Annotated in this window: 43 protein-coding genes; 2 read left to right on the top strand and 41 right to left on the bottom strand. The window is 37.0% G+C overall.

What is annotated here, in order from left to right; genetic code table 11:
• Positions 1-123: 123 nt before the first annotated feature.
• The 10 genes from J2Z23_RS16705 to J2Z23_RS16660 form a co-directional block, all read right to left on the bottom strand.
• The gene (locus tag J2Z23_RS16705) at positions 124-2,064 is read right to left on the bottom strand and encodes an ABC transporter substrate-binding protein (RefSeq protein ID WP_057987090.1); all 1,941 of its coding nucleotides are present in this window, start codon (positions 2,062-2,064) and stop codon (positions 124-126) included.
• A 154-nt stretch (positions 2,065-2,218) separates the two neighbouring features.
• Entirely contained in the window at positions 2,219-3,598 is a 1,380-nt protein-coding gene (locus J2Z23_RS16700; protein ID WP_209974628.1) for a sulfatase family protein, read from the bottom strand.
• 554 nt (positions 3,599-4,152) lie between these two features.
• Complete coding sequence (locus J2Z23_RS16695) at positions 4,153-7,797, bottom strand: DUF5722 domain-containing protein (RefSeq protein ID WP_209974626.1); 3,645 nt, start codon at positions 7,795-7,797, stop codon at positions 4,153-4,155.
• A gap of 34 nt (positions 7,798-7,831) precedes the next feature.
• Entirely contained in the window at positions 7,832-9,433 is a 1,602-nt protein-coding gene (locus J2Z23_RS16690) for an extracellular solute-binding protein (RefSeq protein ID WP_057987084.1), read from the bottom strand.
• Between the two features lie 78 nt (positions 9,434-9,511).
• On the bottom strand, positions 9,512-11,617 hold the full coding sequence (locus J2Z23_RS16685; RefSeq protein ID WP_209974624.1) for an alpha-L-rhamnosidase C-terminal domain-containing protein: 2,106 nt from the start codon (positions 11,615-11,617) through the stop codon (positions 9,512-9,514).
• A 253-nt stretch (positions 11,618-11,870) separates the two neighbouring features.
• A complete protein-coding gene (locus J2Z23_RS16680; RefSeq protein WP_209974622.1) occupies positions 11,871-13,073 on the bottom strand; it encodes a GntR family transcriptional regulator in 1,203 nt (400 codons plus the stop codon).
• A 176-nt stretch (positions 13,074-13,249) separates the two neighbouring features.
• Positions 13,250-16,387 (bottom strand): glycosyl hydrolase, encoded by a 3,138-nt coding sequence (locus tag J2Z23_RS16675; protein ID WP_209974620.1) that lies wholly within the window; start codon positions 16,385-16,387, stop codon positions 13,250-13,252.
• 119 nt (positions 16,388-16,506) lie between these two features.
• The gene (locus J2Z23_RS16670; RefSeq protein ID WP_209974618.1) at positions 16,507-18,084 is read right to left on the bottom strand and encodes an extracellular solute-binding protein; all 1,578 of its coding nucleotides are present in this window, start codon (positions 18,082-18,084) and stop codon (positions 16,507-16,509) included.
• An 87-nt stretch (positions 18,085-18,171) separates the two neighbouring features.
• Positions 18,172-19,068: a carbohydrate ABC transporter permease gene (locus tag J2Z23_RS16665; protein ID WP_057987076.1), complete on the bottom strand. Its 897-nt coding sequence runs from the start codon at positions 19,066-19,068 to the stop codon at positions 18,172-18,174.
• A gap of 15 nt (positions 19,069-19,083) precedes the next feature.
• A complete protein-coding gene (locus J2Z23_RS16660) occupies positions 19,084-20,025 on the bottom strand; it encodes an ABC transporter permease (protein WP_057987347.1) in 942 nt (313 codons plus the stop codon).
• Positions 20,026-20,460: 435 nt separating this feature from the next.
• Between J2Z23_RS16660 and J2Z23_RS16655 the strand changes: the two genes are divergently transcribed.
• A complete protein-coding gene (locus J2Z23_RS16655; protein WP_209974616.1) occupies positions 20,461-21,951 on the top strand; it encodes an FAD-dependent oxidoreductase in 1,491 nt (496 codons plus the stop codon).
• A 41-nt stretch (positions 21,952-21,992) separates the two neighbouring features.
• Here the strand turns inward: J2Z23_RS16655 and J2Z23_RS16650 are convergent, their stop codons facing one another.
• The 20 genes from J2Z23_RS16650 to J2Z23_RS16555 all read right to left on the bottom strand — a co-directional run bounded on the left by J2Z23_RS16650 (position 21,993) and on the right by J2Z23_RS16555 (position 39,605).
• Positions 21,993-22,232, bottom strand: a complete 240-nt coding sequence (locus tag J2Z23_RS16650; RefSeq protein ID WP_057987072.1) for a YkuS family protein — start codon at positions 22,230-22,232, stop codon at positions 21,993-21,995.
• Positions 22,233-22,310: 78 nt separating this feature from the next.
• Positions 22,311-23,480, bottom strand: a complete 1,170-nt coding sequence (locus J2Z23_RS16645; protein WP_057987070.1) for an MFS transporter — start codon at positions 23,478-23,480, stop codon at positions 22,311-22,313.
• Positions 23,481-24,685: 1,205 nt separating this feature from the next.
• Entirely contained in the window at positions 24,686-25,048 is a 363-nt protein-coding gene (locus J2Z23_RS16640) for a hypothetical protein (RefSeq protein WP_057987068.1), read from the bottom strand.
• A gap of 30 nt (positions 25,049-25,078) precedes the next feature.
• Positions 25,079-25,945, bottom strand: coding sequence for a hypothetical protein (locus tag J2Z23_RS16635; RefSeq protein ID WP_057987066.1), 867 nt, complete (start codon positions 25,943-25,945; stop codon positions 25,079-25,081).
• Positions 25,946-26,065: 120 nt separating this feature from the next.
• On the bottom strand, positions 26,066-26,521 hold the full coding sequence (locus J2Z23_RS16630) for a hypothetical protein (protein WP_057987064.1): 456 nt from the start codon (positions 26,519-26,521) through the stop codon (positions 26,066-26,068).
• A gap of 171 nt (positions 26,522-26,692) precedes the next feature.
• A complete protein-coding gene (locus J2Z23_RS16625; protein ID WP_057987062.1) occupies positions 26,693-27,304 on the bottom strand; it encodes an ABC transporter ATP-binding protein in 612 nt (203 codons plus the stop codon).
• Entirely contained in the window at positions 27,297-28,253 is a 957-nt protein-coding gene (locus J2Z23_RS16620; RefSeq protein ID WP_082881257.1) for an ABC transporter ATP-binding protein, read from the bottom strand. The genes J2Z23_RS16625 and J2Z23_RS16620 overlap by 8 nt, the downstream gene beginning before the upstream one ends.
• A 14-nt stretch (positions 28,254-28,267) precedes the next feature.
• Positions 28,268-29,113: an ABC transporter permease gene (locus J2Z23_RS16615; RefSeq protein ID WP_246516953.1), complete on the bottom strand. Its 846-nt coding sequence runs from the start codon at positions 29,111-29,113 to the stop codon at positions 28,268-28,270.
• The gene (locus J2Z23_RS16610; RefSeq protein WP_064467848.1) at positions 29,110-30,081 is read right to left on the bottom strand and encodes an ABC transporter permease; all 972 of its coding nucleotides are present in this window, start codon (positions 30,079-30,081) and stop codon (positions 29,110-29,112) included. The genes J2Z23_RS16615 and J2Z23_RS16610 overlap by 4 nt, the downstream gene beginning before the upstream one ends.
• A 74-nt stretch (positions 30,082-30,155) precedes the next feature.
• Positions 30,156-31,778 carry an ABC transporter substrate-binding protein gene (locus J2Z23_RS16605; protein WP_209974613.1) on the bottom strand — a complete coding sequence of 541 codons (1,623 nt, stop codon included), beginning with the start codon at positions 31,776-31,778 and terminating at the stop codon, positions 30,156-30,158.
• Between the two features lie 226 nt (positions 31,779-32,004).
• Positions 32,005-32,829: an urease accessory protein UreD gene (locus tag J2Z23_RS16600; protein ID WP_057993862.1), complete on the bottom strand. Its 825-nt coding sequence runs from the start codon at positions 32,827-32,829 to the stop codon at positions 32,005-32,007.
• Positions 32,822-33,442, bottom strand: coding sequence for an urease accessory protein UreG (gene ureG, locus J2Z23_RS16595; protein WP_057987051.1), 621 nt, complete (start codon positions 33,440-33,442; stop codon positions 32,822-32,824). Before ureG ends, J2Z23_RS16600 begins: the two co-directional genes overlap by 8 nt.
• A 197-nt stretch (positions 33,443-33,639) precedes the next feature.
• The gene (locus J2Z23_RS16590; protein WP_082881266.1) at positions 33,640-34,329 is read right to left on the bottom strand and encodes an urease accessory UreF family protein; all 690 of its coding nucleotides are present in this window, start codon (positions 34,327-34,329) and stop codon (positions 33,640-33,642) included.
• Positions 34,316-34,771: an urease accessory protein UreE gene (gene ureE, locus J2Z23_RS16585; protein ID WP_057987048.1), complete on the bottom strand. Its 456-nt coding sequence runs from the start codon at positions 34,769-34,771 to the stop codon at positions 34,316-34,318. The genes J2Z23_RS16590 and ureE overlap by 14 nt, the downstream gene beginning before the upstream one ends.
• Before the next feature lie 9 nt (positions 34,772-34,780).
• Positions 34,781-36,493: an urease subunit alpha gene (ureC, locus tag J2Z23_RS16580; protein WP_057987045.1), complete on the bottom strand. Its 1,713-nt coding sequence runs from the start codon at positions 36,491-36,493 to the stop codon at positions 34,781-34,783.
• Positions 36,493-36,813 (bottom strand): urease subunit beta, encoded by a 321-nt coding sequence (locus J2Z23_RS16575; protein WP_057987042.1) that lies wholly within the window; start codon positions 36,811-36,813, stop codon positions 36,493-36,495. Before J2Z23_RS16575 ends, ureC begins: the two co-directional genes overlap by 1 nt.
• 22 nt (positions 36,814-36,835) lie before the next feature.
• A complete protein-coding gene (locus J2Z23_RS16570; protein ID WP_057987040.1) occupies positions 36,836-37,138 on the bottom strand; it encodes an urease subunit gamma in 303 nt (100 codons plus the stop codon).
• A gap of 372 nt (positions 37,139-37,510) precedes the next feature.
• The gene (locus tag J2Z23_RS16565; RefSeq protein WP_064467845.1) at positions 37,511-37,741 is read right to left on the bottom strand and encodes a hypothetical protein; all 231 of its coding nucleotides are present in this window, start codon (positions 37,739-37,741) and stop codon (positions 37,511-37,513) included.
• Positions 37,742-37,966: 225 nt separating this feature from the next.
• On the bottom strand, positions 37,967-38,533 hold the full coding sequence (locus J2Z23_RS16560) for an NADPH-dependent FMN reductase (RefSeq protein ID WP_057987036.1): 567 nt from the start codon (positions 38,531-38,533) through the stop codon (positions 37,967-37,969).
• 13 nt (positions 38,534-38,546) lie between these two features.
• Positions 38,547-39,605, bottom strand: coding sequence for an LLM class flavin-dependent oxidoreductase (locus J2Z23_RS16555; protein ID WP_057987034.1), 1,059 nt, complete (start codon positions 39,603-39,605; stop codon positions 38,547-38,549).
• 358 nt (positions 39,606-39,963) lie between these two features.
• Between J2Z23_RS16555 and J2Z23_RS16550 the strand changes: the two genes are divergently transcribed.
• Positions 39,964-40,311, top strand: coding sequence for a winged helix-turn-helix transcriptional regulator (locus J2Z23_RS16550; RefSeq protein WP_057987032.1), 348 nt, complete (start codon positions 39,964-39,966; stop codon positions 40,309-40,311).
• A gap of 311 nt (positions 40,312-40,622) precedes the next feature.
• Here J2Z23_RS16550 and lacZ read toward each other — a convergent pair whose 3' ends face one another.
• The 11 genes from lacZ to J2Z23_RS16495 all read right to left on the bottom strand — a co-directional run bounded on the left by lacZ (position 40,623) and on the right by J2Z23_RS16495 (position 57,465).
• Complete coding sequence (gene lacZ / locus J2Z23_RS16545) at positions 40,623-43,751, bottom strand: beta-galactosidase, LacZ type (protein ID WP_064467648.1); 3,129 nt, start codon at positions 43,749-43,751, stop codon at positions 40,623-40,625.
• An 85-nt stretch (positions 43,752-43,836) separates the two neighbouring features.
• Positions 43,837-44,661 carry a carbohydrate ABC transporter permease gene (locus tag J2Z23_RS16540; protein WP_057987027.1) on the bottom strand — a complete coding sequence of 275 codons (825 nt, stop codon included), beginning with the start codon at positions 44,659-44,661 and terminating at the stop codon, positions 43,837-43,839.
• Positions 44,658-45,530, bottom strand: a complete 873-nt coding sequence (locus J2Z23_RS16535) for a carbohydrate ABC transporter permease (protein WP_057987025.1) — start codon at positions 45,528-45,530, stop codon at positions 44,658-44,660. The genes J2Z23_RS16540 and J2Z23_RS16535 overlap by 4 nt, the downstream gene beginning before the upstream one ends.
• Before the next feature lie 184 nt (positions 45,531-45,714).
• Entirely contained in the window at positions 45,715-47,004 is a 1,290-nt protein-coding gene (locus J2Z23_RS16530) for an ABC transporter substrate-binding protein (RefSeq protein ID WP_209974611.1), read from the bottom strand.
• Between the two features lie 166 nt (positions 47,005-47,170).
• Positions 47,171-48,892, bottom strand: a complete 1,722-nt coding sequence (locus J2Z23_RS16525; protein ID WP_238482820.1) for a sensor histidine kinase — start codon at positions 48,890-48,892, stop codon at positions 47,171-47,173.
• 385 nt (positions 48,893-49,277) lie between these two features.
• Positions 49,278-50,858 carry a response regulator transcription factor gene (locus tag J2Z23_RS16520; protein WP_165602786.1) on the bottom strand — a complete coding sequence of 527 codons (1,581 nt, stop codon included), beginning with the start codon at positions 50,856-50,858 and terminating at the stop codon, positions 49,278-49,280.
• Positions 50,859-51,141: 283 nt separating this feature from the next.
• On the bottom strand, positions 51,142-52,542 hold the full coding sequence (gene gnd / locus J2Z23_RS16515; RefSeq protein ID WP_064467651.1) for a decarboxylating NADP(+)-dependent phosphogluconate dehydrogenase: 1,401 nt from the start codon (positions 52,540-52,542) through the stop codon (positions 51,142-51,144).
• A 15-nt stretch (positions 52,543-52,557) separates the two neighbouring features.
• Positions 52,558-53,916: a gluconate:H+ symporter gene (locus J2Z23_RS16510; protein WP_209974609.1), complete on the bottom strand. Its 1,359-nt coding sequence runs from the start codon at positions 53,914-53,916 to the stop codon at positions 52,558-52,560.
• Positions 53,917-54,016: 100 nt separating this feature from the next.
• Complete coding sequence (gene gntK / locus J2Z23_RS16505) at positions 54,017-55,552, bottom strand: gluconokinase (protein ID WP_057987342.1); 1,536 nt, start codon at positions 55,550-55,552, stop codon at positions 54,017-54,019.
• Between the two features lie 10 nt (positions 55,553-55,562).
• Positions 55,563-56,279, bottom strand: a complete 717-nt coding sequence (locus tag J2Z23_RS16500; RefSeq protein WP_209974606.1) for a GntR family transcriptional regulator — start codon at positions 56,277-56,279, stop codon at positions 55,563-55,565.
• 223 nt (positions 56,280-56,502) lie between these two features.
• The gene (locus J2Z23_RS16495; RefSeq protein WP_057993865.1) at positions 56,503-57,465 is read right to left on the bottom strand and encodes a hypothetical protein; all 963 of its coding nucleotides are present in this window, start codon (positions 57,463-57,465) and stop codon (positions 56,503-56,505) included.
• Between the last annotated feature and the right edge of the window lie 206 nt (positions 57,466-57,671).

The following is a 57,671-nucleotide window of genomic DNA, read 5'->3' as shown; positions in this document are numbered from 1 at the left end:
GCGCAAGACAGCTAAAGCTAAATTCAACATTAATCGAAAGTTATACTTCCTCTTTTTCAAGAAAAACAGGAGGAAAACTTAGGTAGTCTTGTAATATTAATCGACTCCCTAAGTTCCTTTACATTATTCTTTAAAAAACATTTGCTCACCCGCGAAATTAATGGCAATCGCTAAGCCACCGTCCGTTACATTTCCCAAATTAGCATTCACAATTAAAGGCTGCTTAACATGTTCAATATGCACAAAATAGTAAACATTTTCATGCATTTCTTGTCGTAATTCATCCATAATTTCAACAGCTCTTTCTGGATTACTCACATTCATTTCTGCCATTAAATCATAAAATTTCTTTACATTTTCTGGTGGTTCTTCCCCTTTCTTCCCGCCTGAGTTTCTCCAACTTTCCCATTGCCGTCCCCAAAATCCCGTTCCTAAATCTTGCATATAATAAAGTGGTGTATGTGTCCACATAATTGATGCTTGTAGATCATTTGCTTCGTTTTTATTCCCCCAAAGGCTTTCATCGATCGTTTTAACTGTTACATGGATACCGATTTCTTTCCACATTTCTGTCAATAGTTCTGCAAGAGGTACAATATCAGGTGCAGCTGCTTGAACTTCAAATGGAATAGTAAAGCGTTTACCATCTGGTCCCATTCGATAACCGTCTGAATCTTTCTCCATTCCCATTTCATCCAACAGCTCATTAGCTTTATCAATGTTAAAAGTACTATCAATAATCGTCGATGGCTCAGCAAATCCAAAATAGAGCGTTTCAATAATTTCTTCACGATCAATCGCATAATTTAGGGCTTGTCTAAAACGTAAATCTTGTACAACTTCACGCCAGACTGGGTCCTCGTACGTCAAATTCAAGAAAACATCGCTTGGAGTGTTATGCAAATCAGCCAAAATCGCCTTATACCCGCCTTGCTCTTCATTCTCACGGTAAACAGGCATTTTGGTTAATGCTGTAGCTTCACGATTGAAGTCGACTTCTCCAGCAATAACTTTCAAAGCAGTCACTTCTGTATCTTGTACAATTGCACTCTTCAAAGTATCAATATAGGGAAGCTGATTCCCTTCTGCATCGACTTTGAAATAATAAGGATTTCGTTCAAATGTAACATGTGTTTTTGTCTTTTCCTTTGGTAACCACGGATATAAAACAGGAAAATCTACTGCGTTGGAATGATTTAATTCTCTTTCTGTAATGTCAAGATAGTTAAAATTATTTACCCAATCCGTATCTTCTCCTTCGGCAAAATCATTTTCTTTAATACTCTCTTGTAATTCTTGTGGATCTGCATAATCTTTGTGAAATTTCTTTAAATAATGAGCTGGTTTTAACAAATCGGCATATCCTCGCCAACTTTGAATGGCCAAGCTAATTGGAAATCCTCCATTCGGTTCATCAAAAGAAATTTTAAAAGTATTTTCATCGACAATCTCTAATTTCATTGGCGCGCCATCTACATTGCCTCCCGAATGAAGCCATGCGGGTAGAATTGGTGTTATCTCCTCATTAAATTGCACATCTTCAATAGCAAATCTTACATCCTCTGTTGTAACTGGTTCACCATCTGACCAGCGTAATCCCTCTCTCATATAAAATGTGAATTCTTTTTCATCATCAGAGACCTCATAGTCTTTCAGAACATTTCCTGTAACCTCTTCTCCCAAAATTCCTGGCGTATTTAGGAGTGGTTCATTATTCATAACAAATAAATCAGGATCCCAGTCGACACTTTGTGCAACAGTGTTTAATGTTCCACCATATTTCCCGATTTCAACAGTAAGTTGATCTGATGGTAATTCATTTGGAATCTTTGGTTCCTTTGGTAGCCGCTCTTTAACTGGTGGAAGGTCCCTTTCATCCAGCATCGGTGCCTGCTCAAACTCCGTAATATCTGTTACATCTACCACTTTTTCTTCCTCTTTCACCGTGTCTTCTTTCTCAGAATCTTTTGCAGTGCTGGATGGTTCATTTTTGGGTGTACATCCCCCTATGGCCATTGATAATACGAGTAAAAAGATGAAAAATAGTTTGATCGAGCCCTTCATTTTCTTCCTCCTCTACAACTTTTTCGACTAATGTTGACGCAATACTCCGTCATTTAACTGCAAATTCCCCCTTTTTTTATATAATTGTCTATAATAGACAATTTCCCAACAAGTCTGTTAGGAAATTGTTCTATCAATTAGCCCTTACCTAAATCTATTTTTTCACTATCCCATCAATCCTCATTCGACTTGGATTCCGCTTCCACTCATCCCAAGTCAATCCATATTCCTCTAAAACTTTTTGTATCCTTCTCTTAAAGGGTAGACCTTCTGTTCTTAAAATGTATTTCATCGGATCTTCCTTTTCTCCAATCTTCCCCTTTAGCCAGTTATGCAAGCGAGTCTGAAAGATATGTGCCTGTTCTGGAAGAGATTCTACGAGATTTGTCGTTTCGTTAGGATCAATTAGTAGATCATATAACTCAGCAGGCGGGCGGGTAAATGGACCGGCATCATAGGTTTCAATATATTTAAATCTTTCGGTTCGAATGCCCCTAGCGGCTTGCCAAGCACATTCAGATAGAAATATTTCTTTGTGTTGTTTTTCTTTTAGTCCCTCAATTAGTGGAACTAGGCTCCTTCCGTCCAAATCGTTAGGCATATCTAGTTGCAGCCATTCTAATATTGTCGGCATAATATCTGCATGCTGAACAAGGGACTGAACTCTGTTGTTGCTTGGAATTTTATTTGGCCACCGCATAATCATCGGAATATGAACAGTTTGATCATATAATCCACAATGATCCCAATAAATATCATGCTCTGTCAGACTTTCACCATGATCACCAAATAAGATTAATAGTGTATCTTCTTTTAGTCCCTCTTCCTCCAAAAACAAATCTAATTCTTTTAATAAATCATCTAAGTAACGAATCTCCGCATCATATAAAGCATTCATATAATTTGTATCTGTAATCCCATCTAGCAAGTCATAGTGATGATATTTAAAAAACGGATAAGCTGCATGGTTAAAGGCAGGTTCCATGCTATTATTCGCGGGGTCATAAGGATCTTTTCTTTGATCATAAAAGGAAGGAATATAGCTCTTAGGTGGCAAATAGGGAGTATGTGGATCCCAATAATGTAAGAAAAGGAAAAAATCCTCATGCTTATGTTCTTTGATCCACGGTTTTGCCAATGCATTGATATTCTTACCGTCAATCCATCTTGTCGGTTGTTTTGAATTGATATAATAACGATACCCTCTTGCAAACCATTCTTTTAAATTATATAAATTGTCGACTGCTGCAGTTGTAAAGCCACTTTGCAGTAATGTAGCCGGTAACCATTGTTGGTCTTTTGATAAATAGGTAGAAGCAGCCCCATGGGAGACAACCCCAGTTGTTAATCCTACTTTTCCAGTAAAAATGCTCGTATGGGCTACTTCTGTCGGTATGTCCGACGCGAAAGCGTTTTCAAATAAGGCACCTTCACTAGCAATTTTATCTATATAGGGACTAGTCGGTGAAGTGTATCCATAACACCCTAATCGATCCGCCCTTAAAGTGTCCAAAGAAATAAAAATCATTTTCATCTAGGTCTCCCTCATTTCAAAACGTAATCCATCTCTATTCAAAAATGTTAGTTATCATTTTACTAATGGATTAGCAATAAGTCGTGGTCAATTAGGACAATTCTTTTGGCTTATCCAGCCAAAAGCTGGTTATGTTTCCGAATATCTGTTTTTTTCTTTATTTTTTTAGATACAGCTAATTAGCCGAAGGCTACCAAACAAAGCGGAAACTTCTATTTGGATTCTAAAGTGAAAAGAGGCTGTCTAGGAAACTAGGGTAGAAACGTTCCGTAGCTCCTAGTTGTCAAAGGTCCCTAAAACGACAACACCGATGGGAAGATCATCAACTAAGACTCTGAAATGAATGACAGTGAATCAAAGACAAATATTCGCGCATCTTGACGACAAACTCAATCTGCAGCGTCCTTACTTCTTTTCCACTTATAATTCCTGTACCGCACAACGTTTTTGTATTGCTTCTTATTGACCGGAGTCTGAAGTGATGCCATTGGCATAGGAGGCTTTTTAGGGATTCTCGACTTTTAGCCCTCTTTATTCGTCAATTAGATCTTTATTTACTTTTCTTGCCACTTCAGAATGAGGGAATCAGCATCTTTCTCTAGCACCTCATGGAGTTCTTTAAGAATCGAATTGTTTGTCAACTGGAAATCAATCAATTGCTTGAAGCTTTTCATATGTTTTATCACCTTTGCAGCCATACCTTTTTTCTCAAATTGACCTACTGCTATCAAATGAGTACTTAAGGAACGATAGTCTTTCTCAGATAACTCTCCCTTATGCTTTTCAAGGATGGACTGCATATAAGAACTATCAAGATCATCTAAAGCTAAAAGTCCATCTATAGCTGACTGTAAAGCTGTAATCTCCATGTTCAGTTCCTCTTCTGTTGTTACTTCTTTAAGAGATTTCTCTGCAGCCAAAATAGCTCTTTGCAAGGCGGTATATGTGTTTTCCGTATACTTTCCTTCATTCTTAATTGATTTAGCTTCATCGAGTAGCTCCACAAGTTTAGAATCATCTAGTTCAGGTTGCATCTCTACAGCAGTTGCTAAGCTTACTTCATCAATTAAAAATGAACCATCCCAATTATCTATTGTAGTTGATTGAATCCAAACTTTTATACGATCAATCGCTTCTTTCCCTTGCCATTTTTCTAGATTTAAAGCAATTTGCTTCCACTCATTTTCATCCTTGAATGAATAAATGCCTTCCGCATAATTTTCTCCATTATAAACTTTCACTTTGGCTGTATACAGTTGATCCTTAGGTGCGTTGGGGATTTTTAATCCAAGGCTTAAATAGGGGTTAGCCTCAGCATCTATTGGCTTATCTAGTTTTATATCAGCTCCCCGCCAATATTTAGCAAATGTATTAAAATTCACTTGTAAAGAACCTTTTCCAGCCAATGAATCTTTGATATTCCAATCTATTGACCGCGTATTATCTGCAGGCTCCCATAGACCAATCCCATCGTCAAAATCCGCTATTTTCTTCTTATGCCACTGTTTTTTCACGACCCCTGTTTCAACAGCAACTGGGAGTTGTCTCTCCGCTAATAGTTCAGGGTCAAAGTTTGGTATCATCTCTTCCCAACTATCAATACCAATAATTGGCTTTGCGAATTCCGTTACCTCTAAAGAACGTTCTGTATCAATATATTTCATTACATCATAAATAAATTTCTTATCTTGTGGAGTACTATTTCCTACATCCGCATACGTCCATAATCCTAGATGGAGTCCATATTCTTCCTTGTGGTCAACATGCCTGTGCAGAATAAAGGAATCAATACCATCTAAAAATTTAGATTTATAATAGGCGAGCGCATAGGCTGCCGCTTGTATTTTTTGTGATTCTAGTGAATTATCAAGACTATGAAACCCTTGCTCAGACAATATTATTCTTCGCATGTCACCATCAAATAAATGGTCGTTCTGTTTCATATAATCGACTAACACTTCTAGGTTTTTGAAGGTGATGACATCAGTATCAAAATTGTCCCCAGCATTTGGGTCTTTCCAAAAAACGGGATCCATGAGATTTTCTGGATAAGGATGATAAGCTATATTCCAAGCAATATCTCCTTCGGAACGAATAAACTGGAGTAACATATCAACGATATCTCTGCCATCATAACTCCACATCGCCCCTGCCGGTATATCCCGATCCCAACTATGTGTTAAGGAAACATAAACTCGGCCATTTTCATAATTACTTTTGACAATTGTATTAGTCAATCTTAAGGTTTGAGCATATTCTTTTATATACTCTGTAACAAGTTTCGGCCCCATATTATTCCATATCTGATTTTCATCGACCTCATTACCGACAATAAAATTTACAGCACGTCCATATTTTTCATCTGTACGGGTATAACGCTCAGCTAAGAAGTTTGTAATTGCTTTATAATATTTGACACCCATTGAATTCGCCGTATTCATCGCATATACAGTACCTCCCGATTCTGCATCTGGATGAATTAAATGTTCATTTGGTGAGTCAGGATCCATTTCATTATAAAGAATTAATATTAATGAAACGACATTATTATTGTCTGATAGACTTTTTATGCTACTATCCAAACTTCTCACGTAGTTTTCTTTAAAATAAAATGTCTCCCCTTCGAAATCATAGACGATTGTATCATCTGGATGATTATGTTCCTTATATAACATTGAATTATACGAAACGTTAATCGCAGCGTGGCTTACACCTAATTCCTCGGCATCATCTGTCATTTGCACTTGTAAGCCCTTCTTACTTTTCCCTTGTGGGAACGGATAGTCATTTTCCGCTAATTTCTCGGGATTTGTTATATAATGTGGGCTATCAACAAATGATATTTCCCCTGCTTGATTGTTTAAGGTGACAACAAATTTCGAATATAAGCGGCTATGGCCATTTTCATTTAAAGGAAAATCAAATGTAAAGGTAGCTTCAGCTTCCTTTTTGGCAATAGGCGTTAAGTCAGCAATATCGTCTAGCTTTTCATACGTTTGTAATTCATACAATCTTAATTCAGCCTGAGGATTAGCTTCTAAATATTGCTGGTCCACCATTCCGCCAATTTGAATTGAGTCTCTATTCGTAAGTTCGCTTACATCAATTCGCCCTTGGTAATCATCATCAATATTTAACGATATATCCAGTTTAAATTTGTCTATAATTAAAGATCCACTTGGTGTGGTCATGATGGGTTCAATCCGAAATTGCTCCAAAGTCCCTTTCCATTTTGGATTACTCGCAAAACTAAATTGATAGTTAATAAATTCTATCGATGATTCAATCTCAAAAACTTTTGATTTTTTCTCATCCCATTTTGGATCTTCGTCAGTAATCCAAGAAATTCTCACTTGCTGAGCATCTGTCGTGTTTTGCATTGGAACGACTAATGTATCCGCAACAGACAGATTTTGTAACAATCGTGGTGACTCTAAATACGTATTTTGATCAGATATTTCATAATGGAGCGCTCCATCTTGAACATGTAAACGACCATTTTGAGCCATAAACCCTTCTGTTTCTCCATCGACGGAAAATTCTAAATCTAAAATATTGGTTGCTACAATATAATCAATTTGGAAACGTCCATTCCAACTGTCATAACCCGGATCCCCGGGGGCGACTCCTTCTAAATCAAAGTTTTGCAAAAATGAAATGTCTATTTTGGTAATAGAGTCTCTATTTTCCCAGTCTTTAATATTTAAAAATAATGGGTTCCAAGTATTCGGATTCATTTTCGTTATTGATTCAAACACATCGTCTCCACTGTACAACCGGATCTTAAGAAAATAATCAACAGACTGCCAAGCCCAAGAGTTTGCGGCTAAGGCGAAATAGTTATACTCCGACAAATCTAATGGTTTGTCCAACTCTCGATAAATCGTCCTCCATTCATATACTTTTACATCTTCTGGTACTTGCTCTAAAACACCGGCCCCTTCGTAGACAGGCCCTTGCGCCATACTTGTAGCATAGTTGATCTCTTTCGTATTTTCTCCCGGCTTCCATTGTGTGGCTTGTTCTGGTGTATTAAAGTCATTAATGACTTTTTCTGCATAAATGGCGCTCCCTGTCCTGTAATTGTCTGATTCTACGATGTCGGGATGATAAGGTCCTGCCAAAACCGTTTGTCCAAAGGCGAGTTGGATGATCATGACTAAAACGATTCCTACCAAATAATTTTTCATGCGCTTCATATCAATACTCCTTCCTTATTCATTCCGACACAGATTACTCTACAGCTTGCCAACGGTCGTAAGCATCTTGATGAATTTGAACATATCTATCTACCTTCATATTTTCTAACTTCTTGATATACTTATCCCAACCATCTAAAGATTGCACCCCTGTAATAAATTGAGCCTCCATCCGCTCCACATAATCCTCGATATCTGTTCTAATTTGAATTAATTCATCCCTTTCCTCTTGGGTAAAATGTACAATCGGAAAAGTTGATTTGGCATAAGGTCTTACACTTTTATTAGTCTCTTGCATAATATGATAGTTTAATGGTTCAAACTCATCTTGTTTATACAGTTCAAGAGTTTGTATAGGAGCATGAATTCTTGGGTGTGTAGTGACAGGTGTATAGGTATTTCTATATTCATCTCTAGTCATTCCCTCAGGGATTAATATTTTTAATCCTTCTTTATTGTCAACATATTCAAAGTGCTCCCCCTCTTCACCATAATTTAAAAAGATTGCCCCTTCATCACTGTAGAAATGATCAACCCAACGGATAGTAGCTTCTGGATACTCATTAGCACTAGTGATCGCAAAGACTCCTGTTGCTACTAAAGAGTGTCTTGTTGCTAACTTTTCATTATTCACTTCCGAAGTTAATGGCGGTAAAGCAACATATTCTTCATTTCTCTCTACACCAACAGTCAGAAAAGGACCTGCATCATGAAATACACCAAGTTGTCCATTCTCCCCTTTTCCATTTACCTGCTGTTTATTTTGTGAATATGCTTCAGGATCCAACAGTTTTTCCTTATACAACGTATTCATGTAAGATAAAAACGCTTTATATTCCTCTTCTATAGGGGCATATCTTACTTCACCGGAAGTAACGTCCAGATGTCCAGTAAATCCAAAATGGTTTAACATAGCACCAGCTATATTGACGTCCTGTGAAGCAATCATGGGTATTTCATCTGCTTCTCCATTACCATTTGGATCCTTTTCTTTAAAAGCCTTCAAAACATTATATAGATCATCTGTTGTTTCAGGCATTTCAAGCCCAAGATTTTCCAACCATACTTGATTGATCCAGATTTTCGGGTATGGACCAAAACCTATTTCTGTATCTACAAATGGTAATGAATATATATGACCATCTGCTGTAGTAATGGAACGAGCTACTTCTTTATTTTCTTCTAATAGCTTTTGAAGGTTGGGAGCATATTTTTCAATTAAACCTTCTAACGGAATTAGCTGTCCTTGGGAACCGAATTTCGCCTCTTCCTCCTGTGTTAATCCCGCACCGAATAATACATCCGGTAGATCTCCACTGGCAAAAGCTAAATTCAGTTTTTCTCTGATATTCGCGGAATCTGGCGTATTAAATTCAAATGCAATATTGGTTTTCTCCTCATATATTTTAAATACGTCAAGTTCATCCCATGTTTGAGATTGCGTTGCGCTTGATGCTCCCATCATGTTCAAAGTTATCTTTTCATCGACCAATGGGAAACCTTCAGAGTTAAAGTTTTCTGAGGATTCTCCGGATTGATTACCTTTATCCGTTTGTCCTTCCGTTTTAGCGTTTGTACATCCGGCTAGGATGCAAATAAATATTACTAATAATGCTACATAGTACCTTTTCTTCATTAAATACGCCCCCATTTTTAGTAAATTTCACGCACTCTATTAAAAATATAATTATTAAGGATTTAAAACTAAATAATGTCAAATTATTCTAACTTCAGGTGGGGCAATTACCTTTGTCGCAAGCTCCCCATTTTTCTCTTTATTTACCTGCACATAAATAGCTCCAAAAGGCGTGCTTATTGAACCAGAACAATATCTTAATTCAGCTAACGGCAGAGGCTTGAAAACAACCTCCCTAAATCCTGGCTTCATCGGTTTGATCCCTAAGATATAACGACTGATCCATTGAACCGGGGTACTTGACCAACTATGGCATAAGCTCATCCGATAAGAATCATAAGCCGTATAAGTAGTTTGATTATGATGAAAATCACGCTTCCCTGTTAATATTGAACTTTCCCAAAAAGTTGTACTATCTTTTTCAAGCATATATCCCCAAACAATTTGGAGCACATTCCATGCATGTTCTTGTAATCCAAATTTTGAACAACACTCTGCCATCCAAAAGGCGGATAGAGGCGAAATTGGATTAGTAGGTTTATATGTCTTCAGAAACTCAATCGCCTTTGTATCGGAAACAACACCACTTAAAATCCCCATTAAAGGAATAATTAAAGCTTGGCTATTTACTAAAAAGTCTTCTTCCTTTAAATTGGGTTCTTGCCATTTTACTGGACTACCTAGCTCGGGAACATATGCGATCAATTGATTCAAGTTTTTCTTCGTGATCATAAGGAGAGCATGAAAGGCGTTCCAATATTCCTCCTCTTCCATTGGCACCCATTCTAAAAAAGGAGCATGCTTTTCCTTAAAAAATCCTGTATCAGATTCTATATTATCCGTTACCCATTGGAGATGCTTCTGAATATCTTCTTTCATCGCAAGGATAAACTCCTTATCCTCCGTGTGTAAATAATATTCCCAAACATTATTAAACCACCATAGTGTATACGATGGTATACTATTCATCCAATAACCGTATGGAGTTCCATGGCCAAGTTCAACAATTGATCGTTTCAAAACCTTAAAATCGTCCCATAAAACATAATCCGCTTTGGCTGCCATGTAGTAATCATAAACCCAATTCAAGCGGTCTCGTTTAATACCATCCCATAATCCAAGTTGATGACAAATCCGATTAGTATGAACTGCCACATCATAAATATTGTTTAATAACGGCAGATCACTTGTGAAACGACCAACTTGTTCTAACTCAGCATAGGCCTCTTCAAAGCCTATTTCCGCATGAAATTTACAGTTTGGTTGTCCATAGATGAAGAAATCCAAGTAACGCATTCCTTGAGGTAAAATGCTTGCTTGACAATTTGGCTCTATTTCTAACCAATCAGTCATACATCCATCATAATGTTCTAATTCATCAATAGATTCAGATCCATTCCAAAGAATAGTGAGGGGGATCGCGCCTTTATTTTTAACGATAAATCTGGCATTATATTCTTTTTGTAGGTCAATTCTTATACTAGGAATTCCCCTAAGGTCCAGGCTTCTTTGCCATTTTCTTTTTTCTCGCCATTCTGTCTGTTTTCGAACATGATAAAAAATAAATCTGTCCTTCTCTTCAAATTCACTTAGAGGAAATGTTTCTCCCAAATCCCCATAAATTTCCAATTGATCTTGCCACTTAGATTCTAGTAAATTTTCCTTTAAAATAGTAATCTCTTTAATTGATTTAGTCACAATATCCTCAAAACCGCCTCTAATAAACGAAGGTGGACTATTCTCTAAATCACCAAAAGGTTCTTCTCCATATACACAGATTTCAGTCACTTGCCTATTCTCTGTCATCCATGTTGTATCAGTAGGTATCCAGAGATCATCCCCCTCTAAATAGCCAATCATTCCTAATAAACGGTTTGACAAATGAATACTAATAGGTGCCACAGGCATAGGTGTCTCACATTTAATTTCAATCTTGAGCTCATGCTGACCAGCTTTTAAATGGTTAGGAAAATTTGTGATTTCTTCAAAACGAGTGACTAAACGGGGATGTTCTTTTAGCGTCTCAATAAGAATCCCATCAAGAAAAACACTTGCTGTTCCCGTTAACGCCATCTTAAATGAAACATTTCCAACTTTATTTAAAAGGTGAAATGTTTTTTTAATAATAATCTCTTTTTGTTTCATTCCATCTTCATGCCATACCCAAGAAGGAATCTTTCCCATATAGTTAGTCGTTCCTGTCAAACTAAAAACCTACCTTCATCAATTAATAATCCGAACTAACCTGCAAATCTACTATTTTTCTGTTAATTTACCGTCCCCCCTAATATATTTTTTATTCCACAGTATAGATAGCGCTTTCAATACTTGTTATTCATTATACTAAGTATACTTTTGCATATCAATAGAATACTTTATTTTTTGCATTAAAAATGACCTTACCATCTCATCTCTGGTAAGGTCATTAACATTCAAATTATTTACTTGCCATTTTAAACTTTGCTTCTTCTGCTGTACTTCCTCTAACAACAAGCTTTGGCATAATTTCATCTTTTAGGTAGCCGTTGGAAAGGGTATGATCCCATTCAAAGAGTAAAATCTCTGCTGCCCTCTTCCCTACTTTATACGTATTTTGGTTAATAGTCGTTAATCCCGGCATGAGATACTCACTTGTGACAAGATCATCATATCCAACAATACTAATATCATCAGGGATTGATAATCCCATTTCGCTTGCTGCTCTCATCGCACCAACAGCCTTACAATCACTAGTAAAGAAAATAGCTGTAGGTGGGTTTGTTAGCTTCATTAAATGATTAAGCCCTTTATACCCCATTTCCTCTGATTCAAACTCTCCTTCTGTTACATACACTAGTTCGGGATCAAATTGAATTTGGTTTTGCAAAAGTGCCTGTCTATATCCCTGCAAACGAAGTGTAAATTCTTTGCTCATTTCTAAAAGGGAATTGCCAGTTACCACAATCCCAATTCGTTGATGACCGAACGATAATAAATGCTGTGTTGCTAAAAAACCACCTGAATAGTTATCAACAACTACATAGGGGATTTGAAGGTGGGGATAAAAAGTATGGACGGTCATGATCTTTTTATTTTCCTTTTTCCATTGTGTCAAAGCTTTGCTATAATTCTCATCAGATTCAACTGACAAAAAGATATAGCCGGCATCATCGCATCTAGGTAAGTCAAATGTTTCCCCTATATTGATTAGATGAAATTCTACATTGTTTTGCTGGCATACCTCTTGAATCCCTTTAAACATATCACTATAAAACCGATGATTAAATGATTGTACTTCTACATTTTTATAAATAAAAAATAATCTTTTTAACTGAGGAGGAGTTTCTTCTTTAGGTAAGTGTGTTTTTTTATCATGAATAAAAGTCCCTTTTCCCCTAATCCGATAAATTAACCCTTCATTTGCAAGCTCTGTTAAAGCACGCCGGGATGTTATTTCACTCGTTCCATATAATTTTGCCAATTCTATTTGCGTAGGAAAGGGATCATTAGGAGAAAACTTTCCCTTCATTATTTTATCCTTTAAATCATCTATAATCTGTTGGTATAACGGTTTTTTTATACTTCCCAAAACGTTCACACTCCAGTCAAGTAAAGTATACTTTTTAATTCCAACAAATGCAACCTTCTCAAAAACATTCATGAGGGGGTAAAGTATAAAGCAGGTACCCTTGTATATAAGGTGGTATGGGCGTAGCCGCTTCGGTTTCATGAATGAAGTGTACTCATTATATGCTAAATAGAACTCCTTTAGCGTAGCTCCGCCCCTTCTCCACAGAAAAAAGCAGCCAGAGTTCATCTCCGACTGCTTATGATTATTCATTCCATATTAGTTTTCACTTGAGATTGATAACTGTATGCCCTCCTTATTTGAGGACTGGTTAGCAACCCAGATGGAATAAGCTTATATTCTTCTGAAAATTGATCTCCTTCGGTTATAAAATTTAAAGGACCATACGAAGGAGTGTGTATTGGAATTTGATGTAATGGACCAAATGTATTCCTTCTAGTTAAAATTAACTCCAAATTGATCTTACTATTCTTTGAAATCATCTTGGTAATATCATATTCATAGGGCTGCCATGGTAATAAAATGCTTTCTTTATGATTACTTAATTTTACACAAGCCGCAGCAAAACCTTCTAGGCATAAGAGTATTCTTTCCTCGTCCGCTTCTGGTTTGACAATATCTAGTTCATAAGAAATGCTTCCAGAATAAAAAGGAAGGCCTTGTTTCGTGATATCGCCAATCTTCAACTTTTCCGGTAATTTTGTCACTGTCTTTTTTACATTGTCAATTTTCACGCCAAAGTTTCCAATCAGATAAATAGCTTCTAAATTACAACCTTGTCGAAACATTGTTGTTAAAGTAATCGTATTTTTCCCTATCCGTAGTTGCTCGCTTGAGAGTTTCACTCGCTTAAAACAGGGATCAATCCACCAGCCATTTAGTTCTGGATTGTTTATTTCCTCGTTATTTAATTTGATTTTAAAACATTCCGGTTGTTCAAGTACAAGCTCTATTCCCATTGCTGGTATCCAGTCAATTTCAAAATCATAATGAAGAAATAAGGGACCATAAAGATGGTCTTTATTTTTGGATTGTTTGTTGATATACCAAGGCTGAATCATTTCTCCACTTCTTAATTTTAAGCCGAGATGCCTTCTAATCGTCTGATCAATTTTTAGAATATCTTTTTCCTCTTGCTGCTTTAATGATTGAAATTGAAATCGTGCTCGGTCAAGCACACAAACATTTGGTTCGTTCAACTGATAAGAAAGGGAATTTTCAATCCTCTCAGTGGCGATCACTTTATAAGAATCCTTGATTGGAAGTGCATTGTCTTCGTGCTTATGCTGAAATACAAGGACATGGAGATCAGATGGACAAAAGTCCAATTTAAATTCTATATCACCATCTGATTTTCTCCCTTTGATTTTCCACCTCTTTCCGCTTAAACAATCCCATTCTTCTACACTGCCATTTCCAAATAAACGTACACTAACATTCTCGTAGCTGACATCTCGATTTTTATTTAATAAAACAAAAATCGTCTGTTCAGCTGTTTTTCGAACTTGGCAAAATATATCGGAAATGACTGCATTTGACTCTGGATCCTTGATCTGCAAGGATGGGGAAATTACCGATAGACAGCTTTTTGCAATTTGCTCTCCATCAAAAGCAATTTGAATAGCTTGATTTGCCAGTTTTATTACTTCATCAGATGGTTTTGCATCCACAAATGCCGGTGTTTCTCCCGCAAATATAACGTGTCCACCAGCATTCATAAATTCTTTGAGGATACTTAATGTCGTTTTCCTTATCGTTGTCATTTTTCCAACTACAATCGTTTTATAGGCAGCTTGGCCAATCGTTAATAGTGGAAACCCACTCTCATCATGGTCAATACTATATAAACGAGAAATCATTTCCTCATCACCGTAATCAAAATCAATCTGATGGCCGGCTAATGAGAAAAATAACTCCGAGAAAGTTTTCTCTAATTCTATCACATCTTCTGATTGAGTCATTAATGTTTTAGACCAGTTAGGATATACTTGACACCAGACACTTTCAACTGGATGGATCACGAGAACATCACATTCCGGTTTTCCTAGCTGTAGCATGAAACCTAAACGGGAAAAATAATCTTCCACAGCTTTATATTCCTTCCACCAACCAGATTGAAAGTGAATACTAGCTGGGAAATCCCGCTTCGCTTCTCCTTCCATCGTATACCAAGATAAGTGATGGCAGCGTACATTAATCCCAAATAGACTTTGCCAATCTCCGACTTCCTTATGTCCTTGAAATCCCATTTGCCAGCCTGTGCACCCATATAATTCTGATAACATCCACGGTTTACCTAATTGTCTTGCGACTGAGGAAAGTTGTTTCACAACCCAGAAACTTACATTATGCTCTGAAAGCAAATCAATTCCCGGCAAATCCATATACTCATAATAGCGCATAACCGAACCACTCAATGCTACCTGTGAAGTCAAATTATCTTCATGTAATACATGTCCAGTCACTTGCAATCCATTTTCTTGGCACCATTCCAAATATGGCTTGGCATAATTTTGCAGAAATAATTCTTGAAGAAGTTCAACATAACACCATTTCACATAAGATACCTTTTCACCATTCTTCCGTAAAAACAACTCTGGTAAATTTTCAACAAGATCGATGCCAAACTTCCTTTGGTATTCTGCAAATAATTTTGGTGTCCATGGTGTTAAATAGCCAGGATCCTCATTTTGGATACCAAATCCATTCATTACCGCCCCCCGATGTGGTTCATCTGTAAAAATTCCTTTGATTGATGAACCGAATCGGTCGCCACTAAACTGCTTGTATTTTTCATGTGTTAATTGTAAGTAATATTCCGTAGCCTCTCTATTCATTGTATCTACGTATGTATACCCATTGTAAAAACTTTCCTTTTCCATTTCTTCAATTGAAAAGGCTAGAATACTTTTTCCTTCTTCTGGAGGAGGTAAATCTCCCTTTTTTAATTGAATGCAATCATAATAATTTATGCCGTCTTCTAATCGACAAATGAAAGCAGCAAATACTCTCTTATCCCATTGAAAATCCTCGATAGAAAGCACTTTTAAACGAATGAACTTCAAACGGTATTCAGGATTTTTCGTTACCTCGCCTCCGGCTGTTCCACTTGGCCAGCGATCTTCATCATAAAGCCAAGCTTCCATTCCTAATTCTTTCGCTCGATCTGCACATGTATTGATGAGATGGAACCACTCATCACTTAAATATTCCGTTACTAATCCAGTTCGAGAATGCATGAAAAATCCACCAAATCCCATCTCTTTTAAAATATCTATTTGTCGTAATAATTCTTTTTCTTCCAATTTCCCATTCCAAGCCCAAAAAGGTTTCCCACGAAACTCCATTCCTGGATTTTGAAATTGCTCTATCATCTTAATATCCATTGGTTTTCAACTCACTCCTCTTAATTACCAACCGTAAAATTATAAGGGACATTCATCAATAAATTGACTCTACATGTCCCTTTACAAGTTCATCTACTATTCTAATCTTCTATTTTTGATTAACTATCTTTCCAACGATCATATGCCTCTTGCTGAATTTCAATTAATTGCTCCAGTTTTAGCTTATTTAATTGTTTCGTATATTGATCCCATTCATCAAAAGATACTTCTCCAACAGTGAACTTAGCTGTCATCCTTTCTACATAATCACTAATATCACTTTGAATGGCATTCACTTCTTCGATCTCTTCATTTGTATAATACGTATCAGGGAAAGGAATTTTGAAGTATTCTTCATATTTTTCACTAACCTCTTTATCAATCTCATTATTAAGGGGGGAATGTTCTTTTAGTACCCATTCCTTCCTCATTACGTGAGGTACAAATGTACCTGCTGCTGGAGTTCTCTCTGCTCCCATCTCAGCCATTGTTCTTCCTTCAGGCACAATCTGTTCCCATTTTGTTTTCTCTTCATCAATCCACTCCCAATCTTCACCCTCTACTCCTCCTGCAACTCCAATAAAAGTGCTCCCCTCTTCAGAATAAAAATAATCTACCCAACGCATTGTTGCTTCTGGATGTGGATTTTTATCTGTGATCGCGAAGGACCCTGATGAAATGCCAGATGTTCTCGGCCACATTAATTCCTGATTAACCGAACTAGTAAGGGGTGGTAAGGCAACATATTGATCACTTTGTTCAACTGGAACTTTTAGAAATGCTCCTGCATCCATAAATAATCCAAGTCGCATTTCTTGGCCTTTCGCTGTTACAGCTTGTGCGTCCTGTGTGAAAGTTTCCTTATCAAGTAAACCTTCCTCATATAATTTATTCATATACATTAGAAATTCCTTATATTCCTCAGTACTCGGAACGTAAACAACTTTGTCATCAACGGCATTAAAATTATTACTCCCTAGGTATCCGAACGCTCCCATTAAACCGTATTTTATGTCCTCCAGTTTGGAGGAACCGATCGGTATTTCATCTGCTTCTCCATTACCATTTGGATCATTTTCCTTAAATGACTTTAAGATAGTATAAAGATCATCCACAGATTTTGGCATTTCCAACCCAAGATCATCAATCCACTTTTTGTTCACCCATAGCTTTGGACCCGATAAATCACGGGGAACATCAATCACTGTAGGCAAAGCATAAATATGTCCATCTGGTGTAGTAATACTTCGACGAATATCCGGATTATCATCGAGAATTTTTTTGAAATTCGGGGCATATTCATCAATTAAATCCTCTAAAGGGACTAATATTTCCTGTGATCCGTATTTTATTTCATCATCACGAGATAATCCGCCACCAAAGAACGCTTCAGGATATTCACCACTCGCAAACATAAGATTGAGTTTTTCCCTATAACCATCCCCTGCAGGTGTATCCCACTGAATCTTAATATTTGTTTTTTCTTCGTAACTGTTTAATACTTTCATCTTGTCCCAATTTGTTTGGGTTGGAGACTTTTGCCCTACCATTTTTATCGTGATCTCTTCATCCACAATTGGAAAACCAGTTTTATTCACTGCCATAGTTTGTTGATTACTTGATTTTTTGTCTGAACACGCAACAAGTAGTGTGAGAACAGCAAAAATAATGAGCATTATTTGAAGGGTTTTTTTCATTTTCATTTTCCTCCCTTTAAAATTGTTATGAATGCGTTTTCTATAATTTTGTTAATTATGGAAGACTCTTATCGTCTTCTTTGGAATTCACTCTTTAATAGAACCGATCAAAACCCCTTTCACAAAATATTTTTGTAGAAATGGATATATGATTAATAATGGTAGTGCCGATACAATCATAACTGCGTATTTAATAATATCTGCAATTCTTGCTTGTTCTGCCAAGGATTCGAGATTTTGCGCTGAGTCCATCAGCATATCGGTATCCATCTGATTAAGAATAAGGATCTCTCGCAGTATCAACTGTAAAGGATATTTACTATGATCATTTAAATATATTAATCCATTAAAATATTGGTTCCAGAGCCCTACTCCATGGAAAAGCCCCATAACAGCAATGATAGGTGCAGAAATTGGGATTACAATTTTAAAAAAGATATAAAAATCATTTGCTCCATCAATTTCAGCAGCCTCGACCAATTCATTCGGAACATTTTGTTGGAAAAAGGTTCTAGCGACAATGATGGACCAAACTCCAAGGGCATTAGGTAAAACCATTGCCCATAATGTATTCACCATTCCCAAATCTTTCACTAGCAAATAAGTAGGAATTAACCCTCCATTAAAAAACATCGTAAATAAGAAGTACCACATGATTGCCTTTTTCCCCATTAATCCTCTTCTCGAGACAGCATAAGCACAGGGGAGTAAAATAAATAAGTGAATCGCCACACCTAAGAGGGTATAAATAATTGTATTTTTATATCCCATCCAAATATCCGAGTTCTCAAAAACTCTTTTATAGCCCTCAAATGTAATTTCTTTCGGCCATAGCCACATTTGCCCTGTGTTGACGAGTACTGGGTTACTAATTGAAGCACTTACAACATATACCAATGGATAAAGCACGATAAACACGAGTGCACAAAGGAATATACTATTAAAAACAATAAATACTTTATCAGCGTAGCTTTCTCTTTTCATATTTATCCCACCTCCTTACCAAAGACTATTATTAGTTGTTCTTCGTGCAATATAATTGACAATAATTAATAGAATCAATGTAACAATGGAATTGAATAATCCCACTGCTGCGGAAAAACTATATTGTCCTTCCAATAAACCAGCACGATACACGTATGTTTGAATGACATCGGAGGCTTCCATATTTAATGGATTCTGTAATAAATAAATTTTTTCAAAACCAACAGATAATAGATTGCCAACATCTAAAATTAATAAAATAACCATTACGGGGATAATAGCAGGGATATTAATATGTATAATCCGTTGAAATCTAGATGCTCCATCAACTCTAGCCGCCTCATGAAGCTCCGGATTAACCCCCGCTAATGCAGCCAAATAAATAATAGCGCTCCAACCAAGTCCCTGCCATACTCCAGATTGTACAAAGATTGTTTTAAACCAGCCTGGTTCAGCTAAAAAAGCGATTGGTTCAAAGCCTAAGAGGCTAATCCCCTTATTGATAATTCCTGTAGATGGGCTTAGGAAAGCGACAATCATCCCTGTCATTACAACAACCGATATAAAATGTGGAGCATAAGTAATCGTTTGAACACTCTTTTTAAAAAAGCTATTTCTAACTTCATTGATAGATAAAGCGACAATAATAGACACTGGAAACATAGCCAATTGATAAATATTAATAAAAAATGTATTTCTTATTAGCTCCCAAAAATTATAAGCATGAAAGAAGCGTTCAAAATGTTTAAATCCAACCCAGGAACTCCCCCAAATTCCCTTAGTAGCGACGTAATCCTTAAATGAAATAATCACTCCATACATCGGAAAGTAATTAAAGATAGCGAAAAAAATAATAGCAGGTGCGATTAATACATATAGACGCCAATGTTTTTTTAACTTTTTTCCGATTGGTGGTCTGTTATTAATTTGTGAAACATATTGCTGTTTTTCTGCCATCAATTGGCCAGATTCAATTTCTTTCAAATTTATCCACTCTCCCTTCTTGTAGCGCTCACATTTGTAAGCGATTACCAAATAACCAAATTGTATACAAAATAAACAATATACGATTTGATTATTGATTTCCGCTTTTATTTAGTATACTTTTAAAAATACTATACTCAATTCCCTATTGCAATACTTTTTTATTAAACTCCCTTAAAGATATCTCTATATGCATTGATGTTATCGTAATTAAAAAATTATTTCCCCTGCATCTGTTTCACTGTTTCTCAATATTTCTTTTTTTCTCCCCCTGTTAAAGTATACTTTTTACACCTCTAAAAAAATGAGTTATTGCTTGGGTAGATAAACAATTGTATTTTTCTAGTTTATTTACTTTTTATTAAGGTAATAGAAATGACAGTAAACTTTTTAAGGAGGCGTGTTCTGATGGATTTTTCGACAAAACAGAGTCACTCTTTCTGGACATCTACTGTTGAGGTTCCATCCTATCCTACCTTATCTGAGAGTCGTGAAACAGATGTAACCATTGTTGGAGGTGGGATCTCAGGTATTCTAACTGCCTTTTTAGCGGCAAAAGCGGGGTTATCTGTAATTTTATTAGAAGCTCGTGATCTCGTCAGTGGAACAACAGGAGGAACTTCCGCAAAATTAACGGCACAGCATCACCTTATTTATGGAGATTTATTAAATAAGTATGGAATCGAATTAGCAAAGCTCTATTATCAAGCCAATAAGGAGGGACTTCATTTTATTGAAAGTTTAGTCAAGAAATATGATATAGATTGTGATTTCGAAAAAATGGATGCCTATGTCTATGCACAAACGAAGGATGAATCAAACCAATTAGAAAAAGAAGCGGAGGCTTATATAAAGCTCTCTATTAACGGCGAGCTAAAGAAAGATTGTCCCTTTGATTGGGATATAGACTCCGCCTTGGTCATGAAAGATCAAGCCCAATTCCATCCAGTTAAATTTTCACTAGCAATGTTAAAGGAAATCAAACAATTAGGTGGCAGAATTTATCAAAACACCGTGGTAACAGAGCTAAAAAAAGAGGGAGATTGTATCCAATTAACTACGAACTCAGGCTATACAGTGACATGTAAACATACTGTATTTGCGACTTTATTTCCCACCTATGATCCTGATTCCTTTTATGCAGATCATTTACAGCCTGTTACATCACATTTACTAGCATTACGTTATCCTCAAGAATTTCCAGGTGGTATGTATATTAGTGTAGATCCTGCAGTTCGAAGCATTCGCCATACGAAAGAAAGTAATGAAGAGTATCTACTAATTGGTGGGGAAACACATAAAACCGGGGATCAACACTCGACTTTTGATCGCTATCAACAATTAGCCGAGTTTGCAGCACAAAAATTTAATGCTTCAGAAGTCTGCGCTTATTGGTCAGAACATGATTTGGTTACTGAGGATCGCATTCCTTTAATAGGAGTTCTCACTTCAGAGGAAGAAAATATTTACACGATTACAGGATTAAATAAATGGGGATTGACGAATGCAGCAGTTGGGGCAAATTTAATTTGTGACTTAATTACGAAACAGGAAAATCGTTACGAAGATGTCTTTGCGCCAAACCGAGTGCAAAAAAAGGCTGATAAGGAAAGGCAGAAACAAGCTTCCTCTTTACAATCCAAAGCAGTACATTTAAAAAATAATCAGGCCACAACGATTGAAATTGGTGACCAACAAATCGGTCTATTTAAGGATCAAAAGGGAGATATCCATTATTTAGACCTTACTTGTACCCATTTGGGATGTGGAGTACACTGGAACGATGGTGATCAAACATGGGATTGTCCTTGTCATGGCTCCATCTTCAGTCCCACAGGCAAGGTTGTAGCTGGTCCAGCACTAAAAGACTTAGATTCAGTAAATCCGCAAGATCTCTAATGAATAGATCCGACCTCTAAAAAGAGGTCGGATTCATCTACTTAGCGGGTTAATCTTTGTTCAACATCTGCAACAATTTCATCAACAGACGCACCTTCCATACTTACGAACGGAAAATCAAATTGTTCTGCATCTGCATCAATCTCATTTAGAGTTCGAACAACGGCAAGGTTAGCACCTTTTGCCTCTTCCTCATTTGTAAACATAAAGACATCATGTCCTTTTTCTTCCAAAGCTTGCTTCACATCTTCTAATGGCGTTTCTACAGCAATTTTTGCCAAATTAATTACCCTCCCTTTTTATTAAAAAATTGTCGGGAGGTATAGCTTGCCCATATAAAAGAAAATCACTCATATAATTTAAAACTGTGGTTCGTTAATGCTAGCTGGTTTTTTCCAAGCCAATGCTAAAGCCACACCGATTACTAAAATGATCGTTGAAAAGTAGAAAGGATAATCTAAATTAATATCAAAGAGCATACCACCGATAATTGGTCCAAAAATATTGCCAATACTTGTAAACATTGAATTCATTCCCCCGGCAAATCCTTGTTCTTCACCAGCAACTTTTGATAGATAAGAGGTAACAGCTGGACGCATTAAATCAAAACCAACGAAGAGAATAATGGTGACGAACAAAATGCTCATATATGTTTCCACCACTGTGATCATAAAAACTAGGAAAGCGGAAAAAATTAAACTAAACAAAATGAGACGTATTTCTCCAATATATTTCGTTAGGCGATCAAATAAGATCACTTGGGCTACTGCCCCTAAGATCGCTCCTCCTGTAATGACGATGGCTATATCTTTAGGAGTAAAGCTAAATTTATGATCGACAAATAAACTAAAAATCGATTCAAACGAAGCTAAACCAAAAGAAAAAATCATAATGATCATAAAAGGGATAAAATAGATTGGGGCAAAAACACGTTTAAACCCTGGCTTGTATTCCTGCTTTAATTCAGTTTGATTACGCACAGGTTCCCTAAGCATTAATACGGAAAAAACTGCAGCTATAAATGCGAGTACAGCGGCCGAAAAGAATGGAACTCGAGTACCAATTTCGGCAAGAAAACCACCAATCCCTGGTCCGACAATAAAGCCGGTAGAAATAGCCGCAGACATATAACCGAGCGCCTTTGATCTAGTTTCTAGTGTCGTAATATCCGCTATAAATGCTGTTACAGCAGGCATAATAAAAGCGGCACTAACTCCACCTAAAATTCGCGAAGTGAATAATAACAACAGGTCCTGTCCAAGTCCGAATAATAATTCAGAAATACTAAAAAATAGTAATCCGATCACGATCATTTTCTTCCGACCGAATTGATCCACCCATCGTCCTGCAAACGGAGACATTATCAGCTGTGAAATGGCAAAAGCGGCTACCATATATCCGACAACAGACCCAGAAATCCCAAGTTCATTCATAAGTGTTGGCATTACAGGGATTACTAGTCCAATTCCCAAAAAAGCAATAAATAAATTTATTAACAAAAGTGGTAATGTAAATTTTCTCTTTTTCATCGTTCTTTCTCCCTCATGATTAACTTCCTAAAAATACTACCTCGAAGCGCAAATAGAGTCAATTTTTAAGTTTAGATTTTCCTTGTTTTTAAAGAAAATTCTCTTTAGTTGAACTAACTTCATTACAACAACGTTATGTCGTTGCATTTGGTTTATTTTTTGCTATGGACATTCATCCTCATTTATTTCGCCATATAGTGATAGTTAAAGAAATAGGGACATATACCTACAAACGATATTATCAAATTGGTATGCGCATCGGGAAAGATTTAAAAAAATCGGTTTCTGACATTATCCTTTCTTTACAACTTGAAGAAACAACTATAGTCGGTATGCCCTAGAAGTTGAGTTTATTTTGTCTGTATGGTTCTTCGGGAAAATGATAACAGAAAAGTTGACCAAATCTAGTCAGCTCAGACTGTAGACAAACACCATGAATTTGGTGTTTGCCTACAGTCTTTTTTCTTTTAAAATAGAGAAAAAGCTAGAAAGGTTGATTTCCGCTGCGAGCGGACGCCTTCCGCGGGCACGGCTTCAGCCGCTTCCCTCGCTGCGCTCAGTCCAGGGTCTTCAGCTCGCGCTGTTCCCGCTGGAGTCGCCGCTCTCCGCTCCAATCAACGGTGTTTCCTATTAACTGAATGAGGTGATGGATATGGTGACGAAAAATCAAATGTAATGAACGCGAACAGCTGGACATGGATCACGGCAACCATGGCGTAATAGAAAACATAGGGAGAGCATTTATGGCTCTTTTTCATAGAATTATTCTGTATTAATAGCAAAAGGGTTGGAAATCATTTTGCTTTCCAACCCTTTTGTCTACACTCTTCCAGCTGACCAAATCTGGTCAGCTGGAAGAGTATATTAAACTTTTACAAGTTATGAAGAAGCTAGGAAAATGGGTAACATCAAAGTAAAGTTCCCCAGCAAAGCGATTTGTCGACTTATGGCCAAACTGGCATTCATAAAAGCAAATTCCTCTATTCAAAAACTTGTGCAAAATTATAAGGAAAATAGGGGTTGTCCACTCAGTTTCCAACAACAAAAAGCGCAAAAATAAATGAATCTTTCACGTGGGATTCACATCAGTACAAGCCTAAAAACGATCAAAAGCTTTATTCATATCGCCTTGTCATTAGGCTTATTAACACCCGCGGACAAGGAGATTATTCCATTGGCATTATCCAAAAGAAAGATCACTTCCATTACCAAAAATGCTCTAATAAATTTCGATAGACAGTATCTGGATTTTCTTGGGCTCTATAGACAAAATGTAAAGTGATTCGATTTACTTCCTCAAAACATTGAGCTAACGTTTGTTGCGATTGAACAAAAAACTTTGCTTTTTCCCATTGTTGAGCCACTACAGCTAGCGGTAAATCATTGTCCGTTCGATATAAGATCCTAGTTGCTTCTCCCCCATAAATGGATGGTAAATACCGGATTTCTTTCATTTTGTTCCATAAATGGTCTAGCTGTTTATAGGAGGGGATTATGATCTTTTGATCATGTGGTGCATATACATCATCTCCCATCGCTACACTATTTCTAGTTAACTCAATGATCATGCTCTCTCCCCCTTACAAGTCATCAAAAATTTATTCAGCTCTTCCATTCAAAAAGAAATCATAAAATGGTTCTTTCTCCAATTCTTTTAATTCCAATTCAAGGTCAAACCATTCGCGTTCCTTATTGCTCATTTTTTGGACAATGAAGGGTGTATGCTCTTCATTAGCAATGGCTTTCAGTCGGTTTGCCCTCTCCAAAGTATCTTTAGATAGACTCCGAAACGAATAAGTGGTGTTCTCCCCATTTTTATTCATAAAAACCATCTTCCACGTAAACACAGTTTCATCTGTTGGATCACCAAGACTGCCATGATATACATTCGGCTTTATGTATATTTCTTTGATTTGATCAAAAGACTGAACAGTTTGCTTTCCCGCCCAATTTTGGGAAATTAATCCTAACTCTTCGTGTACCCCCCGATAATCAAGCCATGTATAATAGCGAAATCCACCATAAAGAAGAAGCGTCACAACAATTATTAGACTCATTAATCGCTTTCTCTTTAGCTCAGGGCTAAAAAGGCGAATCGGTACTAAAAGAAGCAATGCCATCAAAAATAATAACGATAAACTACCTATTTCATTGGAACTTGGTTCATAAAATATATACTTTCCATCATCAATTGCTTGCCATTTTAGAATCTCATAGTGTTCATACGTATAGAAAATAAGTGGGAGAATAATTAAGCAAAAGACAAAGATCGTGAGCCAACGCACCCCATTGCGTTTCAATTCCTCTTTAGATGTACGGACCAGATGACCAATAAAATAAAGTGGTAAACAAATGACAATTAAACCAACGATTGAAGCAATCGGTGAATTCTTAATGTCTGCTAAACAGCCAATCGCAATAAGAAAACTAAAAATAATTATGATAATACCAATAATTTTCCTCATCTCGTCTCCCCCCCCTGTAAAAGAGCTTACGATTTATAGCTAGAAAAGGTTTCAATTCTTGAGCATATAAAAAGAGCCGCAAGAATGCGGCCCATTTTAATGCTCATGATGTTTGTTTTTCTATATTTCGTCTTCTTCGTCTATATGCTTTTTTACTTTTTCATGGATTTGTTTTTCTACCTTTTCCACTTTGTCATTCGCCAATTTTCGCCTTGGTTTAGGGTGAAACCATTCCAACTTTCCATTACGTATCATCCCTTTAAATTGTTCCCCTTCAATATCTAACTTAAATTGATGGACCTGATGAACTTGGTCTGGAAACATCGGTTCAACTTCAAGATTATCTAAATCTTCATCCGCATCCATCACATCGTTCTCTGTTAATAGGCTTCGCACTTCTGACTCAATCCATTGTAACTGATCTTCCTTCAGGTCCTGCTTCGGATGAGGATGAAGCCATTGAATTTCTCCTTCATGGAAATTCCCTTTATATTCCTTTCCATCTATAGAAAAACTGAAACGATAGCGTTCATATGTCCGTTCTTCATAAACGGTCTCAACTTTGAAATCATCCATTCTTCCATACACCTCTCAATAGGGTTCTCATAATTCTATATAGACTTTAGGTTATTTTTCCAAAAATAAAGTTTCCTATTCTCTTTCGTAGAAAGTATACAGAAGATGGTGAACGGAAACAAGCATTCAAGCTTTTTTAGTCCAAGAGGCAAAGGGAATCCCTTCTACACCCTATAAAAGTTCTTGTTTATCATTAAATTGAATAATCCGATCACAAACCCTTTTTAATAAGTATAGATCATGACTAATCGCAAGTATTCCGATACCACGTTGCCGTGTGATTTCTAAAACTGTTTGCCAAATTTGTGCTTGGGTTACAGCATCCAGCATCGTTGTGATTTCATCGGCAATTAAATACTTTGTTGTAGGCTTAAATGCACGAGCCAAACAAAAACGTTGTAATTCTCCGCCAGATATTTCACTTGGAAAACGAGATAACCACTCTTCTTGAATACCAAAAGCTTTTAGAAGGGAATCTTCTGGAATACCACCTTCTGAAAGGATTTTCCCCATTCTCCATCTTGGATTTACAGCTTTTTCTGGGTGTTGCAAGATTAATTGAACGGGGTGTACTCCTTTAATGGGATATTGCTCATTCTCTACCATTATATTACCCCGATTTGGTTTCAAAAAACCTGCCATTATTCTTGCTAATGTCGATTTCCCCGCTCCACTCTCTCCATATAAGCCGACCACCTCACCAGGATGAATAGAAAGATCAAGCTTATGAAACAACCAGTTTTTGTTTGGATAATGATAACCTAGTCCATTCGCTTTAAGCATGGAAGCATCTCACCATCCCTTGATTCAAAGAACGATTTAATGGTTGCTTTTGTTTACATATTGAGGTCGCTTTTAGACATCTTGGCGCAAAAGCACAACCATTTAAAACAGTGATAGGTGCTGGTTGGGAGCCTGGCAATGGCTTAAACTCGTTCTGTGGAAGGGAATTCCATAATGCCTTTGTATAAGGATGTCGCAATTGTTCACCTTTCCCATAAAAATCTTCGGTATTAGCTATTTCAACCGTTTGCCCTGCATAAAAAACAGCTATTCTATCAGCTATTGCTAAGGCAGCCATAATATCATGGGTAATAAACATAACTCCTTTTCCCTCATTAGCTAACTGTTTGATATATTGAATGGTTTCGTTACGAGAGTGTTCATCCAATCCGGGAGTTGGTTCATCTGCAATAATCAGTTTTGCCTGACTTGCTATAGCTGTAGTGACTAACACTCTTCTTGCCATACCTCCCGATAACTCAAACGGATATCGCTCCCCTGCTTCACTTGCTAATCCAACCTTGTGGAAAATTCCCTCTTGAATCTTTTTCTTATTTTTCCCTTTTATCATCGTTTGCACCTGTTTGCCCGCTTTCATTAATGGATCAAGAGCATTCGTTGATTGTGGTATAAGGGCTATTTCCTTCCCCCTTAGTTCTTCTTGCCTTTTAGGTGTCAAGGCTTCTCCCTCAAATAAAATCTCCCCATCTGTTTCTGCATTTTCAGGTAATATTCCTAAAATTGCATTAGCTAATAAGCTTTTTCCAGATCCACTCGCTCCAACAATCGCCACGATTTCTCCTTTTTGAATCGTTAAATTAAACCCACTGATCGCTTGAATCTTTGATTCCTGCCAGCCTTTTTCATATTGACGAAAGACAAGTGAAAACTGCTTCACTGCAAATAGAGACGGCTCTGTTCCGATCTTTGATTGTTTTTCTAAAGTCACTTTCTCACCTCTCCTTAAAAACCATTGCTATGGAAAGGATTATTCCATTTCCGAATATTTCTACCGATCACATCAAAAAGTCCAACCATTATTAATAAAGAGATCCCTGGAAAAAAGGCTAACCACCACATACCTGTCGAAAGGTACCCCATAGATTCTGATAAGATAATACCAATAGCTGGTGTTTCAGAAGATAATCCAAAACCCAAAAACGTAATTGCAGCTTCGTGTAAAATTGCGTGAGGGAATAATAAAACAAAGCCGACAAAAAGCTGTGGCAGTATATGTGGCAGTATATGATGGATAGCGATCCATAATCGCGATTGGCCCAATTTTAAAGAAACAGCTACATAATCTGTAGCTTTAATTTGCATGACCTCTGCTCTTAACACTCTTGTTAAACTAGGCCAATGGGTGAGTGCTAATCCAAGAACCACGCCTTTAAATCCGCCTCCCATTGCAAAGGAAATCAAGATCAAAGTGACAATATGCGGTACACTTAGAAATAGATCAATGAACCATGACACTACCGCATCCACTCTTCGATCAATTGAAGCAAGCAAACTAAATATTAAGGCAATCAGAGTACTGACAAATGCAGCCAACAGTCCTACACCAAAACTTAAAGACAGTCCCTTTAACGTCCTAGCAAACATATCTCTTCCTAACCAATCAGTTCCAAAAAGATCCCCCCACGAAGGTGGCTTATTCTTTAAAGTTAGATTTACCCCTAGTTTGCTAGATTCAATGAAAAAGCTACTTATCACTATGCCTACCAGGAAGATAGTTGCGATACAGATTGTAAGAACGATCCTTCTTCTTATATTTTTTGTTTTCGAGATGAAAATACGCGCATTCACCATCCTCCCCTCCTTCTTAACCGGGGATCAATGAATCGGTACAATAAATCTGCCAGTAAATTGCCAGTGAAAACAAAAAGTGTACTAAACATGACAATTCCTAAAAGCAGTGGAACATCTCCCCCTAAGCCAGCTTGGACAATTGCCTGGCCGAGCCCCGGAAATGAAAAAACTTGTTCCGCTAAAATAGCTCCACCAAAAAGTTCGCCAAAGGAGGCAAAATGCAAGGAGACCGCTGGAAGTGAAATATTGCGCAAGCCATGTCTATAAAGTAAATGGAAACCTCGTTCACCTTTTGCTTTGGCAAAACGGATGAACTCACTATGCAAAACTTCGACTAATTTTTGCCTTGTATGCAAAGCTACATTTGCTACCCCTAAAATACTCAAGGTTAAAGCCGGTAAAAATAAATGTCGTAACCGTTCAACCAAAGATACATTTTCCGCTAAAACCCCAGCAGGAGATGCAAGCCCAACTGGAAACCAACCTAACCATACTGAGAATACAATTAAAAGTAATAATCCTAACCAAAAAGCAGGAGTAGAAGCCAGTAGGAAACAATATCCTTTAATCAATCGATCCCAAATCGTCCCCTCTCGCATCCCCGCTATAATGCCCAAAATAAAACCAATAATGCCTGACAAAATCCAAGCGACTCCCATTAAGGCCAAAGAAGCAACGAAGCGTTCGGCAATAACGCTTAAGACCGGGGCACGATATATTAAGGAGGTACCGAGATTGCCATGTAAAACAGCTTTCGTCCAACTAAGAAATTGCTCGGTTCGCGAATTATTTAATCCCCAATACGCTGCAATATTTTCTCTTTGCTCAGGGCTGACACGGATCATATCGGCCCCAACATATGTCTGTACTGGATCAATAGGTGAATAACTAACAAGGAGAAATGATAATGAACAAGTTGCTATTAACAAGGTTATTAATTTAATAATATGACGAAGGCTAAACATAACTACTTGTTTAATAAGTCATTCCTCCTATTTTCTTTATGTGCATGTAAAAAAGTAATGTTCCATAACCCTTTTTAAACATCCTCTTCATCTTTCCAATACCATTCTTCAATAAAGTCGGTCACTGGCCATCCATGACCATGTGGCTGTATTTTTTGCTCTCCAATTTCTAATCCATTGCGAACAAAATATAAATGTTTAAGATTGACTAACCACACCCAAGGGGCATCTCCTTCAACAGAGAATCCTGTTTTTCCATCCCATTGAGCTTTTTGCCAGAATGCCTTTGCCTCATCTTGGTCATTCGCTTTTATCGCCTTATTTAAATATTCATCCACAACTGGATTCTTGTAATAATTGGCATTATAAAAACCTTCGCCCCTTGTATCACCGCTATATATATAATACATTTCTAATGGATCATGACTTCCCCATCCCATCATCACGGGATTGGCATGCATAAGTCTTTCTAAGTCATTCCAACTCTTATCTTCTGTTTTAATTGAAATTCCCAATGGACGCACCATATCAGCAAATGCTAATGACAAAGATTGCCGCATTTGATCTCCGGCAGGGTAAAGTAAGGTAAGTTCCGCCTTCAAACCATTTTTTTCCCTAATACCTTCTTTCCCTATCTTCCAACCAGCTTTTTCTAACATCTCTTTCGCAGCATCCATCCTACCATCTTCAAACACTGTATCAGGGTTCCACCATGGTAATTGATCGGCAACAGAATAAGCAGGCGTTCCATATCCTTCTAAAATGCCATCGACTAATTCTTGCCGATCCACGGCAATATTTAGCGCTTTTCTAATTGCCTGGTCGGCAGTCACATTATTTCCAATTAATGTACCATCCTCTAATTTCCTTTCATGTACATACGGAAGCATGATCCCGCGATTATCAGCGCTCTCTAATTCCACCAAATGCATTCCCGTAATATCTTCTTTGGCAAATACTGATGTAACAGCTGCGACATCTACTTCACCTGCTTTAGCAGCAGCAAATGCAGCATCTTCTGATAAAAAGACAAAGTTAAGTTTTTTAAAGAATGGCTGTTTGCCATAATAGTATGGATTTGCTTGGACAATTAGTTGCTCCCCTTTATTCCATTGAACTAATTCAAATGGTCCTGAGCCAATTGGATTTTCATTATATGAATCTGTGTAAGCATGTTCAGGTACAATTCCCATGGAAGCTAATAAATAGATAAAAGTAGATTGAGGGTGTTTTAGCGTAAATCTAATCGATTGATCATCTAAAGCTTCAACTTTTTCTAGATTTGTCAGGTCAATAATCGAGGCACTTGATTTCGCAGTGTTAAATGTAAAGACAACATCTTTGGCTGTTAATGGTTCTCCATCAGAGAACTTCACATCATTACGAATATTTACCTTCCATTCTAATCCATCTTCGCTAACTTCATATCTCACAGCTAAATCATTCCGAATTTCAAAATCTTGATCAAAAGTGAGCAATGTGCTCTGAAAAAGTGGGGAACCATAACGGCCCCAACCTGTTGTTGGATCGAACCCTTCATCAGGTTCTCCACCAATGGCTAAAGTTAATTCATCCTTTACATCCTGACCAGTTGATTTTTCTTGAGCCGAACTTGGTTCAGCCGAGTGACCACAAGCCGTTAATAGAATAAGAAAAAAGCACAATGATAAAAACTTTATTACTACAATCTTTCTCATCTAGTCCCCTCCCTATAAAGATATATATTTTTATTAAAGTAGTAGTACGCTAGTTTCTTCAAATTAGCACGTAATGAGTCAATCAATGAAAACTATAAATAATTATCTTGTTGCTGTCTCTAGTGCTGCATTAAATAAACCTGAACCTACGAAGGGAATTTCCTCCCTTCTTCAGCTCAGGATTATTTGCCACCCTTCCTCTTTCTGCTATCTTCTATATTTCAATTTAGTATTTTCTTAGGAAACTTGGTTTGGTTTGAAACCATTCCATACTGATTGTATGATGACATGCTGTAAAAATACGTTCAATTAATTGGGTAGAGTTGGCCATTATCCGAATGGACAATCCTTCTGTAGCAAGTCGCGAAATGCCAATTTTAAAATTCCCCTCCATTTGTTCGAGCGTATTATATAAAGTTTCTATGAAAGCATCATTCACTTTCTCACTTATGGCAATTAAGGAACCTAAATGTGTGTAGCCTTCCATATGTCCCAGCCCATTCATCGCCTTATTTCTCGGAGATAGGTGAAGGTGATCAAAAACGACAATCTCATCATTTAGATATATTTCATTGATCAGACGAAGTGATTCGTAGCTAAAGTGTTTTCCTTCTGGTGACCAGCCTGGCGTTAATATATCCGTATATAAAAATTCGGCTCCTTTTTCCATACGCACAATATTTTTCTGTACATAGCAAGCATCTTTATAAGCGATTAACGGGTCAGGCAAATACTCTAGATAACTACCTTGTTTAAGATGAATTTCTGTTTCTTGATAAGCATGTTTACTCGGTGTTTTATATATTTTGGTAGCAGATTGAGTCGTAAGAGTGGCTTTCGCTTCCTCTTGAACCGATACCTCCATTCGATAAGTATCCCCATTTAAATAACCGCCACCTGGATTTAAAATATAGTAACATGGGTGCTTAGATTGTTGATGATAGACGGGACGCATAATTTTAAACGCCCCTTGAAAATACAAGTTTTTTGTAACGGATTTTCCTTGACGATTTTCCACATCAAGCTGAAGGATTCCCGTCCAATCAGCCATTTTGTTCTAAGTCCTTTAATAGAACATCTTTTTTTATCCAGTCTATCACTTGATCAAGACCCTGATTGTCTTTTAAGTTTGTGAATACAAATGGTTTATCCCCACGAAATACTTTTGTATCAGATTCCATTACTTCAAGACTCGCTCCTACATAAGGGGCTAAATCTGTCTTATTTATAATGAACAGATCCGACTTGATCATTCCCTGTCCACCTTTGCGGGGAATTTTCTCCCCCTGGGCCACATCAATAATATAGATAGAGAAATCCACCAACTCAGGACTGAAGGTAGCCGCTAAATTATCTCCACCACTTTCAACAAAAATAAGTTCAACATCAGGATGTTTCTCTTCTAATTCCTCAATTGCAGCAAAGTTCATTGAAGCATCTTCTCGAATCGCCGTATGCGGGCAACCGCCTGTTTCCACTCCAATAATTCGATCTTCTGGTAAAATGCCATTTTTAACTAAAAACTTAGCATCTTCCTTTGTATAAATATCGTTTGTAATGACTGCCATACTAATTTCATCATGTAAATGGCGAGTTAATTTTTCAACTAACATTGTTTTTCCTGCACCAACAGGTCCACCTATCCCAATTTTAATTGTGTTCATCTATTACACATCCTTTTTCTATTTAAAATTTTCTTTGCATGTTCAAAATGAAGGATAAAAAGCCTCAAGTCGGCTCAAGGTACGCCCAATACGTCGAAAGCTTGGGAACGACTTACGCATCGTAGCGACAAGTTATGTTCGTACTTAGGCGAAGATTTATACCCACAGTGTCCCTTTATCAGACTTTTGAACATTCCCTATGACATAAAGATTCTAATATTCACTCTTTCATGTTGCATTTGCGATAATTCTAATCCAGGGGAGACAACCCCAAAATCTTCTTCTCTTAGATTGTGGATCACCCTTACTGCTTCGGTTAACTCTGTTTGAAAGTTGTAAATAATTTTTTGTCCGGTTGTTTGTCCGAGCGGGATGGCTCGGACTGCATTTTGAACAAGACTGGCGATAGTAGAATACAAATAATATAAAAGAATAGTGTCCTTATCTACGCGTAAGAAATGGCCTACCATGATAAATACAAGGGCAGGATGGCCATATGATTGTTTCTTTTTAATTCGATCTAGATAGATCGCCAAAATTGGTGCTTCATACAAAGTTTCAGTGATTTTTAATAATCTTTCCCCAATACGTTGGGTGCCTTCCCGCGTTTCCCTAGCAAGGTTTTGCACAGTTAGTAAACGATCAAATTTCCATACCGTTTCTAAATCATCTTGCTCCAAAGCATCATATACAAGGGCAGCAGCGAGTCCATCGGAATAAACAAGCTGTTCATGTAAATAGACTTGAAGCCATTCAGAAAAGGTATCTGCATTATGAACAGTCCCTTTTTGAATATAACTCTCAAGGCCAAATGAATGGCTGAAAGCCCCTGTAGGGAAATTTGAATCACATAATTGAAACAATGTTAAGGCGTTATTCATGACTATGCCCAATATGGCGAAATGCCTGTTTTACTTTTCTTTCTTCACGCGTAAAAGGTATCCTTAATTCTTCTAATAATTCTTCTACAAGATAATCGTATTGGACAAGCATTTCATCGCCTTCAAACTGTGCGGGGAGATGACGATTACCTAATTGATGAGCAATATTTCCCATTTCATTAATGGAGCGGGGACGAATAATTAATAAATCATCAGAAAGAACATCGATGACAATCATATTTTGATCATCCATATACAACACATCCCCAGCTTCCAAATCACGTGGTTCAGTTAAACGAATTCCCAATTCTCGACCATGGTCTGTTTTGACCCGCTGAATTCTTTTCACTAAATGGGCGCTTTCTAAATACACCTTTTCCATATGACGTCGTTTAATTTCATCCTGTCCTAAAGCATCAAGATTTGTTATCACTTTTTCAATGATCATTTTTTCACCTCAAAATAAGAAATAACGTTGACCCATTGGTACTTCATCAACAGGATCACATGTAATAAGCTCTCCGTTTATTTTTACTTCATATGTTTGCGGATCGACCTCAATTTCAGGTGTCTCCGTATTTAATTTCATATCTTTTTTCGTTAAGGTCCGAATTCCTCGTACAGGTAGGATGATCTTCTCTAAACCTAGTTTTTCATGAACTTTATCGTCATAAGCCGCTTGTGAAATAAAAGTAATCGAGCTACTAGGAAGGGCTTTTCCTACAGAAGCATACATGGGACGATAAATCATCGGCTGTGGTGTAGGGATGGAGGCATTTGCATCTCCCATTAAGCTTTGGACAGCTAGACCATTTTTTAAGATCATTTCTGGCTTTGCTCCGAAAAATTTAGGATCCCATAGAACGAGATCAGCAATTTTTCCAACCTCAATTGAGCCAACATACTCAGAAATCCCATGAGTTATCGCTGGATTAATCGTATATTTAGCAATATATCGTTTAGCCCGATTATTATCTGCGTACTCCTTATCCCCTTTCATAATACCTAATTGCTTTTTCATTTTATCTGCTGTTTGCCAAGTTCTAAGGGCTACTTCTCCCACGCGTCCCATTGCTTGGGCATCTGAACTTGTCATACTAAAGACACCCATATCTTGCAATATATCCTCTGCCGCGATCGTTTCTCTCCGAATTCTTGAATCAGCAAAAGCAATATCTTCAGGAACAGACGGATTTAAGTGGTGACAAACCATTAACATATCTAGATGTTCATCAATCGTATTGACTGTATAAGGCATAGTTGGATTGGTAGAGGATGGCAATACATTCATCATCCCGGCTGATTTGATTAAGTCAGGAGCATGCCCTCCGCCAGCTCCTTCCGTATGATACATATGGATTACACGATCTTTCACAGCTTTCATCGTGTTTTCCATAAATCCTCCTTCATTCAATGTATCTGCATGAAGAGCAACCTGAACATCATATTTATCAGCCACGCGAAGGGAATAATCTAATGAGGAAGTCGTGGCCCCCCAGTCTTCATGTACCTTCAATCCAATTGCCCCAGCACGTACTTGTTCGGCTAACGGCTCTTCTGTCGCAGCATGTCCTTTTCCGGTTAGACCTACATTAATAGGGAGACCTTCAATCGCTTTAAGCATTCGATGAATATTCCATTCTCCAGGAGAAACAGTTGTAGCCCTAGATCCAGCTCCCGGGCCTGTTCCCCCACCGATTAACGTAGTTGTACCGGCCGTTAAAGCAACCTCTACTTGAGCAGGGTTAATAAAATGGACATGGGTATCAATCCCACCTGCTGTCACAATTTTTCCTTCTCCAGCGATTACCTCAGTAGATGCACCAATGACAATATCGACATTATCCATAATTAACGGGTTTCCACTTTTCCCAATTCCAGAAATCTTCCCATCACGGATCCCAATATCGGCTTTATAAATACCGGTATAATCCAAAACAATGACATTTGTAATAATCGTATCAGGTACTCCATCTCCACGTGTGGCTAACGGATGTTGTCCCATGCCATCCCGAATGACCTTCCCTCCACCAAATACAACTTCTTCTCCGTAGGTAGTAAAGTCTTTCTCGATTTGAATAAATAAATTAGTATCCGCCAAGCGAATGGAATCACCAGTCGTTGGGCCATACATCTGCGCATATTGTTCTCTAGACATTTTAAAACTCATTACGCTTCCCCACTTTCTAATGGACCGTCCACTTTATTATTAAAGCCAAATACTTTTCTCTCTCCAGCATAATCAATTAATTCTACTTCTTTTTCATCACCTGGTTCGAATCGTACTGCAGCACCTGCTGGAATGTTCAGTCGCTTCCCGTATGCCTCTTTACGGTTAAATTTCATCGCCTCATTTACCTCATAAAAATGAAAATGTGAACCGATTTGTACGGGGCGATCTCCCGTATTAATAACCGTAACCTTTGAGCTTTCTCGCCCAGCATTACAGATGATTTCTTCTTCTTTTAAAATATATTCTCCTGGAATCATCGATTATTTCACTCCTCTCACATTAGCGTATTGGGTCATGTACAGTAACAAGCTTTGTTCCATCTGGGAAAGTAACTTCCACTTGAATATCTTCAATCATTTCAGGAATTCCTTCCATAACATCATCTCTTGTTAGAATGGTTGCACCATATTCCATTAATTCTGCAACTGACTTTCCATCTCTTGCCCCTTCCATGACTTCATATGTGATTAAAGCCATAGCTTCAGGATGATTCAACTTTAGTCCTCTTTGTTTTCTTCTCTTCGCAAGATCAGCAGCCACTACAATTAATAGCTTGTCTATTTCACGCGGCAGTAATTGCATGTATAAATCCTCCTTAATCAGTACATATATACAAACATGTCCTTTTTCTTAATATTTGAAACGTTTAATAGTGAATTAGTTCAGAAAGAAAATAAGTAGCTCGCCACTTTCCATAAATGCAATCAAAAATCTCATACAGCCTTTGTGAAAAGGGTAACAAATAGAATTGTTTTTGACTTAGGTTATTGAATTGTTTGATTTTTTCGACTCTTTCCCTCCCTTTATTCAGTTGTTATAATGAGAATTTTATACGTTCGCTGTCCTCACTCCTTTCTTGTTTTGTGAAACCAGTAACAAAATAAAGCACTAATAAACCTTATTCCTAACGAAAAAAGCGACTACCTGTTGCCTAGATAAATATAATTTTTATTCTTAGGGTTTGATCAAGTGTGTGTGTCGTTCCATTATGAGTTGAGAAAGAGGTTCTCCTGAACGACGAATAGAGGAAAGTATTTCATTTACATCTGGTAGATCAACCAAGACGAATTGAGTATTATAAAATGATGATATCTTGCTATCTGAGCCTAAATCATGGGTAAGTTGATGAGAATTGTTCAAATCGATTTGTATAACAGCATTATTTTCTGTGCCCCCTTCCACCATATGCAATGCTTCCGAGGAAATCGATTCATCTTCGACTTTGTTGCTGAATTGCTCCTAGCCAATGATCAAGTCTGATTTGCAAGAATCATTTTCTACTCTATTCTACATAACACCGGGGGGAAATCAAGTTTAACGCATTTCCTATCAAACTCTCCAATAGGGAGCAAAGCAAACAGGACACTTTTTAAACAAAATGTCCTGTCTTGTGAAGAGTATAAAATTAGTTCAAAATCCGTATTCCGCTTCTTTCGCTTCTCGAATTTTCATATAGGTTTCTGTTAAAACGAGAGTATCTTCTACTAAGCGTTCAATCCGTAAAATAACATCATCATTAATAATTTCTTTACGGTAGAAATCCTTTTCCTCAATAAAAACATAGGTTTGAACAATTTGTGCTTTCATGTAAGACAATATTGGTTTTAACTGTTGCTCAGGTATTAAATAGTGCTTAGCTGAACCTGCCGTAACCAAGATACTTACCACTTTGTCTCTAAAAGCACTTATCGGCAGTAAGTCAAAAATGTTTTTTAATGTCGCGGGAATCGACGCCTGAAAGATGGGGGTTCCAATAATAATAGCATCTGCTTCCATAATCGTTTGAGCGACATACTTGGTATCTCCCTCATATTCTAAATAATTTCGTCCATCACTAAACTCTACTTCATACTCTGCTAAATCTATCACAACCGTATCCGAATTCGGGTATCTTTCTCGGAGCATTGTCATTGTGTAATCCATTGCAGTTCTTGTTTTTGACCCCACTTTTGATCCGGATAGTCCAACAATTTTCACGTTTTACACCTCTTTATTTTTTTGCTGTATATTTCCTAATAGCTGGAAGAATTTCTGTTCCAATGATTTCTATATTTTTCTGTACTTTATCAAAGGGTACTCCCCCGAAATCCATTTGCGCGATATATCTTTGATGGCCAAACACTTCATGCTGATAAAGGATTTTTTCAATAATTTGTTGAGGACTTCCGATGTTCATAATATTATGCGGATCGACCCCTTGCGCAAATAGTTGTTTTGAAAAGCCCTGTCCATTTGTGAGCTTCATCCCCTCGTTAATATGAGGATAATATTCTTTTAGAGCCTGTTGGGACGTTTCAGCAGCATAGAAGAAGCCAGCCGTTGCAACAGGTAATTCAGATGGATCAAAGCCATTTTGTTTAGCTGCTTCACGATAAGCATCAACCGTTCGTTTGAAAATAACTGCTGGTCCTCCTAAATGAGCCATAAACATTGGCACACCTGCATAACCAGCTTTAATTGCACTTGCAGGCGATCCTCCGACTGCCCGCCAAATCGGTAATATACCATTTTTCGGACGCGGAAGAATTTTTGCATTTTTCAATGGAGGACGAAATTCCCCGCTCCAATTGACGATTTCCTCTTCATTTATCTTTCTTAATAACTCGAACTTTTCCTCAAATAATTCTTCATAATCGCGGAGATTGTAACCGAGTAGATCAAATAAACCTACTCTAGATGCTCGACCTGCAATAATTTCAGCACGTCCGTTTGAGATTAGGTCAATTGTGGCAAAATCTTCATAGACTCGGACCGGATCCGAAGTACTGATAATTGTAGAAGAACTTCCAATTTTTATTTTATCTGTCGCTTGGGCAATACTTGCCAACATAACAGTGTGCGCTTGAGTTGCAAAATACTCTTGATGACTTTCTCCTACACTAAAAAAGTCGAGCCCTGCCTGTTCAGCTAATTTTGCATATTCAATAATTTCATGAACTCGTTCACTAGCTGAAACCCTCTCCCCTGTTAAGGGATTTGGCAAGTGATCCCCTAATGTATAAATACCAAACTCTAAACCTTTTTTAGGGTCAATGCGATATGTTTCCATTTATTTTTCACCTCTGGAACTATAATTATGATTATTAGTAGGATTTGACTGATCTGCGCTCATTTAGATATGGATCAGTCATTCTAGCAAATAGAGAACAGCGATCATCTCCTCTAGTATGTATTGTCCGGCGCAATTTTTTGACATACTTTGCTAACCTTCGACTCATTACTAGGAAATGAAGCCTATTGTATTAGCCATACTCAAATCCTCTATTCCATTTCCTCTTCATAATAAAGATAATATTAGGTCTTTTCATTTTATCCTTCCTATGCTATTGTAGTCGATAATGTCAAATTAAATAAGTACGCACTTTCAAGGTACATAGTATACAAAATGATACTTAGGAGGAGATAATATGGGAAAAGTGCCTGAAGAATGCCGTGTCGAAGATGCTCTTAGTATCTTAGTAGGGAAATGGAAACCGATTATTTTGCTGTATTTATTGCAGGAAGGCACCAAACGTTTTAGTGAACTTAAACGTAGTATGCCAGGAATCACCCAAAAAATGCTAACAAAACAATTGCGCGAACTAGAAGAGGAAGATATTGTGGAACGTGTTGTGTATCCCCAAGTTCCTCCCAAAGTTGAATATTCTGTAACAGAATATGGAAGAAGTTTAGAACCTATTTTAGAAGCTATGCATGAATGGGGAACAAACCATACACAGCATAAGCAGAGAAAAGCCGATCAGCAAAGTTCATAAGATGAGACATAGCAGGGAATTCGATCATTTAAAGACCGACCACATACCACCAATACGATCATAATTAAAACATGAAAATCAAATAACGTATTTTTGAAATGTTAATTTGAGACTGGGACAAAAGTTTTTTACACCAAAGAAAAACCGAACTACTAAGTACAATACCCCCTCCGGAAATTTACATCGCTATGATAATGCACCGTTCATCTTTGACGCTTAACATTTTAATTATGTACCGCCTCATTTCAACAAACAAAAAGGGATACCCAAGCGCCAAGAAGAATGACGTATTGGATATCCCTTTTTCTGCGTTATTTTTGAATTGCTTTAAGTTTAAATTGATAATGATAAGTTTGGTCAGCATATAATGTGAATTCTGGATGTGTTTTTTGGCTCCAACTATCATCGCCACCTACACCCATTTGTTTCAAGTTAACACGAACTACCGTTTTATCACTTTCCGGTAGTTTATATTGATGGCTTGCTTCCTCTAGTTCCGCTGGTAGGTAAGGAAGTACATTGACTTCCACCGTAGGCACTCCTGTAATTTCGATGCCTATTCCTCGTTCATCTGTCACAGCCGCCCATCTGACGTCTGTCTTATTCCCACATTCTTGTGGCTTGAGATAAGGAACATATTGCTCTTCAACTTTGCCTTGATAAAGGCCAATTTTGGCACTTTTGTGCTTATCCCAATAATTTTCATGTGGCCCTTTGCCATACCAATCAATGTTTTCGAAGTTAGAATCCATTGTAAATAACATTCCTACCTCTGGAATCTCCGGTAGACTTGCACCTGGTACTAAAGTAGAATCGACTAAAATTTCACCTGATAGGTCGATCGTATACTTTACTTCAACAGTTGATTCAGTTGAAGTCGGTAATTGATATTTTGCAGAAACGACTACTTGATCCTCGGATGTTTCAAATGTAAAGCTTTCTAGTTGTCGCTTTATTCCAGCTTCACGCCATGTCACACTGCGTTGGTCAAGCTGACTGCCCCGATCATTATCTGTCATAGCTCTCCAATAATTAGGACGCAATGGTGATTTCAATAACTCCTCACCAGCAAATCGATAGGATGATAGATCCCCTGTTTCCTTTTGAAAACAAACGATAAAGTTTTTCCCAGAAATCACTAAGTCCGTAGTTCCCTCTTCAACTTTTAATGAACCATCTTGAGACACTTTATTTTCGGGTTCTTTTTCGCGAAGGATAAATTGCTCAAATGCAACTTCATGCCCTTGTTCTGCCCAAATGGTAGAACTTTTTCTCAAAAGGTGAATCGTCAAAATGACTTCTCCTTTTTCCTCTATCCCAGCAAGGTTAAAACCAAGTTCAATATTTTTTGTTTCTAGTGGCTCTACATCGATATCGACTTCCCCAGTCCTAATCCGCTTGCCATCTGTTGTAATTTCGTAGCTCAATGTATAATCTCGTAAATTGGTAAAAAGATTCTTGTTCCAAACTTGAACAATTCCATTTTCAAGCTCTATAGCTTTAAATTCAGCATTTTGATAGCATTTTTTCACTTCGATTAACTTTGGAGTAATAGAACCGTCTGCAAAAATGAGACCGTTTCCGGAAAAGTTCCCATCATGTGGTGATTCACCAAAGTCTCCACCATAAGCTAAAAATTCAACGCCATCTTTTGTTTTAGTGCGTAATGCCTGATCACGCCAATCCCAAATGAATGCTCCTTGAAGAATGGGATATTGATCAAATAGCTCAGTATATTTAAATAAATTCCCATTAGAATTCCCCATCGCGTGGCTATATTCACAAATGATATATGGCTTTACTGGTTGATCAGAAGCTTCTGCTTCAAGAGCATATCTCTCCACATCAGCTGGTGGAATATACATTGTACTCTCTATATCAGACGCTGCTTCAGATGGGCGATAATGGAATACGCCTTCATAGTGAACTAAACGAGTTGGATCATTGTCTTTAAAGAACTGATACATTTTTAAGAAATTATCGCCCCCAAAAGACTCGTTCCCTAGGGACCAAATAATAATGGATGGATGGTTTTTATCACGTTGGAACATCGAGTTACAGCGGTCTAACACATTCTCTGTCCACTCCGGCTTACTACCTGGAACAGTATCCTCAAGTTCCTTCTGCCCATATCTCCACGTCCCATGTGTTTCTAAGTTATTCTCATCAATCACATATAATCCATATTGATCACAAAGTTCATACAGATATGGATTATTGGGGTAGTGTGATGTCCGAACTGCATTAATATTAAATTGCTTCATTAATTTAATATCGTGAACCATATCTTCATATTCGATAGCACGGCCTTTATCTGCATGAAACTCATGACGATTCACACCTTTAAATACGATTCGTTCTCCATTGATTTTCATTAAACCATCTTTAAGCTCAAATTTACGGAAACCTATCTTACAACTTATAGTCTCTAATATGTTACCCCTTTCATCTTCAAGAGATAAAACAAGAGTATATAAATTTGGCTGTTCTGCACTCCATTTGAGGGGATTTTCAATAAAAACGCTTGTATGAATTTCGCGCATTTCTTGATCACCCATATTAAGCTCAAGCATAGCAGGTTGCTTCATTATTTGATTTTGCGTTTGATCATACAACATCGCGCTGAACTTAATATTTTCGTCTGTTTGCTTTAAATAATTGCGAATCTTAGCCTCGATTTTCAATTCCGCATCACGATACTGTGCATCTAAATCCGTCTGAACAAAAAAGTCTTGAACATGAACAATAGGAGTCGTATAAAGATATACATCTCTGAAAATCCCACTTAAACGCCAAAAGTCTTGATCTTCGAGCCAGCTTGCATCACTCCAACGGTAAACTTCGACAGCAACTTTATTCTCACCATCCTGCAAATAAGGAGTGAGGTCAAACTCTGCCGGTGTAAATGTATCTTCACTATAGCCGACAAACTCTCCATTCACCCAAATATAAAAAGCCGACTCCACCCCTTCAAAATGAATATAAACAGGTTGCTTTTCCCACTGTTTCGGTAATGTAAAGGTTTGAATATATTGTCCTACTGGATTATACTTCGTTGGTGCAAAAGGTGGTTGAATATCTTCAGTCTCGCTCCATGGGTATCGTACATTCGTATATTGTGGATAATCATAGCCTTGTAATTGCCAATGAGCTGGAACTTTAATTGTATCCCAGTTACTACTATCGAAATTTGCTTTATAAAAATCCTGGCTTCTCTCTTCAGGAGTTTCAGAGAAAGAAAACTTCCATTGTCCGTTCAATGATTGATAGTTTTTAGAAGCTTGACGTTTCCCTCGTAAAGCCTCTTCTACTGTATCAAATGGCATTAAAGTAGCATGAGCCTCACATCGATTCAACTGAAAAATTTCCGGATTATTATTCCATTCTGGATAACCATTTTTAGGTGGAGTATAGCGGAACTTCTCTGCACTTTTCAACAATTCATAAACCTTCTTTCTTAATTTTTTGGGGACTGTCCCCCACTAGGGCAATGCGTTAAAGCAACGGGGGACAGTCCCCCTAATTTTACTTCACTGACCCCATCATACCAGCGACAAAATGTTTTTGCATTAAGAAAAATACTAGTGCTGTTGGTAAGGTACCAATGACGATAGCCATCATAATAACTCCAAAATCTGGTGAGTATCCTGAACCCAAGTTAGAGATAAGGAGTGGGATAGTTTGTTTACCAGGTGATTGTAAAACAACTAGTGGCCACAAATAATTATTCCAACTATTCATAAAGGTTATGATTGCAGCAGCAGCATATGTCGTTTTCATGGAAGGCATAAAAATTCGGAAAAAGACCCCGAGTTCCGACAATCCGTCTATTCTCCCAGCTTCCACCAATTCCTTCGCAAACATTTTCGTATTTTGTCGAAAGAAAAAGATTAGAAAGGCAGTGGTAATCGTTGGTAGAGCAGCGGCTGCTAATGTGTCAATTCCGATAAATGGTACTGTAGATGAAATGCCGCCAAACATCCGATAGAGAGGAACCATTAAAGCGGCAAACGGAATCATCATAGATAGTAGTAAGATATTAAAAAGAATATCTTTCCTTTTGCTTCGGTAAATTTCAAAACCATAGCCTGCTAATGAACCAATAACCAAAGCTAGAATAGTTGTTCCAATTGCAATAATGGCTGAGTTTGTTAAGGCTGTTCCCATATCAGCCGTCTCAAATAGATTTTTCATATTTTCAAATAAGTGACTTCCAGGAAGCAAACGTCCTTTCGTCACATCACTCGATGTATTGGTTGCACTAATAATCATCCATAAAAATGGAAAAATGGAGATAAATGCAGCTATCGATAAGAAAACATAGGCGAATACTCTTTTAAATGTTGTCAATTTCGATCACCTGCCGCTTTAAATTGTAGGGCTGAAAATAATACAATAAGTATTACGATAACAAAGGAAACAGCTGCTGCATAGCCAAAATCAGGCGTATACTTAAAGGATAAATTATAAATATATTGAGAGATGGAAACTGTAGCATTGCCTGGTCCACCTTTTGTGATATTCATAATTTCATCAAATAATTGCAATGTTCCAATCGTTGAAGTAATGGATGTAAATAAAATAATTGGTTTTAAAGCTGGAACTGTAATCTTAGTAAAGATTTGGAAGACATTCGCTCCATCTATTCTTGCAGCTTCATAAATTGATTGATCAATATTTTGTAAACCGGATAAATAAAATATCATATTATATCCCGTCCAGCGCCAAGTAATGGCAATAATGATCGTCACTTTTGCTAATACTGGATCTGTTAACCATTGAATTGGCTCAGAGATAAGTGAAATATTCAGCAAGAATTGATTAATAATGCCATCTTGTCCAAATAAATATTTAAAAATAATAGAGTATGCAACAAGTGAAGTCACGGCTGGTAAAAAGATCGCTGTGCGAAAAAAGCCTTTTAACTTTAATTTGGGATCATTTAGTAGAACTGAAAAGATTAACGCTAAAATGATCATAATGGGAACTTGAAAGATTAAATAAATAAAGGTGTTTTTTATGGCAGCAATAAAGGTTGGGTCTCCAAATAATCGAGTGTAATTATCCATTCCAACAAATTCTAAATTATTACCCATTCCTGATTTAAAAGATAAAATAAACGCTTGGATCATGGGATAAAAGTAGAAGATGACGATAAAAAACGTAGCGACTAAAACAAACGACCAACCAATCGTATTATTTTTAAACTTATTACTCATTATTCTCACTCCCTATACTAAAGCTCAAGCGCCTGCTGTAACTAGCTTAGGCGCTTGTTTAAGGATGAACAGCTAAGTTTGTGTCGTCATAACCTAACTCGCTGGCCTACGTACAAAACTTAAAAATGAAAAAGGATTTCATAAGATGAAGGGGGCAAGCCCCACCTCACTTTTATTTAGTCATTTATTTTAGCTGTGCTTCTGCTTGTTTTTGTGCGTTATCAAGTACTTCCTTGATATCTTGTCCATTCAAGTAATTTTGCATTTCGGCCACAAGGATGTCCTCAATCGCATATGTGTGCATACCATAATTTACACCAGGAATTTCTTCCATCCATTCGGAAAAATCTGCGACTGTTTCTTGTCCTCCAAAAAACTCAACCTTTTCTTTATATGCCTCACCTTTTGCAGCAGGAATATAGGTGCCAATCGCTCCAATTTCGGAAACGAGATCTTGATAAAAGTCTTCACTGGATCCGAATGTATTTGATAAGAGCTCAGCTGCTTTTTCTTTTCCATCAATATTTAAAACATAGAAAGAGCTTCCCCCTAAGTTTGATGCATTTACTGCATTCGGTACATTCAATCGCGGAATTGGAACGACAGCCCATTTTCCAGATTGTTCTTCTTCTGCTGTAATACTTGGTGTAATCCAGTTTCCTTGAGCAACAGTTACAACTTTCTCTTCACCAATTGTAGCTAATAATTGACTGAAGTCCGAATGGATACCCGCAATTCCTTCATCTAGCATTGTTTTATAGACTCGAAACGCATCAGCCATCGCTTCATTTCCTGCAAGATTCGGGGTAGTTCCATCATCTTTCAAATACCATTCACCTGCTGTTTGAATCATCATTCGAATAGTTCCTAGGTCATTAGGATCTACTGTTAACATTTGTTTTCCTGTTTTCTCTTTTACTTCCTTCCCCATATCAATAAACTCATCCCACGTAATATCCGTGAAATCCTCTACCGTAAATCCTGCTTCTTCAAGCATATCTGTTCTCACATACAAACCTGCAACACCAGTATCAAATGGGAGTCCATAAATTTTTCCATCTAAACTTGCGGATTCAATTTTATATTTTGCGAAATCATCTGGATTAATATAATCTGATAAGTCATAGAAGGCATCTGGATACGCTTGCAAGAAACTTTGAGCACGATAATCCTCAATTAATACAAGATTTGGCATCCCTTTCATCGTTCCAGAACTTAAGCCCGTATTTAATTTAGATATAATATCTGGTTGTCCGCTCTCAATAATATCTAAGTTGATCTCTTCATCGCCGGAGTATTTTTCTTCTGCTAATTTAAGTGCAGCAATATTAAATTTTGGATCCCATGCCCATGCTGTAATAGTATTAGGATCTTTCTTTCCGTTTCCTTCTGACTCTTTCCCTTCTTTTGAACCAGAACTACATGCTGCTAATACTAATATACTTGCAATAAGAATAAATAAAATTTTCTTCATCTTCTAAACCTCCCATTAATTGAAAGCGATTACTTTACCTTACAATTAAAATTGTAGCATGCATAAAAAAAGATCGTTAGAACGATCTTTAGATAAAGCTTTGACTTTATTTTGATGTTTTGAAAGCGAATACTTATAATTTGGATTTTATTTTGGTATTTGTATTTTATTTAGATTTAATGACAGGAAGACGTATCCTAATCCTTGTTCCTTTTCCTAATATGCTATCTACCTCTATACCATATTTCTCTCCATATAAAAGTTGAATTCTTTCTTGGACATTAAGAATACCAATCCCTGAAAAGAAATGACGCTTTCCCTTTGATTTTGGCAGATTGCTCCGTGATTCTATTTCCATCCCATCCCCATTATCGACAACTTCGCAAAGCAACTCCTCTTCCCTTTGAGAGATGAGTAATTGGATATATCCTTCTTTCTTTTGATTAAACCCGTGAAAAAAGGCATTTTCGATAAAGGGTTGAATCATTAACTTAGGAACTTCACACGCTAAACATTCGGGAGAAATAAAATAATGCATTTTTATTCTATCGCCATAACGCATTTGATTAATATATACGTAATTCTTTAAGTTATCCAGTTCTTGTTCCACCGTATTTGTCTCATTAATATTCCCTATCGTGTTTTGGAGTAATGATATTAGAGCATGAATCGTTTCAACCGATTTTTCCCGATCCCCCTGTTGAACCATAAATTTTACAGATGCCAATGTATTATATAAAAAATGCGGATTAATTTGTTGTTGTAAAGCCTCTAACTCTGCATTTCTCTGTTTCTTTTGCGTTTCGATTAATTGCTCAACATACTCATGGAGCTCATCCAACATATAATTAAATGATTTTGCCAATTGTTTAGTTTCATAACTACCTGATTCAGTTACATAAAAATCAAAATTACTTTTACTCATATCAGAAATTTCCTTTACTAATCCTGATAATGATTTCGTCATTCTACGAGAAATTAGAAAAACAATACAAAGTGTAATTAAGACAATAATAGCGCTAATGAAAACAATGGTTTTTTTGTCCACCAAATTCTTTTGTACATTTTCACGATCGATCAAATTAATTAAATACATATCAAATGTTGGTAAGTAGCTTGAAAACAACAAATAATCTTTGTTAAATACGTTTACTTGCTTCAATTCTAAATTATGATTCTCAATATCTTTTACCTGTTTTAATAAATCACTTTCATTCTGACCAATTATAGCCTTTTTATTACTTGATACAACCCTTCCAGACTGGTCCATTAAATACACATCATTTCCATTTCCTGTATACCTCGAATACATTTGCCTAAAGTCATTTTCCCGCAATGAGACATAAATCACTCCATAAATATGGTTATTAGAGCGATCCATTAATGCTTTGGTTGCGACAATCGATGGGATTGCCGTATCGACGGGATCTTGAGATGCATATTGATAGAGAATTTGATTTGGATTTTTATAAGCATTTAATGTAATGGCGTGCTCACGTAATATTTCCTGTGGAAATGGCCATTTCACATAATTGGTCGAGAAAGAGCGATTATTCTCTCCCATAAGCACAATATTAACTCCATCATGGTTTAGTAATGAATCATAATAGTCCATTTGTTGTTTAATCTTATAAGTAGCCTTTGCTAATGCAATTGGTTCCGTATTTTTATCGATCAAAAAGTTTTTAACGGTTCCGCTTTGTTGTGCTTGATGCATAACAGAAGCAGTTGAATAACTATAATTTTCAAAATTCGAAGTGATTTGTTCAACCACCTTTGCATTTGTAATGCTAAATTGATCGATAAATAGCTTTTCAGACATCTGAATCATGGCGAATGTAATACAGATAGAAACCGTCACAATGCTTGTCACCATGACAAGAAACATTTTAAAAAATAAACTGTTTCTTTTAAATTTGCCTATATAATTTTTTATCATCTTTATCCATTCCTATCAAATGCATGTTTCAAAAGAATCAAGCTAGTGAAAGCAAGTATCTCTCCTGTGAGAAGTGAGAGTTCGGCAAGGCCCCAGAAGGCGAAGCCCGAGGTGACTTGCCACTAGGAAACGCAGGCTAAGTTCGCGCCGTCCTGGCCGTAGAGTCAAAGCGCAACTTCACCTACACTAGTACTTCCTTGTACGTCGCAACGCCTGCATGACCACATCCTGTAGGCCTTCGGAAAGCAAAGTATATTTCTGGAGCGGAGGTATATCCCCTCTAGTCGTTCGTTTTTTCTTTGGTAAAAATACTGTCCCTGCCTCTTTTTGGCACTTATATAAGCGAACTTTTCCGATATTTACTCGGTGACATTCCTGTCATTTTTTTAAATACTTTACAAAAATAACTATGGTCCGAATAGCCAACAAATCCACTAATCTCTGAAATCGAAACATTTTTGTTTTCCAAATAAGATTTTGCTTTCTCGATCCGAATTTGATTAAGATATTCATTAAATCCAATTCCATGATGTTGACTAAAGTAGGTGGATAAATAAGATGGATTAAAATGAAAATGATTTGCTAAATCAGCTAAACTAATTGGTTCGTTATAATGTTGATCGATATACTCCAATAGTTGCGGCATATTTGACTGATTTTGAGTGTTCATTTGTGAAGTAATCAAATTTTGAACTTCTTCTAAAAAGTTGGTAAAGCAATCTTTTGCACTTTTACTATTGTCTGCTTCATTTAACATTGCAAAGTATTGGTATCTATCTTGCTGCATTTGATTCAGGTCAAATTTCATCCCCTCTAAAAGGAGCGTAATGTTGAAAATTATATTTCCTAATATTGCTTTAAATTCATTTTCATTTACAGTATATTGGTGAGTTAGATATTCAGTATATTGATTCAGTTCTTCAAAAGCCTTCTCAAAGTCACGCCGCTTAAATACATCAATAAAACGATTCAACTCAAAGCTACTTTCTTCTGGAACCTCTGGTAATTCTCTTAACATTAAAAAGTTTTGTTCAGGAAAATAAAATCGATAGCTTCTTAAACGTTTTAACTCATCTTCATAATGCTTTTTTAATTGTGCCATTTCTTTAAATGGCTCACCAAGTAACCAAATTATGGAGTGTCCTATTTTTTCTGACTTCCCTGCTACCTTTTTAATAGTAGCAATAAGCGATGAAAACTCTTCCTTATCTATGTTAATAATATAGGAAAAACTGCGATCTTCTAACAGAATCGGATAATAATTAAAATCGGCTAAGACGTAAGGAAGTTGTTCCATGATATTCTTTTTCACTTTATGAATATCCTTCACTAATTTTAGATCAATTTCCATAAGACAAAAGTGACTTTTGGGAAATGATTCATACTCTAATTGTTTCTGATTAATCGGTTCATAACCGGCCATCAAATAACGGATCCAATCTTCCGTCGTGGTAATTGATTGGTTAGACAAATCTAGATCAAAATTTGGCAAGCGCCGTAATGCCTGTTTGAGAGCCCTTAATAATTCCGGTCCTTCTAGTTTAGGTTTCAATATATAATCAGCCACACCACTTTGAAAAGTCGAACGAACATAATCAAAATCACTGAAACTACTTAAGATAATAACTTCAATTTCCGGATATTCCTCTTTCACCTTTTTAGTTAGTTCAATCCCATCCATAATCGGCATCACAATATCTGTAATGATAATATGAGGAGGTGTTTTTTCGATAATATTGAGAGCCTCCTCTCCATTAGAAGCCTCTCCAATAATGACAAATCCTTCCTCATCCCAATTTACATAGTGCCTAATACCCTGTCGAATTAATACTTCGTCGTCGACAATAAGTACCTTACATCGTTCCTGCTCCATCATTTTATATCCTCTTCCTGTTTCCTCATAATAAATTGTCAAGGCACCCAACATTATAACATTTTCTGCTAAAAAATTTTCGGATACTGTTTCTCCTTTACCAAGATAACCCTTCCCGTCTAATTCTTATTATTCATCAGTTCATTCATAACATGCTTACTTTTTTCGCGTGAGAATCTTCATCTTCTTTAAGACAATCCAAGCATAAGTAGTCAGCAATTATCGTTACAACTTTTTGCCAATAAAAATATCCCCCTTTATATGTTTAGCTGGATTAGCAACTAAACGTATAAAGAGGGAGGAAATTTTTATCTAATATACTCTATTACCAGTCTGTATGGAAAGTTCCTTCTTTATCGACTCTTTCATACGTGTGCGCACCAAAATAATCTCGTTGCGCTTGAATAATATTCGCTCCACTATCAGATGAGCGATAACCATCATAAAAGGATAAGGCCGCGCTAAAGCATGGTAAAGAAAGACCATTCTCAAACCCTTTAATCACAACTTTCCTTAAAGATGACTCCATTTGATTCGCTTTGTCCATAAAGAAAGGAGCTAATAATAGATTAGTGACCTCTTGATTTCCCTTATAAGCATCACTAATATCATTAAGGAAGTCTGCTCTTATAATACAACCACCACGGAAAATCAAAGCAATTTCGCCTAGATCTAGTGCCCAGTCTTTTTGAACAGAAGCCGATTTATATTGGTAAAATCCTTGGGCATAAGCACAGATTTTCCCCATATATAAAGCTTCTTTAACGAATTGAATCCATGCTTCCTTATCCGCTTCATCTTTAACAAGCTTAGGACCTGTTAAATGCTGCTCCGCATAGGTTCTCTCTTCTTTTAAAGAAGAAAGGTAGCGAGCAAAGACGGACTCTGTCAGTATCGAAGATGGCACACCTAAATCTAATGCATCTTGGCTTGTCCATTTTCCCGTACCCTTCTGACCAGCTTTATCTAAAATGACATCAACCATTGGCTTTCCTGTTTCCTCATCCATTTTGGTCAAAATTTCCGAGGTAATTTCCATAAGATAGCTCTTTAATTCTGTTTCATCCCAAGACTTAAATACTGTTGCAATCTCTTCTACCGTGAGTCCAAGCTTTTTGCGCAAAAATAAATAGGCTTCGGTTATCAATTGCATATCTGCATATTCAATTCCATTATGCACCATCTTCACATAATGACCAGATCCTGCCGGTCCAATATAAGTACAACAAGGCTTCCCATCTACTTTTGCTGCAATTTTTTCCAAAATTGGGGCCACTTGTTTATAAGCATCTGGATCTCCACTCGGCATAAGTGCCGGACCATGTAAAGCCCCTTCCGCTCCACCTGATACCCCTACACTAATAAAATGAATTCCTTGTTCTTCTAACTGTTGATATCTGCGATTAGAATCATGAAAATCGGAATTTCCTCCGTCCATAATGATATCGCCTGGTTCCAATAAAGGGATAAGTGACTGAATGACCGAATCCACAATTGGACCAGCTGTCACCATCATAAATATTTTACGTGGTTTTTCTAGTGAATGAACAAAACTTTCTAAGTTAAAATGAGCAGACACTTCTGGATGAGAATACCCATCCAGAAATGCATCCGTTAAATCCCTAGTATAATTAAAAATGGCCACACGTTCTCCATTATGGAGCATGTTCTTAGCTAAATTCGCTCCCATTACACCTAAACCATAAACACCTATTGTATTTTTCACCTATCGTTCCATCCTTTATACAAACAAATTTATGACTAATACACCAGCAAGACCTACAACCGAAATGATTGATTCAAGCAATGTCCAAGTGGCAAAGGTCTCTTTTAAATTCAAGCCAAAAAATTCTTTAAACATCCAGAATCCTGCATCATTGACATGAGAAGCAATTAAACTACCAGCCCCTGTGGCTAGCACCATTAAAGCAGGATCCACACCCGTTCCTTGCATCAATGGGATGACAAGCCCAGCTGTTGTAAGAGCTGAGACTGTGGCAGAGCCTAATGCAATTCTTAATATTGCTGCTATAATCCAAGCTAATAATAATGGGGACATGGAACTACCTTCAAATATGGCAGCAACAGCATCACCAACTCCACCATCAATTAATACTTGTTTTAGTACACCGCCACCACCAATGATTAATAGCATCATACCAATAGCGCGAATTGACTCTTCCGCGGATTGCATCACTTTCTTCATTGGAATATTACGCTTGATTCCCATCGTATAAATAGCTAACAAAACGGAAATTAATAAGGCAGTCGTTGGTTGTCCAATTAAATGAATAATCTTAAAAAGCATATTATCCGATACATTTCCAAGATCTTGAATTAAATCAACAATCGTAGATATCGCCATGAGTAAGACTGGAAATAATGATGTTAAAACACTTATGCCAAATCCAGGTGTATCCTTGAGATCAAATGTCTTTATTTCTCCCAAGGAGTCAAGATTCCCTTGTTTCTCAAATGAAGCTGGGATAATTTTTCGAATCACTTTCGTAAATAATGGTCCAGCAATGATTACTGCTGGAATTGCAATGATGATACCATAGATTAATACCATTCCAATATTTGCGTCATATTGCTGAGCAATCACTGTTGGGCCCGGATGAGGAGGTAAAAATCCGTGTGTAGCCGATAAAGCTGTTGCCATTGGAATTCCTAAATATAGCGGTGACATCTTTAACTCTTTCGCGATTTGGAAAATAATGGGGATTAATAAAACAAGCCCAACTTCAAAGAACAAAGCAATCCCGATTATAAAGGAAGCAATCACAACCGCCCACTGAATATTCTTTTCTCCAAACTTATCAATTAAAGTAGTAGCAATACGCTGGGCACCCCCCGCATCTGCCACTAATCTTCCGAGTATCGCACCAAAACCAAAAATCAAAGCAATGCTGCCGAGGGTTCCCCCCATCCCGCCTTCGATCGACTCAACTATCTTATCTAATGGCATACCGAGTGCCAAAGCGACAAGAAAAGCGGTAATAATGAGTGAGATAAATGTATCAAGCTCCAGCTTGGTAATTAGAAGTAATAAAACGATCACTCCTAATGCAACAATAATTAGTGGAAGGTAATGTTCCATTTTCTTTTTCTCCTATCATGGTAGTCTTTAACCGTTGTTCAAGAAGCCCATCATAGTATCGCTCGAACTTTTTTGAACACGTCACTGTTGTATAATGTAATCAATTATTTTGATTTAATCTCGTTTGATATTGCGCGATTTTCTCGTACTCACTTAGCATGGCACGTGAAATACTGATAAAAATGGGCATTAATTGTTCATATTCCTTTGTATTTTCTTGAATTGGAGTATGTTTATGGCTTGTTCCAACTAAGTCCTCAACAACATCAAATGAGTCGATTTTTCCTAATGCGTATAATCCTAACAGACAAGCACCAAGGCAAGATGACTCATGACTTTCTGGTACAACCACTTCTCGGTCAAAAATATCGGCCAACATTTGTCTCCATAAGGGCGATCTAGCAAATCCACCCGTTGCTTTTAATGAGGTCACAGGCTCGTCCATGACTTCAACTAATGCTAAATAGACTGAATATAAATTGAAAATAACGCCCTCTAGAGCCGCCCGTACCATATGCTCTTTTTTATGACTTAATGTTAATCCCATAAAAGAGCCTCTAACATTAGCATTCCATAATGGAGCCCTTTCACCTGATAAAAACGGATGGAATAGTAAGCCATTTGAACCTGCTGGGACACGACTGGCAATTTTTGTGAGAACATCATACGCATCCATTCCTAAACGTTTCGCTGTTTCCACTTCGCTGGCAGCTAATTCATCACGAACCCAGCGAAAGATCATACCACCATTATTAACAGGGCCACCAATCACCCAATGATCTTCTGTCAAAGCATAGCAAAAGATCCGCTCTTTAGGATCTGTCTGTGGTTTCGGTATTACCGTGCGGATTGCACCACTTGTTCCAATCGTAACAGCGACTTCTCCTTTTTTTAACGCGTTTACACCAATGTTGGATAAAACGCCATCACTCGCTCCGATTACAAATTTAGTTTCAGGCAAAATGTTCATCTTCTCCGCGTATTTCGGGTCACAACCTGTTACAATTTCCTTCGTTGAGACAAGGCGTGATAATTTCTCTTCTGAAATCCCGGCTACTGCTAACGCTTCTTTATCCCATTCCAGTGACTCAAGGTCCATCATACCCATACATGATGCAATAGAATGGTCGACAAGATATTGCTTAAAGAATTGGTAAAAAATATATTCTTTAATCCCGATATACTTTTTCGTTTTACGAGAAATTTCGGGGCAATCTTGTTCAAGCCAAGTAATTTTGCAAAGCGGTGACATCGGATGAATTGGTGTTCCTGTTCTCCGATAAATTTCATGACCGTTCATTTCTTCTTTTATTTTCTGTACCCATTTAGCACTGCGATTATCAGCCCAAGTAATACAGTTTGTTAACGGTTGATTATTTTCATCCACCGCAATTACACTATGCATGGCACTACTAAAAGAAATAAAAGATAAATTTTTAGGATCTATTTTTGACTTTTTCATAACGTTCCCAATTGATAATAGAACCGCCTGAAAGATCTCTTCTGGATTCTGTTCAGCTGTTTCACTATCAGGTGTATATAACTCATATCCATTGTTTTCTACGGCTAGTATTTCACCTGTTTCACGATACAATACAGCTTTTGTGCTCGTTGTACCAATATCGACACCTAACATATATTTATTTTTATTCATGATACATACTCGCTCTCTTTAGAAATATAGGGTTACTCCATAAATCATCTGATTGTTTGTGCACATCATTAAAGTTTTTATAAAAAGCTTCATCCACTAATCGTTCATCTTTGTTCTCAATCGCTTGAATCAGTAACTCGTGGTTTTGAATCACACGGTCAAAATCCTCTTTATTCTCTTCCATCCGATGTCTCATCGATAATAAAACAAGACACTCCATAATGGGCCGCAAATTAGACCAAAGAATTTCTATGTGTCGGTGGTGGATTGAGGTGATGATTTTCTCGTGAAACTCTATATCCCTGAATGAAAATTCATCCGCATCATTATATTTAACCGCAATTTTCATCATCTCTAAAATTTTATTTAATTGATTGATTAATGAAGCCGTTTCAGACTTTAGCAATCTTTTAAATACAAAGGATTCAATAATTAGCCGAATATCATAGATTTCATCAATGTCTTTTTCTGAAATACCAATGACATTTGCTCCCATTCGTTTCTGTTGGACCAAACCTTCTTTTTCTAGCAGTTTAAGCGCATCACGAATTGGCGACCGACTCATATTGTATTCTTGAGATAATTTATTTTCGGAAAGGATCGCTCCTTCATTGATATCCTGGGAAATAATTCTCATTCTTAAATCCGCTATCACCCGTTCACCCATTGAGGATTCCGTTAATCTATTTTGCGGATAGAACCTTTTCATAATTTCACCTTCTTCTTGTATAGCTGTATACAAGTATACTAACATAATGATTTTAGATTGTATATTCGTTAAAGCATGATAATTCCCGCCTTGAAAGACACAAAAAAAGGCTGGGAAGCCCAAGCCCTTATCTACATTGGTATAAGTACAATTTCAGATATTTCTAATAGGGAAATGTTTATAACTTCTGAATCTTCCCTAAAAATACTTTTCTTATATAATTTTAATTTTCTTTAATTTCTTTCCCTTCGAAATCATTTGTCCGATTTTGTTTTCTTTTATGAAAATAAATGAATCCAACGATGAAAAATAAACCAATAAGCATCATATATAGCATCCATTCAATATAAGTCACCATATTCAATAGATCGATTCCATTGGTCCCCTGAATGAATACATTATATGGATCCGAATTACGATATGAAATAGGAACATTTTGATAAGCTTCGTATTTGTTATAAGTATGTCTCGTCACTGCCTTCACTACTCTTATATCCTCACCAGCTTTGCTTGTATATTCTAATGTAAATTCATAAGAAGAATCTTGATATTTCTTATATGAAATATCCGCATGTTTCTCTGTAATTACCGCCTCTGTCTTCGTTTGCGCTATCGGGATAATTTTATGAAAGAGATTAGACAAATATCCGGTGGAAAAGTAAAGTACTACGGCAATGGCAAGAACCTTAAAACACCAACCAATCATCTTCCAGATGAACTTACCGAGTGACTCATCTAGACGTGTGAAAAAGCGGTCGACAATTTTTATTTCTAAGATTAGCGCAAAAAAGAGGACCAATGCTAATAAGCCAAAAATAGTAATACCTAGTAAATAAAAGATACTATCGAATAAAAAGTCACGGATCGTTGAAAAGTCTTTCCCCGTGGAAAAGCCGTTAATTTTATCCCCGACTTCAAGGTTCTTCATTTGTTTTTTCGATATTCGGTTTAAATACCCTTTAAAAGTTGCTTCTTCCCTTCCATCATTTAAATCGACTTTAACATAATAAGCTGGTGCTAAAAACAAACCTTTTTCAGCTGTTTTCCCTATGATCGTTGCTTCTTCTTTCTCTGCATTTAATAAATTATAATCATCAATATAATCGGTGATCAGTGCAACAGTTCCTACAACAAATAATAAAATTAATCCTATATAACCTAAAATCTCTCCAGCTTTTTTTAACAAACGATACACCTCTTTTAGGAAATCCTACTGCACTCAGCATAAACGAACCCCTTTTTAATTTAAATAGGAAATTCGATATATGAACGAAGCTTTAGACCTACATTGAGAACCAATCGAGTAGGAGGCTAATCATTAATTGATTAGCCGACCTCTCACACCACCGTACATACGGTTCTCGTATACGGCGGTTCAATAACTTAAGTATC

Source organism: Lederbergia galactosidilytica, from assembly GCF_017873565.1.
Classification (GTDB): Bacteria; Bacillota; Bacilli; order Bacillales; family Bacillaceae_C; genus Lederbergia; species Lederbergia galactosidilytica.
This window is presented reverse-complemented; position numbering and strand designations above follow the sequence as displayed.

What these genes read in the sequence shown, in the direction of transcription:
- J2Z23_RS16705 (WP_057987090.1), bottom strand. Translation starts at nt 2,064, where the DNA reads ATGAAGGGCTCGATCAAACTATTTTTCATCTTTTTACTCGTATTATCA.
- J2Z23_RS16570 (WP_057987040.1), bottom strand. Translation starts at nt 37,138, where the DNA reads ATGCAATTACTGCCGCGTGAAATAGACAAGCTATTAATTGTAGTGGCT.
- J2Z23_RS16635 (WP_057987066.1), bottom strand. Translation starts at nt 25,945, where the DNA reads ATGAGGAAAATTATTGGTATTATCATAATTATTTTTAGTTTTCTTATT.
- J2Z23_RS16685 (WP_209974624.1), bottom strand. Translation starts at nt 11,617, where the DNA reads ATGGGAAAGATTCCTTCTTGGGTATGGCATGAAGATGGAATGAAACAA.
- ureG (WP_057987051.1), bottom strand. Translation starts at nt 33,442, where the DNA reads ATGAACACAATTAAAATTGGGATAGGTGGACCTGTTGGTGCAGGAAAA.
- J2Z23_RS16535 (WP_057987025.1), bottom strand. Translation starts at nt 45,530, where the DNA reads ATGAGTAATAAGTTTAAAAATAATACGATTGGTTGGTCGTTTGTTTTA.
- J2Z23_RS16625 (WP_057987062.1), bottom strand. Translation starts at nt 27,304, where the DNA reads ATGCTTAAAGCGAATGGACTAGGTTATCATTATCCAAACAAAAACTGG.
- J2Z23_RS16645 (WP_057987070.1), bottom strand. Translation starts at nt 23,480, where the DNA reads ATGAAAAAGAGAAAATTTACATTACCACTTTTGTTAATAAATTTATTT.
- J2Z23_RS16660 (WP_057987347.1), bottom strand. Translation starts at nt 20,025, where the DNA reads ATGGCAGAAAAACAGCAATATGTTTCACAAATTAATAACAGACCACCA.
- J2Z23_RS16610 (WP_064467848.1), bottom strand. Translation starts at nt 30,081, where the DNA reads ATGTTTAGCCTTCGTCATATTATTAAATTAATAACCTTGTTAATAGCA.
- J2Z23_RS16500 (WP_209974606.1), bottom strand. Translation starts at nt 56,279, where the DNA reads ATGAAAAGGTTCTATCCGCAAAATAGATTAACGGAATCCTCAATGGGT.
- J2Z23_RS16690 (WP_057987084.1), bottom strand. Translation starts at nt 9,433, where the DNA reads ATGAAGAAAAGGTACTATGTAGCATTATTAGTAATATTTATTTGCATC.
- J2Z23_RS16600 (WP_057993862.1), bottom strand. Translation starts at nt 32,829, where the DNA reads ATGGCTGATTGGACGGGAATCCTTCAGCTTGATGTGGAAAATCGTCAA.
- J2Z23_RS16565 (WP_064467845.1), bottom strand. Translation starts at nt 37,741, where the DNA reads ATGGTGGAAGGGGGCACAGAAAATAATGCTGTTATACAAATCGATTTG.
- J2Z23_RS16700 (WP_209974628.1), bottom strand. Translation starts at nt 3,598, where the DNA reads ATGAAAATGATTTTTATTTCTTTGGACACTTTAAGGGCGGATCGATTA.
- J2Z23_RS16555 (WP_057987034.1), bottom strand. Translation starts at nt 39,605, where the DNA reads ATGGAAACATATCGCATTGACCCTAAAAAAGGTTTAGAGTTTGGTATT.
- J2Z23_RS16510 (WP_209974609.1), bottom strand. Translation starts at nt 53,916, where the DNA reads ATGGAACATTACCTTCCACTAATTATTGTTGCATTAGGAGTGATCGTT.
- J2Z23_RS16525 (WP_238482820.1), bottom strand. Translation starts at nt 48,892, where the DNA reads ATGTTTCTTGTCATGGTGACAAGCATTGTGACGGTTTCTATCTGTATT.
- J2Z23_RS16605 (WP_209974613.1), bottom strand. Translation starts at nt 31,778, where the DNA reads ATGAGAAAGATTGTAGTAATAAAGTTTTTATCATTGTGCTTTTTTCTT.
- J2Z23_RS16675 (WP_209974620.1), bottom strand. Translation starts at nt 16,387, where the DNA reads ATGGATATTAAGATGATAGAGCAATTTCAAAATCCAGGAATGGAGTTT.
- J2Z23_RS16530 (WP_209974611.1), bottom strand. Translation starts at nt 47,004, where the DNA reads ATGAAGAAAATTTTATTTATTCTTATTGCAAGTATATTAGTATTAGCA.
- J2Z23_RS16655 (WP_209974616.1), top strand. Translation starts at nt 20,461, where the DNA reads ATGGATTTTTCGACAAAACAGAGTCACTCTTTCTGGACATCTACTGTT.
- J2Z23_RS16550 (WP_057987032.1), top strand. Translation starts at nt 39,964, where the DNA reads ATGGGAAAAGTGCCTGAAGAATGCCGTGTCGAAGATGCTCTTAGTATC.
- J2Z23_RS16665 (WP_057987076.1), bottom strand. Translation starts at nt 19,068, where the DNA reads ATGAAAAGAGAAAGCTACGCTGATAAAGTATTTATTGTTTTTAATAGT.
- ureC (WP_057987045.1), bottom strand. Translation starts at nt 36,493, where the DNA reads ATGAGTTTTAAAATGTCTAGAGAACAATATGCGCAGATGTATGGCCCA.
- J2Z23_RS16575 (WP_057987042.1), bottom strand. Translation starts at nt 36,813, where the DNA reads ATGATTCCAGGAGAATATATTTTAAAAGAAGAAGAAATCATCTGTAAT.
- J2Z23_RS16640 (WP_057987068.1), bottom strand. Translation starts at nt 25,048, where the DNA reads ATGATCATTGAGTTAACTAGAAATAGTGTAGCGATGGGAGATGATGTA.
- ureE (WP_057987048.1), bottom strand. Translation starts at nt 34,771, where the DNA reads ATGATCATTGAAAAAGTGATAACAAATCTTGATGCTTTAGGACAGGAT.
- J2Z23_RS16630 (WP_057987064.1), bottom strand. Translation starts at nt 26,521, where the DNA reads ATGGATGATTTCAAAGTTGAGACCGTTTATGAAGAACGGACATATGAA.
- J2Z23_RS16680 (WP_209974622.1), bottom strand. Translation starts at nt 13,073, where the DNA reads ATGAATGTTTTTGAGAAGGTTGCATTTGTTGGAATTAAAAAGTATACT.
- J2Z23_RS16670 (WP_209974618.1), bottom strand. Translation starts at nt 18,084, where the DNA reads ATGAAAAAAACCCTTCAAATAATGCTCATTATTTTTGCTGTTCTCACA.
- gntK (WP_057987342.1), bottom strand. Translation starts at nt 55,552, where the DNA reads ATGTTAGGTGTCGATATTGGTACAACGAGCACAAAAGCTGTATTGTAT.
- J2Z23_RS16695 (WP_209974626.1), bottom strand. Translation starts at nt 7,797, where the DNA reads ATGAAGCGCATGAAAAATTATTTGGTAGGAATCGTTTTAGTCATGATC.